We start from the raw sequence: 54,305 nt of genomic DNA on the forward strand, positions 1-54,305 counted from the left end.
TGCCGGACGGATCCACGCGCGAGCTGCTGCTCGAGGCCACGGGCCTCGGCGGCGGACGGCTGCGCGGGAGGGATCGCGCCGCGGACGTCGAACGCACCCTCCCGGTCTCCAGCATCCGCGCCGCCTCGGTCGAATCCGCCTGAGCCCCCTCCCCGCTCCGGCCGGTAAGATGGGCACTTATGTCTGATGGCCCTCTGATCGTCCAGAGCGATCGCACCGTGCTGCTCGAGGTCGCCCACGCCGATGCCGAGAACGCGCGCCATGAGCTCGCGATCTTCGCCGAGCTGGAGCGCGCGCCGGAGCACATCCACACGTACCGCATCACCCGGCTCGGGCTGTGGAACGCCCGGGCCGCCGGACACACGGCGGACGACATGCTGGAGACCCTGGACCGGTGGTCGCGCTTCCCGGTCCCCCCGTCGGTCGCGGTGGATCTGCGCGAGACCGTGAACCGATACGGACGCCTCGTGATCGAGCGCGACGAGGAGGGTGTGCTGATCCTGCGATCGAGCGACCCCGCCGTGCTGGCGCAGGTCGCGAACAACAAGCGCATCCAGCCGCTGCTGATCGGCCACCCCACCCCCGAGACCTTCGTCGTGGACGCCTGGGCGCGCGGACAGATCAAGCAGGAGCTGCTGAAGATCGGCTGGCCCGCCGAGGATCTCGCGGGTTACACCCCCGGCACGCCCCATGAGATCGAGCTCGACGAGGGCACCTGGAAGATCCGCCCCTATCAGCAGGATGCCGTCGACGCGTTCGCGAAGGACGGCTCGGGCGTCGTCGTGCTTCCCTGCGGCGCCGGCAAGACGATCGTCGGCGCGGGCGCGATGGCCGCTACCAAGACCACCACGCTCATCCTCGTCACCAACACGGTCTCGGCGCGGCAGTGGCGCGACGAGCTGCTCAAGCGCACCAGCCTCACCCCCGAGGAGATCGGCGAGTACTCCGGGCAGTCCAAGGAGGTCAAGCCGGTCACGATCGCGACCTACCAGATCCTGACCGCGAAGCGGAAGGGCGCGTACGCGCACCTCGCCCTGCTCGACGCCCTGGACTGGGGCCTCATCGTCTACGACGAGGTGCACCTGCTCCCCGCTCCGGTGTTCAAGCTGACGGCCGACCTGCAGGCGCGCCGCCGTATCGGCCTCACTGCCACCCTGGTTCGCGAGGACGGCCGCGAGGGCGACGTCTTCAGCCTGATCGGCCCCAAGCGCTTCGACGCCCCATGGAAGCAGATCGAGGCGCAGGGCTTCATCTCCCCCGCCGCCTGCTACGAGGTCCGAGTGGACCTGCCGCCGGATGACCGGCTGGAGTACGCCGCCGCGACCGACGACGAGCGCTACCGTCTCGCGGCGTCGGCGCCCGCGAAGATCGACGCCGTGCGCGAGCTCATCGCCAAGCATCCCGGCGAGCAGATCCTCGTGATCGGCCAGTACCTCGATCAGCTCGAGACGCTGTCGGAGGCGCTGGACGCGCCGCAGATCACGGGCGCGACCCCGGTCGACGAGCGGGAGGAGCTGTACCGGCAGTTCCGCGAAGGCGAGATCCAGCTGCTCGTCGTGTCGAAGGTCGCGAACTTCTCGATCGACCTGCCCGAGGCGTCCGTCGCCATCCAGGTCTCGGGGTCGTTCGGCTCGCGTCAGGAGGAGGCGCAGCGCCTGGGACGTCTGCTGCGGCCAAAGCAGTCGGGGCACACGGCGAGCTTCTACACGCTCATCGCCCGCGACACGATCGACCAGGACTACGCCCAGAACCGCCAGCGCTTCCTCGCCGAGCAGGGCTACAGCTACACAATCCTCGACGCCGACGCCCTCGCCGCGGCCTGACCCCGCCTTCCCGTCGCCCCTTCCCGCCGCGCCTTCCCGTCGCACGAGCGGCTGTTTTCCTGGGCTTCTTCCGCTCCCGTCGCCCGAGCGGCTGTTCCCAGCCGTGTGAGCAGCCGTTGGCGCGACCGGAACGTCGTGCCGTGACCGCCTGCGCTGTGGATAAGCCTCGGGAGTCGAGCGCCGGCGTGGCAGAGTCGCGGAATGCGCAGACCGGCTCCGATTCCGCCCGAGTGGGGAAGCGCGTTCGGCGTCGCCCAGGCACGGGATGCCGGAGTGGGACGGGGGCGGCTCCGGCATCCGCGGTTCGAGCGTCCGTTCCGCGGAGTGCGGGTGCTTCCGGGGATCGACCCTCCCGTCGACGATCCCTACGAGCGGCAGGCACGCGCCCGGTTGGCCGCGGCCCGTGCCTGGCTGCCGCGGATGCGGGAGACGCAGTTCTTCAGCCACGAGACGGCTGCGGCGATCTGGGGCGCTCCCCTTCCGCTCGTCGCGGAGGAGCACCCCGGCTTCCCGGTGCAAGCGAGCGTCTTCGGGGAGCAGCCGCTCCCGCGCGAGCCGAACGTCGCCGCACACCGGGCATCTGCGCTCACCACCGCCGTCGTGGCGCGGGGATCCGTGCGCGTGGCATCCCCGGCGAGCACGTGGGCGAGTCTCGGGCGACTCCCCCTCTTCGACCTCGTCGCCCTGGGCGACTTCTTCTGTCGGGAGTGGCGGTCGGGCGTCGGGCGCCGGCAGGCGGGCCGCACCCCGCTGGCGACCCGCGATCAGCTGCGGAGCGCCATCGAGGCGGGCCGCCGCGTGGGGAATCCCCGGCTGCGTCGAGCGCTCGACCTGATCCGCGAGGACTCCTGGTCGCCGCGGGAAACGCGGGTCCGCTGCATCCTCATCCGCGAAGGCCTGCCCGAGCCGGAGCTGAACGTCGACGTCTTCGACGACGACGGACGCTTCCTCGCGTGCCTCGACCTCGCGTATCCGGCGAGGAAGGCCGCGGTGGAGTACCACGGCATGCTCCACGCGTCGACGTATCCCGCCGACGTCGAGCGTCTCGCGCGACTCCGCGCCGCCGGCTGGACGGTCATCGAGGTCACCGCCCCGCTCCTCGCGACCCCCGGCGTGCTGGCCGCCCGGGTGCGTGACGCCCTGCGCTGACCGCGCCTTGCGCTGTCTCGCGTTCCCGTCGCGCGAAGGGCTGATATCGACCGCCGGAGCAGCCGCTCGTGCGACGGGAAGGCGGAGCAGGCGGCGGCGGGTCGTGGGAACGGGGAGCGAACGCTACCCGGGGCGCACCGGAAGATTAGCAGCCGGTGCATCGGCGGAGTCACCATAATGGGGTCATGACTGATGCGCGCATCCTGGTCGTCGACGACGAGCCGAACATCCGTGACCTGCTCTCCACCGGCCTGAGCTTCGCGGGATTCCAGGTGAAGACGGTCGCCAACGGCGCCGCCACCATCTCCGCCGTGCTCGAGGAGGAGCCCGACCTCATCATCCTCGACGTCATGCTCCCCGACATGAACGGCTTCAGCGTGACCAAGCGTCTGCGCGGTGCCGGCTTCACGGCGCCGATTCTGTTCCTCACCGCCAAGGACGGCACGGACGACAAGATCGAGGGCCTGAACGCCGGCGGCGACGACTACGTCACCAAGCCGTTCAGCCTCGACGAGATCGTCGCCCGGGCGCAGGCCATCCTCCGCCGCACCATGCAGGCGGACGAGGAGTCGGTGATCCGCGCCGGAGAGCTGTCGATGGATCAGGACACCCATGACGTCCGCGTCGGCAAGGAGCCCATCGAGCTGAGCCCGACCGAGTTCAAGCTGCTGCGCTACCTCATGCTCAACCCGAACCGGGTGCTCTCGAAGGCGCAGATCCTCGACCACGTCTGGGAGTACGACTTCAACGGCGACGCGGGCATCGTGGAGAGTTACATCTCGTACCTCCGGCGCAAGATCGACCCGCACACCGACGAGTCGCTGATCCAGACCAAGCGCGGATTCGGCTACATGCTCAAGGTCGGCAAGTCCGCCTGAGCTCCGCCATCCCGCACCCGACGCCGTACGAGGAGGACCGCATGGCGCACAAGCCCGATGCGGTCACCTCCGGCTGGCGGCGGATCAGCCTCCGCGCCAAGGTCACCGGTGTGACCGTGGCGGTCCTGGCACTCGGCCTCCTGGTCGCGGGCGTCGGCACGGTGCCCGTCCTGCGCACCGCCCTGGTGGCGAACATCGACGCGCAGCTGCCCGCGCTGGTGACGAGCAACCTCGTCGACCGCTACTTCGAGACCACGTATGCCGAGGGCGAGACGGTGTACACGGCCACGGAGACCCCGCGCGACTTCTCGGTCGCGCTGTACGACGCCGAGGGCGATCTGCGGGCCACGGCGAGCGATGCGGATGCCGAGACGGCGCCGCTCTTCCCGTCGTCGTACTCGGTCGCCGAGGCGCAGGCGAATCTGGACCAGGTCTTCGACCTCACCGCGCGGGACGGCACCGTCTACCGCGCGGCGGTCGCGGTGCTGACCGGGGAGAACGGCGCGCTGCTGGTGCAGCTGGTGGCGATGCCGCTCGCCGAGGCGGATCGGATCATCAGCCAGTACTTCGGCATCTACATCACGATCGCGTTCATCACCATCTTCATCGCCGCCGTCGCGACGCGGGGCCTCGTGACCCTGACGTTCCGCCGGCTCGGGCAGGTCGAGGCGACCGCCATGGCCATCGCGGCGGGCGACTTCAGCCAGCGCCTCACCGACCTCGAGCCGACGACGGAGGTCGGCCGCCTGAACACCGCCATCAACACCATGCTCGATCGGGTGGACCGGTCGCTGGCGCAGCGCGAGCGCACCGTCCAGCACATGCGCCGCTTCATCGGCGACGCGAGCCACGAGCTGCGCACGCCGCTGGTCAGCGTCCGCGGTTATGCGGAGCTGTACCGGATGGGCGCCATCCAGGGCGAGGAAGACGTCACCCGCGCGATGGAGCGCATCGAGAAGGAGGCGATCCGCATGGGCGTGCTGGTCGAGGACCTCCTGGCGCTCGCACGGCTCGACGAGGAACGCGAGCCCGAGATCGTGCCCCTCGACCTCCGCCCGGTGGCACGCGACGCCGCGCTCGACGTCCGCGCCGCGGCCCCCGCACGGACCATCACGGTGGTCGATCGCACGGTGAAGACGGCCATGGTCGCTCCGGTGCGGATGACCCCGCCGACCCCGGCGACCGAGACGCAGCCGCAGCCGACCGGTCGCGGACTCTCCCGATCGGCGCTCGCCCGTCTGCGCCGCCGACCGAAGCCGTCGCCGGAGAAGACTGCTGGGCCGGGCGAGCCGGTTCCCGCGATCGACTTCACGGAGAGCCGCGATCTGCCCGTGCGCACCCCTCCGATCGTGCTCGGCGAGGAGAACAAGGTCCGTCAGGTGGTCACGAACCTGCTCGGCAACGCCCGCCGCTTCTCTCCCGAGGACAGCCCGATCGAGATCGTCGTGGACTCCGACCGCGTGCGCGGCACGGCGAGCATCGCGATCGTCGACCACGGCGAGGGCATCCCCCCGCAGATCCGTGAGCAGATCTTCGAGCGATTCTGGCGCGCCGACACGTCGCGAGCTCGGGAGACCGGCGGCTCGGGTCTGGGCCTGGCGATCGTGGCGTCGATCATGAAGGCGCTCGGCGGCAGCGTCGCCGTCTCGGAGACGCCCGGCGGAGGCGCGACGTTCACGGTGACCCTCCCGCTCGCGCCCGCGCGCGCCACACCGGCGCACCTGCTCGAGGACACGCAACCGCTGGAGCCTCTCGACCTCTGACGCCCCGTACGTTCTGCACACGGCGCGTTCGCGGGCGGTTCTCCCCCGGCGCCGGAGCGGACCGGGGCGAGGCGCGGATCGCGCGCCGCCCTCTGGCTACTCTCGGAACCCCAACACGAAGGAGTTCCCATGTCCGTCTTCACCGTCGACACCGAGGCCGTCCAGGCCGCCAACGGCGCCGCGCGCGCCACCATGGAGCGGCTGCAGGCCGAGTCCACCACGCTGATGGCGCAGCTGACGCAGCTGCAATCCTCGTGGGTGGGCAGCGCCTCGACCGCGTTCCAGGGCTGCGCGGAGCAGTGGCGCACCGCCGCTCTCCAGGTCGAGCAGGTCCTCGACTCGATCGGGACCGCGCTGGGATCGGCCGCGACGCAGTACGCGGATGCCGACCAGTACTCGGCCAGCCTGTTCCACTGACGCATCCGACGGAACGCAGAACGCCCCCGGCCGGAGCCGGGGGCGTTCTGTCACGGGAGCGGGATCAGAAGTCCATGCCACCCGTCGGGTCGCCAGCCGGAGCGGCGACCTTCTCGGGCTTGTCGGCCACGACGGCCTCGGTCGTCAGGAAGAGACCGGCGATCGACGCGGCGTTCTGCAGCGCCGAGCGGGTGACCTTGGCGGGGTCGATGATGCCCTGTGCGAACATGTCGCCGTACTCGCCCGTGGCGGCGTTGAGGCCCTCGCCCGCGGGGAGCTCGGAGACCTTGTTCGCCACGACGCCCGGCTCGAGACCGGCGTTGAGGGCGATCTGCTTCAGCGGAGCCTCGATCGCGACGCGAACGATGTTCGCACCGGTCGCCTCGTCGCCCGACAGCTCGAGAGCGTCGAGAGCCTTGGTGCCCGACTGGATCAGCGCGACGCCACCACCGGGGACGATGCCCTCCTCGACGGCTGCCTTCGCGTTGCGGACGGCGTCCTCGATGCGGTGCTTGCGCTCCTTGAGCTCGACCTCGGTCGCGGCACCCGCCTTGATGACGGCGACGCCGCCGGCGAGCTTGGCGAGGCGCTCCTGCAGCTTCTCGCGGTCGTAGTCGCTGTCGGTGTTCTCGATCTCGCGACGGATCTGCGTGACGCGACCCTCGATCTGGTCGGCTTCGCCGGCACCCTCGACGATCGTGGTCTCGTCCTTCGTGACGATGACCTTGCGGGCACGGCCGAGCAGGTCGAGCGTGGCGTTCTCCAGCTTGAGGCCGACCTCTTCGGTGATGACCTGGCCGCCGGTGAGGATGGCGATGTCCTGCAGCTGCGCCTTGCGGCGGTCGCCGAAGCCCGGAGCCTTGACGGCGACCGACTTGAAGATGCCCTTGAGCTTGTTGAGCACGAGCGTCGCGAGAGCCTCGCCCTCGACGTCCTCGGCGATGATGACGAGCTCCTTGCCGTCCTGGATCACCTTGTCGACGATCGGCAGGAGGTCCTTGATGTTGGAGATCTTCTGGTTCGCGATCAGGATGTACGGGTCTTCGAAGACCGCTTCCTGACGCTCCGGGTCGGTGACGAAGTAGGGGTTCAGGTAGCCCTTGTCGAAGCGCATGCCCTCGGTGAGCTCGAGCTCGGTGCCGAACGTCTGCGACTCCTCGACGGTGACCACGCCCTCCTTGCCGACCTTGTCGATCGCCTCGGCGATGAGCTCGCCGATCGCGGTGTCTGCAGCGGAGATGGATGCGGTGGCGGCGATCTGCTCCTTGGAGTCGATCTCCTTCGCCGTGGCGAGCAGCTCATCGGTGATGGCCGTGACGGCCTTCTCGATGCCGCGCTTGAGCGAGATGGGGTCGGCGCCGGCTGCGACGTTGCGCAGACCCTCGCGGACGAGCGCCTGGGCGAGGACCGTCGCGGTGGTGGTTCCGTCACCCGCGACGTCGTCGGTCTTCTTGGCGACCTCCTTGACGAGCTCCGCGCCGATCTTCTCGTACGGGTCGTCCAGCTCGATCTCCTTGGCGATGGACACACCGTCGTTCGTGATCGTGGGTGCGCCCCACTTCTTCTCGAGCACGACGTTGCGACCGCGCGGGCCGAGGGTCACCTTGACCGCGTCGGCGAGGATGTTGAGGCCGCGCTCGAGGCCGCGGCGGGCCTCCTCATCGAAAGCGATGATCTTTGCCATGAGTTTTGTCGTCCCTCCTGGACGTAGACGTTGGGTTTAGCACTCCGAGTGAGAGAGTGCTAACGCCATTCTGGCACTCGACCCCTCCGAGTGCAAGCCGCGGCGGCTCGGCCGTCGGAGGGCGTCAGGGAGCGGGCGTCTCCGCGGGCTCCTGGGGACCGGCGGCCGTGCGGTCCTGGCCGATCACCACCGTGAGCTGCTTCTGATCGGTCTCGTTCAGCCCGGCGTAGAACTCGCTCTGCGACACGTTCGCCCCGCCGATCAGGTTGGCCAGGCCGATCGCGGCGAGCTCGTCCTCGTCGGCGATGTAGTACACCGTGGTGGTCTGGAAGTCCTGGCTGGCGCTGTCGGTGGAGTACACCGTCTCGGCCGGCCATCCCGCATTGATGAGGTCGTCGCGGAGCTGGGTGTCGAGCCCTTCCTCGGCGGTCGCGTTGAGGATCATCACCGAGTAGGTCGTGTCGACCACACCGGTCTCGACGGGGGTGGGAGTCGCAGTGGGCACCGCCTCGGGGAAGAGGGAGATGCGGCCCATCACGACCAGGGATCCGAAGATGCCGACGATGATGAGCACGAGTGCGGCGACGAAGGACCACAGCAGCACGACCCAGCCGTTCATGCCGGGTGCTTCGGCTCGATGCGCTCCCACGCGACCGGAGGTACGGGGGACGTCGTCGAAACGGTCGCGGATCGGCTTGGTCACCCCCCGATGCTAGCCGAGGACGCCGTCAGCCCACGAAACCCGGGGTGCGGGCGGTGCGGCGGGCCGCCCGTGAGTCGCGCAGACGCCGCAATCGCCCCACCAGCAGCGGGTCGTACGCGAGGGCGGCATCCGACTCGACGAGGCGTCCGAGCAGCTGGTAGTAGCGCGCGGCGCTCATCCCCAGCTGCGCCCGGATGACCTCTTCCTTCGCGCCGCCGTGGCGCGGCCAGGCCGTCTCCAGGGCAAGGATCGCGCGGTCGCGCTCCGTCAGGTCTCCGAGCATGGCTCCAGGCTAGGACGCGTCGGTCTCCGCGGCGGTGCGCCACTCCCACCACGCGCCGAGCGGATCGGCGGCGGCCCGCACCCGGGCGTCCAGAGCGACGACGAAGCCCGACCAGGCGTGCGCGTCGACCGGCGGCTCCCAGACGTCGAGCAGTCCGGGCGGATCGATCGTCACCCAGCGGGCGTCGGCTCGGCGGATGCGGTCGACCAGGCTCTCGCGCGCCGCACGGGGGATGTGCACGAGGACGCCCGGGGTCGTGATCACCAGGGTCGCCGACGCCGGGGCCCGCGCGATCAGATCGTCGAGGCGGTCTCCGGCGTCGCCGGCGACGAGCAGGGGCGGGTCGGATGCCGCGATCTCGAGCGCCGCCGAGATCCGCTCCTCCCTGCCGGTCTCCCCCGGCCAGACGAGTTCGCGCAGCCAGCGCCGGTCGCGCTCGGACCGAGCGTCGAGCGGAGACAGGTCGATCCCGGCGCGCCAGACGACCTCGGGCAGGCGCAGTGCGGGCAGGGGTCCGTCGACTCGGCTCTCGAGGACCACCGGCGACGGTCCGTCGGGCGGATCGAGAGCGGCGCGGACCGTCCCGTCGCTCCCCCTGTACCGGTAGGAGTACCGATCCGGGTACAGGCAGAGACCGGCGGACGCTCCGATCTCGAGGAGCGCGAGGGGCCCGTCGATCTCCGACAGCACGGGCAGCAGCGCGGCGAGACGGAGCGGCTCGTTCGTCTGCAGCGAGCGCGCCGCGCACTCCGCGACCACCTGGTCGGCGTGCTCCTGCACGAACGCGCGCCACACGGCGTACGACTCCGACGGGGCCCCGAGCATCCGGGTGACCGCGAACACGAGCGCCGGCTGGCGTCGATTCCCCGGGATGCGGGAGAGGATGCCCCGCACCTCGGCGTCGCCCGCCACCCCCGCCGCCCATTCCGCGTAGAGCGGGCTGCGGCCCGGCGCCTCCTCGGCGGCGAATCGCGCGTAGCGCTCCTGCACGGCATCCGTCATCCCCCCATTCTGGGGCCGTCACCCCCGCCGCCCGTCCGGCAGGGGAGAATGGAGGGGACCTAGGAGGATTCATGTCGTACAGCGTGCAGAAGAGCGAAGAGGAATGGCGCCGCGAGCTCGGCGAGGAGCAGTACGCCGTGCTGCGGCAGTCGGCGACGGAGCGGGCGTGGACCGGCGAGCTCCTCGACGAGGAGCGGGCGGGCCTCTACACCTGCGGAGCGTGCGGCGCGGAGCTGTTCCGCAGCGGCACGAAGTTCGACTCCGGCTGCGGATGGCCGAGCTTCTACGAGTCCGTGCGCCCCGAGGCGGTCGAGCTGATCGAGGACACCTCGCTCGGCATGGTGCGCACCGAGGTGCGCTGCGCGAACTGCGGGTCGCACCTGGGCCACGTCTTCCCCGACGGCTTCGGCACCCCGACCGGTGACCGCTATTGCATGAACTCGCTCGCCCTGACCTTCACGCCCGAGGCCCCGGAGGCGTGAGCGCGCTCGACGCCGTCCTCGCCCGGCAGTCCTGGTCGAAGGTCACTGAGGACGCCCCGACGCGCGAGGAGCTCCTGCCCCTGGTCGCGGCGGCGGGACGCGTGGCCGACCACTCGTCCCTGCGCCCGTGGCGGCTGATCGAGCTGCGCGGCGACGACCGGCTCGCGCTGGGGGCGGCGATCGCGAAGGCGCAGGGTGACAAGAGCCCGTCGACCAAGCCCCTGCGCGCCTCGCTGCTGATCGCGGTCGTGGCCAGCTACCGCAAGAGCGATAAGGTGCCGCATTGGGAGCAGGAGGCGGTTGCGTCGGGCGTCGCGCACACGCTGAGCCTCCTCCTCGATGAGGCCGGCTGGGGCGTGATCTGGCGCACGGGCGGCTACACACGCGCCAAGGCGGTCGCGAAGGCGCACGGCCTGACGAAGAACGAGGAGCTCCTCGGGTGGCTCTACGTCGGCGGCAAGCCCGCGAAGGAGCCGGGGCGACGCAAGCCCGTGGACGCCGATGCGCTGCTGACGCCCCTGCCCCCGAAGAAGCGGAAGAAGGACGCGGAGAAGCGCTGATCAGCGCCGTCGGCGGACCAGCGCCACCAGCACGGATGCCGCGGCGATGGCCACCATCGTGACGATCTGCCACGCGGCGGGACCGGCCTCGGTCGGCCAGATCAGATCGATCGCGACCGCGGTGACGAGCTGACCGAGCACGGACCCGAGTCCGAGCAGCAGCACGCCGGTCTGCGCGACGAGGAACGCCCCGAGGAAGATGTAGACGATCCCGAGGAACCCGCCCAGGTAGATCCACGGCTCGGCGGGCAGCGGGTGGGGCGCCCCCGACACCGCGACGCTCACGGCCGCCGCGACGGCCAGGACGACGGTCCCCACTACGAAGCTCGTCATGGTCGCGGCCATGGGCGAGGCCAGCCGCTGAGCCAGCCGTCCGTTCGCCGCCTGCTGCCAGGCGATGCCGACGCCGGCGACGAACGGCAGCACGAGCATCCACAGCGGCGCGGTCGCGAGCACATCACCGGTCAGCGACACGCCCACCGCGAGCAGGGCCAGCGCGGCACCGGCCACGCGTCCCATCGTGACGGCCACGACACCGGCCGGACCGAACCCGATGCGGTCGAGCACGAGCCCGTGCACGGTCTGCCCCGCGACGACGCCCACCGTGAACAGCGAGACGCCGAGGAAGCCGGCGGTGAGCCCCTGCGTCGACACGGTGAGGGCGCCGCACGCGCCACCCAGCAGCATCCACGGCGGGATCGTGCGCGCCCGCAGGCCGGTCCACAGCCGTCGCATACCGGCGCGACCGGGGCGGAGGGACGCGACGATGACCCCCAGGGCGAGGGTGCCGACGGCGAACGAGACGAGCCCCGCGACGACCCCGTCGTCGAGACGCGACCCGAGCACCCCGTTGATGCGCGCCTGCACGGCCGTCATCATGCCGATGGCCACGGCTCCCGCGATCGCGAGCGGGGCGGGGAGCGGGCGGGGCGATGTCACTCGTCTCACGGTAGCCCACGACGCCGACCCGGGCGGGCTCAGTCGTCCTCGGCCCGCTCCGCTGCATCGGGTCGACCGGTGAGGATCAGGATGCGCCGCAGGTGCATGGCGCAGAGCACGCCGGGGCCGAGCGAGCTGCGGGACTCGAGCGTGCGGTCGTCGACGGCCTCGATCAGCAGGCGCACCTCGCGGGCAGCCCCCTCGCGAGCGCGATGCGCCTCCCGCGATGCGGGGTCGTCCTGGGCGACCGCCTCGGCCACCGCATGACAGGCGGCGGTCAGGACGCCGGGCAGCGCCGGGTCCAAGGGCAGGGCGGCCGGGCGCTCCCAGATCGTGTCGGCGAGCACATCGGCGATGTCGCGGATGTGGTGCGCGACCCGTTCGAGCGCATCGAGATCCGCCCGCGCCTCCGCCGTGCCGGGGCGCCGCCATGCCCGCGGGTTCCCCCGCCGGCTCTCCTCCGCCTCGGCCAGCACTCCCTGCAGGCTGCGGGTGGTGTCGGCGAGCGAGGCGGCATCCCGTGCCCACTGCTCGTGCTCCGGCGGCCAGGACTCCGAGACCGCGTCGCCGATGTCGTGCAGGTGCTCGGCGAGCTGCGCACGGAAGGCGCCGACGCGCTGCGTCGCGGACGCGGTGAGCGGCGCGGGCGCCACCACGAGATTCACGACGAGCCCGATGACGGCACCCACCGCCATCTGGGTCAGGTAGCCGAGAGAGTAGTCCTCCGCATCCTGCCCGCCGATGATGAGCACGAAGAGGGCGGCGATCGGCACGTACTCCCTCCCCGCCCCGAACCAGCCGGTGCCCGAGAGCAGCACGCCGATGCCCACCACCACGGGGATCGTCCACCAGTTCGGGCCGACGGTGAAGACCGCGAGCGCCGCGAGGCCGATGCCTGCGGCCAGTCCGAACAGGGTCTGCAACGCCGAGCGCAACGACCCCATCAGCGTCGGATACATGCTCACGAGCACGCCGAGCGGGGCGTAGTACGGGTACTCCTGGGTGACTCCGGGCATGTGCGGAGCGATCCACCACGCGAGACCCACGGCGACCGCGGTCTTCGCGGCGAGCAGGAGTCGGGGCGGCTGGGCGGCCTGCTGGAGCGAGCGCGCGAGCCCCGAGGCGCGACGTCGGATCCGAACGGTCTTCTGCGTCACGTCATCCTTCCTGCGCCCGGAGCGGCTTCCCGGGCTTCCCTGCACCGTAGCCGCTCCCCCTGAACGCGACCACAAGCCTCCGGACCGAGGTCGGCGCCGCGGCACGGGAAAGGGGCGGATGCCGCAGCATCCGCCCCTCCGTCCCCTCCGGACGACTCTCAGCTGTCGGCGACGTTGTCCCGCGCCTCCTGCGCGCGGTCGGTCACCTGGCCCGTAGCCTCCTTGACATCGGAGGTCACGTGCGCGGCCGCATCCGACGCCGTGTCCTTGACGTTCTGCACGGCCTCCTTCACGGGCTCCTGCAGGTTCGAGCCGATGTCCTGCGCGACGCTCTTCGCCTCCTCGACGAGCGGCTGCGCCTGCTCCTTCACACCGGCCGCGAGGTCCTTCTCCTTCTCGGAAGCGGGCATCAACGAGGCGGCGAGGAGCCCCGCACCGAAGGCGATGAGCCCGACGGCGAGCGGGTTGCCTTCGGCTTTGGCCGCCACGCGGTGCGCGGCGTTGCCCACGCCCTCCGCGGCGTGCGATCCGGCACCCCCGATCGACGAGCCCGCACCGCCGATCGCGGAGCCCGCATCGTCGGCGACGCCCATCACGCGGTCGCGCACCGACCCGAGAGCGTTCTTCAGCTTGCCCTTCTGCCGATCGACGATCTTCGACGGGGTGACCTTGTCGACCAGCGCGTCGGTGTCGCGGCCCAGTTCGTTGCGGGTGCGCTCGATCTCGGCGCGCAGGGCCTCAGGTGAATCAGTCATCGGTTCTCCTCATTCCTTTTCAGAGTGTCGGGAATCTTCTTGAGCGACTCCACGGTGCGCGGGGCGCCCGTGATGTCCTTGAGCTGGCGCTTGCCGTTGAGGAACAGCACGAGCGCGATGATGGCCCAGATGGCCATGACGATGAGCGCGGACCAGCCGAGCCCGGTGAGATAGCCGATGCCCCACCACGCGGCGAGCGAGAGGAACAGCACGGCCATCGACGCCGCGTAGGCCGCGCCGCCCAGCATCCCCGCTCCCTTGCCGGCGGTAGTCGCGGACTCCTTCACCTCGGCCTTGGCGAGCGCGAGCTCCTGCCTCATCAGCACCGAGATGTCGCGCGTCACCTCGCTGACGAGCTCTCCGAGCGACGTGGTCGCCGCCTTCTCCTCGGACGGCGTCGGCTCATCGGCCATCGTAGGTCTCCTCCGTCGCGCCGCCGCCGCCCTGCACCGTGCGGTCGTAGAGCGGGGTCTGCGTGCCGCCGATCGGCGCCGAAGCGGCCTCGGGAACGCCGGGGGCGGATGCCGGGGCGACCGATGCCGGAGGCGCCGGCGGGGCGGGCGGGGCCGAGACGGGGGCCGCGGATCCCGTCGACCCGGCGGCGGCCTTCTCGTCGGCGGCGCCCTCGGCGAGCGCGCGCGTCAGGCGACCGGCGGCGATGCCGGCGATCAGCGCACCGGCGATGAAGACGCCGGGCTTGCGCCGGGCGAAGGTCTTGACCTCCTGGAGCAGGCTGCCCGGGTCGCGGTCCGCGAGCCAGGTGGAGACCCCGGCGAGACGCGACGACGCCTGCTGGACGAGGTCGGTCGCGACACCTGGAGTGTCGCTGCGCTGCGCCATGGAGCCGAACTCCTCGCCGACCGATCGGAGCCCGTCCGCGACGCGGCGCTGCTGGGCGGCGGCCTGCTCGGTCAGCTCGTGGCGGGTCTGGTGGTAGACGTCCTTCAGCTGCGCCTTGGTCTCGTGGACGACCGCGGAGGCCTCCTCCTTGGCGGTCTCCGCCACGTGCCCGACCTGCTCCTGAGCCGTGTCCTTCAGCTCCGAGGCCTCCTGCTTCGCGACGTCGGCCTTGCCCTGAGAGGAGCCGTCGCCGGTCCCGGTCTCTGACGGGAACGAACCTGTGTTCTGCGACATGCGGATCTTCCTTCCGTGCTTCTCGGATGTGGTGTCCTGAGAGCAAACGCCGGGAGGAAAAGTTTCGACAGCGGGTTGACCCGGACACGGCGACGTGCAAGTCTCCGCGCGCGCCACGGATCGCGGACGCTCGACGGCACCCCGCCCTCGACGGACCGCGCGGAGAATTCAGCGGAGGGACGGAACCGGCGCCGCTCGTCGCCGGGTCACCGTCTCCGGGTCACCGTCTCCGGGTCACACCGACAGGGAGCCGCGCACCGCGTCCTTGCCCGCCATGGCGGTCGGCTCGGGCACGAGGTAGAGCCCCGACGGCGAGTTCGCCGTGAAGGCCAGCGCTTCGACCCACTCGCGGTTGATCGCGGGGGTCCGGCTGCCGTGGTACTTGTACACGAGCGCGCTTCCGCCGTGCACCCACACCGTGGTCCGGCCGCCGCCGATGCTCACGTCCTCGCGCCAGCTGAAGGCGAAGGGCTCGCCCCGGCGCAGCTTCGCCGTGATGACCAGCTGCAGGTGCGCGAGCGCGCGATCCTCGATCTCGGTCTTGACGGTCGTCTCGTAGATGAACTTGCCCATGGTCGGACCCCTCTGCATGTGTTCGCCACGGAACCTGTGCCAAGAGGCGCGACCTCGGTGATCGCCGGTGGTAGCCCTAGGCTCCCACGCGCGCGCGGGCATGCATACCCCCTTGCGCGTCCGGGCCGCTTCTGTTCCGAAACGGGTGTCCCGATCACCCGTTCCACTCGAGCGGCCGGATAGGGTGGCCGCCATGGGCACTCTGTTTTACGGCGCCGGCACGGACCCCATCCACATCGAGGATCGTGCCCTCGCGCATCTCAAGGTCGTCATCGCGACGAAGCTCCGTCGCCACGAGAGCTTCACCCTGTCCTGGAAGCACCCCGAGGGCGAGGGCAGCGGACGCTCCACCATCTGGCTCGAGCCCTCCATCCCGCTCCGCTTCACGTTCGACGAGCCCGAGACTCCCCCGCTGAATGCGAAGTGGATCGAGACGCTCATGCAGACCGCCAGCTCGTCGGGCGGCATCCAGCTCGTCGACGAGGTCCTGGATCCCGACGAGGACTGAGCAGACGGCATCCGTCCGCGAGACCACGAACCCGCCGCCCGGATCGACCGGGACGGCGGGTTCGTCGCTGTGGAGCCGACTACGGGACTCGAACCCGTAACCCCCGTATTACAAGTACGGTGCGCTACCAATTGCGCCAAGTCGGCGGGTGCCACCCAGCATAGCGAGGGGGCGCCGGAGGCCCGACTACGGAGCGGGCGCCTCGGTCGGCGCGGGCGTCGGGGTCGCCGTCGACTGGTAGGAGGCGTCGCTCGCGACCGTGAGCACGAACTGCGAGAACTCGGCCGGATCGTCGAGCGCGCCGACATAGGCCTCGCCGTTCGCGACGATCATGGGGGTCGAGCTGAGCACCAGGTCGTCCGAGCCCGCCAGCGGCCCGTCGAGAGCCCGGGTCGTGGCGTCCTTCGCCCAGCCCACGTAGTCGCCGTCCTCGATGCACGACCGCACGGCCTTCGTCTTGTCGACGCCCACCGCGCCGGCGAGATCGGCGAGCTCGGAATCCGACATCCCGTCGCTGCCGACCTCGGGCTGGTCGTCGAGCAGATCGTGGTTGAACGCATAGAACTGCGCGGGCGAATGGGTCGCGACGCACGCTGCGGCGGCCGCCGCGCGCAGGGAGTACTTGGTGCCGTTCGAGCTCGCCGTCAGCAGCGCCACCGGGTGATAGGTCACGGTGACCGCGCCCTTGGTGATCCAGTTCGTCAGCTGGCGGGAGTTGGCGCGCTCGAACTCGCCCGCATCCTGCGACAGGTAGTCCACGTAGATGTGGATGTCGACCTTCTCGGTCGTGGTGGGCTGCGGGCTGGGAGCGGTCGTCGCCTCGCCCTCGGAGGGCGCGCCGCTGGGCGCCGCCTCGACGGGGTCGGATACCGAGGCCACGGACACGTCGGTGACGACGACGCCGTCGTCCTTCATCCCGCCCGGGGAGAGCTGGGGCTTCGAGACCTGCGCGGAGACGGCGAGGGTGACGGCCGTGCCGATCGCCGCGACGGCGACCAGCGCCACCGCTCCGATGATGATCCGGCGCATGAGCCGCGCCCGGGACTGCTGCGCATTGACCCGCTGGGCCTTCTCCCGCACAGCCTCGCGAGAGTTGCGAGGCGTGGGGACGTTCGGCGTTTCGTCGCTCGACATCGTTCCTCTTGAAAGTCGCACGGGGGCAGGGTGGCCCCGATCATCGGATACCGGAGAAGCGACGATCGCCGCTCACGCGGCCGGGAACGATGCTAGCCACTGCACCTGAGAAATACCCAGGTACCGGCGTTCGTGTCATACTGAACGCGACCCGACGAGGGGTCACGGCGGGTCGACCGCCGCTTCCATCACAACGGATCGTCCGGCACGTACCTGCCGGTGAAGGAGAAACATCATGGCATCTGTGACTTTCGACGAGGCCACCCGCCTCTACCCGGGCGGCACCCGTCCGGCCGTCGACAAGCTCAACCTCGAGGTCGGAGACGGCGAGTTCCTCGTCCTGGTCGGCCCCTCCGGTTGCGGAAAGTCCACCTCGCTGCGCATGCTGGCGGGCCTCGAAGAGGTCAACGCCGGCCGCATCCTCATCGGCGACCGCGACGTCACCGACGTCCCGCCGAAGGACCGCGACATCGCGATGGTCTTCCAGAACTACGCGCTGTACCCGCACATGACCGTGGCCGAGAACATGGGCTTCGCCCTCAAGATCGCCGGCGTCGGCAAGGAGGAGCGCGCGAGCCGCGTGCTCGAGGCGGCGAAGCTCCTCGACCTCGAGCAGTACCTGACCCGCAAGCCGAAGGCCCTCTCGGGTGGTCAGCGTCAGCGTGTCGCGATGGGTCGCGCGATCGTGCGCCAGCCCCAGGTCTTCCTCATGGACGAGCCGCTGTCGAACCTCGACGCCAAGCTGCGCGTGCAGACGCGTACGCAGATCGCGTCGCTGCAGCGCCGCCTCGGCGTCACCACGGTCTACGTCACCCACGACCAGACCGAGGCGCTCACGATGGGCGACCGCATCGCGGTCCTCAAGGACGGCATCCTGCAGCAGGTCGGCTCCCCGCGCGACCTGTACGAGAAGCCGAACAACGTCTTCGTCGCCGGCTTCATCGGCTCGCCCGCGATGAACCTCTTCTCGGCCGACCTGGCCGACGGCGGCGTGCGCTTCGGCTCCGAGATCGTGCCGCTCGACCGCGACACCGCGAACCGTGCGAGCGGCTCGCAGGTCACCGTCGGCGTGCGTCCCGAGGACATCACGGTCGGCCCCGCCGACGGCCAGGGCCTCTCGGTCGTCGTCGACCTCGTCGAGGAGCTCGGCGCCGACGGCTACCTGTACGGCCACACCGAGATCAACGGCAAGCGCACCGACCTCGTCGCGCGCGTCGATGGCCGCAACCACCCCAACGCGGGCGAGACCGTTACGCTGGCCGCCAACCCCGGCCACGTGCACGCTTTCGACCTCGAGTCGGGCGAGCGCCTGAACGACAAGCCGGTCGTCTCCGCCTGATCGGATCGGCGTCACGCGGCGCGGGTAGACTTCGGTCGCCCGCGCCGCGTCTGCGTCCGGCCCCCTTCTCACGCCTCGGGAGCGTCATGCAGACATCGCTGCGCATCACCGCCCGCACCGTCGACCCCGGCCTGCTCGGTCTGCCCTGGTCCACTCCGCTGGGGAACTGGCCGTCGGAGCACATCGTGTCGCTGCCGAAGGGGCTGTCGCGGCACCTGGTGCGCTTCGCGGACCTCTCGGGACGCGTCGTCGCCGTCAAGGAGACCACCGACGAGATGGCGCGCCGCGAGTACGACATGCTCGGCAACCTCGCCCGCCTCGACGTGCCGTGCGTCGAGCGGGTGGCCGTGATCGCCGAACGCACCGACGAGGACGGGCATCCGCTCCCCGCCGCGCTGGTGACCTCGCACCTGCGGTTCTCGATGCCGTATCGCGCGCTGTTCACGCGCGTGCTGCGCCCGGACACCGCCACGCGCCTCGTCGATGCGCTCGCCCTGCTGCTGGTGCGCCTGCACAATGTCGGCTTCTACTGGGGCGACGTCTCGCTGTCGAACACCCTTTTCCGGCGCGACGCCGGCGCCTTCGCCGCCTACCTCGTGGATGCCGAGACCGGCGAGCTGCACGAGGAGGGGCTCACCGACGGGCAGCGCGCCTACGACCTCGACCTCGCCCGCACCAACATCGCGGGGGAGATCATGGACCTCGCGGCCGGCGGTCGTCTCGAGCACGGGGTGGATGCCGTGGCCATCGCCGACGGCATCGTGTCGTCGTACCGCTCGCTGTGGGCGGAGCTCACCGTGCAGGAGTCGTTCGCGGCGGCCGAGACGTGGCGGATCACGGAGCGCGTCGAGCGCCTCAACGCGCTCGGGTTCGACATCGACGAGATGTCGATGTCGACGACCGAGAACGGCACGGTCGTCGAGATCCAGCCGAAGGTCGTGGATGCCGGGCACCACCAGCGCCGCCTCATCCGGCTGACGGGGCTGGACGTCGAGGAGAACCAGGCCCGCCGCCTACTGAACGACCTCGACGAGTTCCGCGTGCGCTCGACGAAGCAGTGGGCCGACGAGGAGATGTACGCGCACGAGTGGCTGACGCGCGTCTTCGAGCCGGTCGTGCGCGCCATCCCGTACGACCTCCGGGCGAAGCTCGAGCCGGCCGAGGTGTTCCATCAGGTGCTGGAGCACCGCTGGTACCTGTCGCAGGCGCAGGGACGCGCGGTGCCGCTCGCCGAGGTGCTGACGAGCTACATCAACGACGTGCTCCGCCACCGCCGCGACGAGGCGACGATCATGGGCCCTCCCACCGAGACCATGAGCCTGCCCGTGGTGACGGGGGCCACGCCCACCGCCGACGACGAGGACGACGACGAGGTCGACTGGCGCGACCTCGTGTGACCGCCTGCGACGGGTCCGGGATCAGTAGCCGACCGTGAACCGTTCGCGCCTGTGGTTGCCCTGCTCGATCTCGTCGACGACGGCCACGGCGAGGTCGGCGCCGGAGATGTAGGACTTCCCGTCCGCGTCGCGCACGAGCACGTCGCCGCCGTCGCGGTAGTGACCGGTGCGCTCCCCCTCGGCCCACGGCCCGAAGACCTCGGCCGGGTGGATGAAGAACCAGTCGAGCTCGGCATCCGTGGCTTCGAGCAGGGCGAGCGAGTCGATGCCGACCTGCGCCTCGTGCTTGTACTCCTCGGGGAAGTCCTGGTCGAACAGGCGCGGACCACCAGGGGCCACGAGGCTCCCACCCGCTCCCCCGATGACGCCCAGCCGGGTCCCGGTGCCGCTCAGCTGCCGGGCGACGCCCTCGAGCGCGTCGAGCACGCGGTCCTCCATGTCGCCGCGCGGCGACAGCGCCGAGATCACGGCATCCGCCCCGGCGAACGCCCCGGCCAGCGGGGCGAGGTCCAGCACGGAGGCCTGGATGTAGGAGGCTCCGTCCACCGGATCGGCGGGGACCGATCGCGAGACCGCCACCACCTCGTGGTTGCGCGCCACCGCCTCGGCGACGATGTGACGACCGGCGTAGCCGGTCCCTCCGAGGACGACGATGCGGCTCATGCGGTGTTCCCTCTGGTGGATGGGGGCGGGCGGGTCAGCGGGCGTCGCGGATGGTCGCGACCTGGTACAGCGCGACGGAGGTCGCGATGCCGGCGTTCAACGACTCGGTCGCGGCCGAGATCGGGATCGACACGATCTGGTCGCAGGTCTCGCGCACCAGCCGCGACAGGCCCTTGCCCTCGGATCCGGCGACGATCACCACCGGACGGTCGGCGAGCTCGAGAGCGGGCAGCGCGACATCGCCGTCCCCGGCCAGGCCGAGGATGAAGACGCCCTGCTTCTTGAACTCCTTGAGCTGCGTCGTGAGGTTCGTGGCGAGGGCGACGGGAACGCGGGCGGCGGCACCGGCGCTCGTCTTCCATGCCGCCGAGTTCACGCCGGCGGAGCGACGCTGCGGCAGGATGACGCCGTGGCCCCCGAAGGCGGCGGTCGAGCGGATGATCGCGCCGAGGTTGCGCGGGTCGGTGATCCCGTCGAGCGCGACGAACAGGGGCACCTCGTCCCTGTCGATGACCTGCTCGAGCAGGTCCTGGGGGTGCGCGTACTCGTACGGCGGCACCTTGAGCGCGACGCCCTGGTGCACCCCGTCGAAACCGGCCATGCGGTCGAGCTCCTGGCGCGTGACCTCGAGCACCGGGATGTCGCGGTGCGTCGCGATCGACAGCATCTCCTTGACCCGGTCGTCCATCTCGACGCGCTGCGCGATGTAGAAGGTCGTCGCGGGGATCTTCGCGCGGAGCGCCTCGAGCACGGAGTTGCGCCCGGTCACGGTCTCGGTGTCGGTCGTGTTGTCCTTGGCCCGTGCCGTCCGGTTCGGATTGCCGCCCGAGCTCTGCCGCTGACCGGGCTTGCCCTTGCCCCCCGACGCGGCGTAGCGCTCGGCCGCGGCCTTGCGCTTGCCCGCGGGGTGCCAGGCGCGGTCCTCGGCCTTCGGCGTCGGTCCGCGGCCCTCGAGCGCCTTGCGCCCGAGTCCGCCGGTGCCCTTGGTGGGGCCCTTCTTGTTGCCCTTGCTCGCGCCGGGGCGCCCTGGCTTAGCCATCGATACTCCAATGAGTTCCGGCCGGAGTGTCCTCCAGCGTGATTCCTGCGGCTGCGATCGCATCGCGGATGCGATCGGCGGCCGCCCAGTCCTTGTTCGCGCGCGCATCGGCGCGCTGCGTGATCATCGTCTGCACGAGCGCATCCAGCGCGGATGCCGTGCCTCGGTCAGTAGCAGCCGAGATGGGCTCGTCGAGCCCGAGAATGGCCGTCATCTGCATGACGTCCATGACGTCCTGCTTCGCATTTTCGAAGTGTCCTGCATCGAGCAGTGCGTTGCCCGAACGGATGCTGGTGTGGATCGCCGCCAGCGCACGGGGCACGGCGAGATCGTCATCCATGGCCGCGATGAACTCCCCGGGGAGGCCTTCTTTGGCCTCCGGCCAGCCGGGGGCGGCGAGACGCTCACCGCGTTCCAGGAAGGTGCGAATGCGGCCCAGTGCGGCTTCGGCCTCGGCCCACGAGGACTCGGTCAGATCGAGGTTCGAGCGGTAGTGCGCCGCGGCGAGCGCGTAGCGCACGACGAGCGGATCACGTTCCTTCAGCACATCGGCCGCGAGCGTGAAGTTGCCGAGCGACTTCGACATCTTCTGCCCGTCGACCGTGACGAGGCCGTTGTGCACCCAGTACCGCGCGAAGGCGTCACCGGCGGCCGTCGACTGGGCGAGCTCGTTCTCGTGGTGCGGGAAACGCAGGTCGAGGCCACCACCGTGGATGTCGAACTCGGCACCGAGATAGCGTTTCGCCATCGCCGAGCATTCGATGTGCCATCCCGGACGGCCGGCGCCCCAGGGCGATGCCCACGTCGCGTCGGCGGGCTCTCCGGGCTTACTCCCCTTCCACAGGGCGAAGTCCTGCGGGTTGCGCTTGCCGCGCGGGTCGGCGTCTTCGGCGGCTTCCATGGCGTCGACCGACTGGTGCGTGAGTGCGCCGTACTCGGCCCACGAACGCACATCGAAGTAGACGTCGCCCGATCCGTCGGCGGCCGGGTACGCGTGGCCTCGCTCGATGAGCGTCGCGATGATCTCCTGCATCTGCGGAATGGATGCCGTGGCGCGCGGTTCGTACGTGGGCGGCAGGATACCGATACCGGCGTATGCCGCGGTGAACTCCTGCTCCATGCGATAGGCCAGCGCCCACCACGGCTCGGTGTCCCTCGCGTTGGCGAGCACCTTGTCGTCGATGTCGGTGACATTGCGCACGAAGGTCACACGACCGTAGCGGCGGCTCAGCCACCGACGCAGGAGGTCGAAGCTGAGCGCTGCACGCACGTGCCCGATATGCGGGCCGGATTGCACGGTCGGGCCGCAGACGTACATGGTGACGTTTCCGGGGTCGAGCGGCACGAAGTCACGCAGTTGCTGCGCGCGGGTGTCGTAGAGGCGGAGAGTCACCGGTCAAGCCTACTCGGGATGACCCCCGCTTCCCCTGAGCGCGGGCGCCCTCAGCCGCGAACGGATGCCGACGGGTCCCCGACGCGGACGACGAGGGCGACCGCGGTGACCGAGACGCCCTCGCCGCGCCCGGGGAAGCCGAGGCCGTCGGTCGTCGTCGCGGTCACCGTGACCGGCGCCCCGCCGAGCGCGCTCGACAGCGCCTGCTCGGCCTCGGCCCGGCGCGCGCTGAAGCGAGGGCGGTTGCTCTGGAACTGCGCCGAGACGTTGCCGATCGCGAAGCCCGCCGCGGAGAGCAGCTCGCGCGTGCGGCGGAGGAAGGCGTCCGCGTGCGCCCCGGCGTACTCGGGATGCGCGGTGCCGAAGTGCTCGCCGATGTCTCCGAGTCCTGCCGCCCCCAGCAGCGCGTCCACGATCGCATGCGCCACCGCGTCGCCGTCGGAATGCCCGGACAGAGCCGGCTCACCGGGCCACTCCAGACCTGCCAGCCACAGGTCGCCGTCGCCGCCGAACGCGTGCACGTCCGTACCGATGCCCACGAGCGGGACGCCCGACCGGTCGAGAGTGCTCGGGGACGGTGCGGCGGCGGGGCGTTCCGCGGCGAGCAGGTGCCGGGCCCGCTCGAGATCGTCGGGCGTCGTGATCTTGAACGCGCGAGCGGCGCCGGGGATGCGGCGCACCGGATGCCCGGCGGCGGCGAACAGCGCGGCGTCGTCGGTGTATTCGACGCCCGAGGCGAGGGCTGCGGCGTAGGCCGACTCGAGGGGTTCCCGCGGGAAGCCCTGCGGCGTCTGCGCCGCGGCGAGCGCCGAGCGGTCGACCGGGGCCGCCACGGCGTCGCCCTCGACCCTCTTCAGTGTGTCGACCACGGGCAGCGCGGGGATCACGCCGGCCTCCGCCGTGACCGCCGCGGCGACCGCGTCGATGAGCTCCGGCGGGGTGAGCGCGCGTGCCGCGTCGTGCACGAGCACGGTGCGCGCGTCGCCCCACAGCGCCGCCAGGCCCGCCGCGACCGACTCCTGGCGCGTGCGGCCGCCGGTCACGACGCGACCCAGGTCGCCGCGGGCGCCGGCCGCCTCCCGGAGCTCCGTCGCGGCATCGCCCTCGAACCCCTCGGGAGCCACCACGACGACCTGCGCGGGCGCTGCGGCGAACACCCCGTCGAGGGCGTGGCGGAGGATCGATCTCGCGTCGATGCCGACGAACGCCTTGGGCGCTCCGGCCTCGAGACGGGTGCCGGAGCCGGCGGCGACGACGATGATCGCGGTGTGCGGGACGGGGAGCAGGGTCACGCACTCACGCTACCGTCTGGCGCAGACGACGAAGGGGACGGATGCCGCGGCATCCGTCCCCTTCGTGAAGGACGTGTCAGGAGGCGAGGACCTCGTCGAGCAGTGCGCCCGCCTTGTCCTCGTCGATCTTCTCGGCGAGAGCCAGCTCGGAGATGAGGATCTGGCGGGCCTTGGCCAGCATCCGCTTCTCACCGGCCGACAGGCCGCGGTCCTGATCGCGACGCCAGAGGTCGCGGACGACCTCGCTCACCTTGATGACGTCGCCGGAGGCGAGCTTCTCGAGGTTCGCCTTGTACCGGCGCGACCAGTTGGTGGGCTCTTCCGTGAACGGGGCGCGCAGCACCTCGAACACGTGGTCGAGGCCCTCCTTGCCGATGACGTCGCGGACGCCGACGAGGTCGACGTTCTCTGCGGGCACCTCGATGATCAGGTCGCCCTGCGTCACGTTGAGCTTCAGATACTTCTTCGCCTCGCCCTTGATGATGCGCTCCTTGACCTCGATGATGGTCGCAGCGCCATGATGCGGATAGACGACGGTCTCGCCAACCTCAAAAAGCATAAAAACGTATCCTTTCGGCAACCTCAAGGATACCACAGGGGATATGCGCTAAGGTTTGCACCCGTTCGTCCCGAAGCGGCTCGCGCATACCCATACAATGGTGATGGATATCCCGTCGGACCCCAGGAGGACCCGTGAAATCGCGCCTTGTTGCGTCTGCCGCCCTCAGCGCCCTCGTCCTTCTCGGCGCGACCGGCTGCACGTTCATCTCGCCGCAGGCGACGACGATCGAGTACTCCGCCTCGGACGGCGTGAACGTCTCCGACGCCGACGGCCCCATCGACGTGCGCAACGTCTTCGTCGTGGCGACGGAGGACGGCACGGTGGGCAACCTCGTGGGAGCGATCGTGAACCCCACGCAGGAGCGGGCCACCCTGACCATCACCCTCGCCGGCATCGACCCCTTCACGGTCACGCTGCCGGCGGGCGACTCCATCAGCCTCGGCGGCGACGAGGAGCCCCTCCGCATCGTCGGCCTCGACACCATGCCGGGCGCCACGGTCGAGATCCACTTCCAGTCCGGCGACTCCACCGGCGTCAAGGCCGCGGTCCCCGTGCTCGACGGCACGCTGCCGTACTACTCCGACCTCGTGCCCGAGGAGAGCTGACACACGCTTCACCGCGGAAGAGCCGGTCGCCCCGAGGGGTGACCGGCTCTTCCGCGTTCCGGGTCGGCCGCGACGCGGCCTCAGCCCTCGAAGCGGTAGCCCAGGCCGCGCACGGTCACGAGCATCACGGGATCGCTCGGGTTCACCTCGATGCGCGAGCGGATGCGCTTGATGTGCACGTCCAGCGTCTTGGTGTCGCCGAAGTAGTCGCTCCCCCACACCCTGTCGATGAGCTGCCCCCGGGTGAGCACGCGTCCGGCGTTGCGCATGAGGACCTCGAGCAGCTCGAACTCCTTCAGGGGCATGTTGATCACCGAGCCGGCGACGGTCACCGTGTGCCGGTCGATGTCCAGCGACACGCGTCCGCCGTCGAGCACCCGCTCGTCGAGCTCGCTGTCGGCCTGCACCACGCGCCGCAGCACCGCGCGCATCCGTGCCAGCAGCTCCCGCGAGGAGTACGGCTTCGTCACGTAGTCGTCGGCGCCCAGCTCGAGCCCCACGACGATGTCGACCTCGGAGTCCTTGGCCGTCAGCATGATGATCGGCACGGACGACGTCGACCGGATCTGCCGGCACACCTCGGTGCCCGGCATCCCCGGCAGCATGAGGTCGAGGAGGACGATGTCGGCGCCGCGCTCGCGGAAGGCGCCGAGCGCGGTCGGGCCGTCCTCGGCGATCTCGACCTCGTACCCCTCGCGGCGCAGAAGATACGCCAGCGGGTCCGCGAGATCGGGCTCGTCCTCGACGAGAAGGATGCGGGTCATGCGATGTCACCTTTCCGTACGCGGACGGGGGCCGTCTTGGCCGCCTTGCGCTCGCGCTTCTTCCTGCTCTTCTTGCCGACGTCGACCTTCACCGGCGCCTCGATGAGAGGCAGCCGGATGGTGAAGGTGGAGCCTCGTCCGGGTCGCGACCACAGACGCACCTCGCCGCCGTGCCGCTGCGTCGCGTGCTTGACGATCGAGAGGCCCAGACCCGTGCCGCCCGTGCGCCGCGACCGCGCCTCGTCTGCACGGTAGAACCGCTCGAAGATGCGCTCCCGGTCGGCTTCCGCGATGCCGATGCCCTGGTCGGACACCGCGATCTCGACGACGCCGTCCTCGGCGCGCACCCCGACGCCGACGCGCGCACCGCGCGGCGAGTAGACGATCGCGTTCGCGATGAGATTGCCGACCGCCTCGATGAGGATCTGCGCATCGCCGCGCACCCAGACGTCGCGGTCGCCGCCGCGGGTGATCTCGACGCCGACCGAATCGGCCTGCACGACGTGCGCCTCGATGGATGCCGCGATCACCTCGTCGATCGCGACGGGCGTCACCTCTCCCAGGCCGTCGTCGGCCTGCAGGCGGGACAGGCTCATGATGCGACCGGTCAGCTGCGCGAGCCGGCCGGCCTCGGCGGAGATGCGGGCGGCGAAGACGCGGACCTGGGCGGGATCGTCGGCGGCCGACTCGATCGCCTCGGCGAGCAGGCTCACCGCGCCCACGGGCGTCTTCAGCTCGTGGCTCGTGTTGGCGACGAAGTCCCGGCGCATCTGGTCGAGGCGCTCCTGCTCGGTGACGTCACGGATCATCAGCAGTGTCAGCCGCGGTCCCAGCACGCTCGCGCGCGCGGCGACGAGCCGCGGATCGAGGCTGAGGCCGCCGCGCGTGATGCGCAGCGACTCGGTGGCGGTGCCCCCCGCCGTGCGCGCGCTCCGTACGAGGAGGCGCAGCTCGGGGTTGTCGAGGGTCGAGCCCACGTCGATGCCGAAGCGCGATGCGGGCTGCGAGGCGGCGAGCACGAGGCCCGAGACGTCCACCACGCAGGCCGCGTCGTCCATGCTCGCGAGCACGTCGGCGATGCCGTCGGGCACGGCGTTCGAGGTCTCCTCCGCGACGCGGGCCCGAGCGCGGTAGGCCCAGACGACGAGCAGCGACAGACCGACGCCGATCAGCAGCCCCACGGCGAGAGCGATCAGGGCGATCTGCGTCACGGTCATGTCTCCAGCGTAGAGTGCGATCTTCCGCCCTCCTGCGGGTTTCCGGGCCGGACCGACAAGGTGGGAAGTACTATTCACGTGCCGGGCACCGTTCGTTAACCTTCGGAGCAGACAATCGCTCCGGGTCTGTGCGGCAGCTCGGTCCCGCCCTCTCGTGCGGACGATCCGCCGTCTCGCGCTGACACCGCAGTCGAGATTCGAATGAAAGGTTGCGCCCCACCATGCGCGAAGTCTTCCACCAGTCCCTCGAGGACCTGCAGTCCCGTCTCGTGGAGATCGCTGACCTCGTCACCGTCTCGATCGACAAGGCCACCCGCGCGTTCGCGACCAGCGACGTGGCGCTCGCGGAGGAGGTCATCGCCGACGACGCCAAGATCGACGAGCTGGCCGTCGCGCTCGACGAGCAGGCGATCGAGATCCTCGCCCGTCAGCAGCCGGTGGCCCGCGACCTGCGCATCGTCGTCACGGCGCTGCGCGTGAGCGCCTCGCTCGAGCGCATGGGCGACATGTCGGAGCACATCGCGCAGCTCGCGCGTCTGCGCTTCCCGGAGCGCGCCATCCCCCGCGGCCTCAAGGGCACGTTCGTGAAGATGGGCGAGCTCGACGTCGAGATCTCCCGCACGCTCGCCGAGCTGCTGCGCACGCAGAATCTCCGCTTCGCCGACGCGATCCGCAATGCGGACGACGACGTCGACGAGCTGCACGCGAGCGTCTTCGAGAAGGTGCTCAGCGACAACTGGAAGGGCGAGGCCACCGCGACCGTCGACGCGACGCTCGCGAGCCGCTACCACGAGCGCTTCGCCGACCACGCGGTCTCGGTCGCGAAGAAGGTCGTGTACCTCGCCACCGGCGACTGGACGGTCGAGGAGCAGGACATCCCCCTCGCCGTCGAGCAGCAGGAGCTCGGCCACGCCTGATCGGCCGGTCCCAACCACACGCAGAAGCCCCCGATGCGATCATCCGCACCGGGGGCTTCTGCTGTGCCGCGGGGCTGCTACTTCTTGCCCTGCGCTGCCACGGCGGCAGCGCCGGCGGCGGCGGCCTCGGGGTCGAGGTAACGGCCGGGGCCGGTGGGACGGTTGTCCTCGTCCAGCTCGTAGACCAGTGGGATGCCGGTGGGGATGTTGAGCTCGGCGATGTCGTCGTCGCTGATGCCCTCGAGGTGCTTGACGAGCCCGCGCAGCGAGTTGCCGTGCGCCGTCACCAGCACGGTCTTGCCGGCTTCGAGGTCGGGGATGATCGCGCTCTCCCAGTACGGGAGGAGACGGTCGATGACGAGCTTCAGCGACTCGGTGCGGGGCACCTCGCCGTCGATGCCCGCGTAGCGGACATCGTTCGCCTGGCTGAACTCGCTGTCGTCGTCGAGCACGGGCGGGGGCACGTCGAACGACCGGCGCCACAGCTGGAACTGCTCGGGCCCGAACTGCTCGAGCGTCTCGGCCTTGTCCTTGCCCTGCAGCGCGCCGTAGTGGCGCTCGTTGAGCCGCCACGACCGGGTCACCGGGATCCACAGGCGGTCCGCCGCGTCGAGCGCAATGTTCGCGGTCTGGATCGCGCGGCTCAGCAGCGACGTGTGCAGCACGTCGGGCAGGATGCCGGACTCGGCGAGCAGCTCGCCGCCGCGGCGCGCCTCCTTCTCGCCCTGCTCGTTCAGACGGACGTCCACCCAGCCGGTGAAGAGGTTCAGTTCGTTCCACTCGCTCCGGCCGTGGCGGAGCAGGATGAGGGTGCGCTTCGCTGTCATGCCGTCAGTTTATCGGCCGGGGGTGCTCCCCGGCCGACGGGGCGGACCGGGATGCTGGGAGGATGGACGCATGGCGTCCTCTCCCCTCGGCCGGCCGACCCGTGGCACCACCGGGACCAACCGGCTGCGGCGCAACGACCGGTGGATCGCGGCGAGCAGCGCCCTCCGGCGCGCCACGGATCCCCTCGTCGTGGATCTCGGCTTCGGCGCGAGCGGCGTGACCGCGTTCGAGCTCGCTACCCGCCTGGTGCGCGTGCGCCCGGATGCCGAGGTGCGAGGGCTCGAGATCGATCCGGCCCGGGTCGCGACGGCCGAGGAGCAGCTCGTCGAGGTCCGCGCCGGGCGCACGGCGTTCGCCGCCGACCTCCCGGTCTCGTTCGGCCGCGGAGGCTTCGAGGTGCCGCTGCCCGGCGGACGTCGAGCGGCGGTCATCCGTGCGATGAACGTGCTCCGCCAGTACGACGAGCGCGACGTCCCCGACGCCTGGCGCGCCATGGCCGCGCGGCTCGCCCCCGACGGGCTGCTGTTCGAGGGCACGTGCGACGAGATCGGGCGCATCGCCAGCTGGGTCGACGTCGATCCGCGCGGGGTGCCGCGCCGGTTCACGCTCTCCCTCCGTCTCGCCGATCTCGAGCGGCCGAGCATCGTCGCCGAGCGCCTTCCCAAGGCGCTGATCCACCGGAACGTGCCCGGCGAACGCATCCACGCCCTGCTCGCCGACCTCGACCGCGAGTGGGAGCGGGCGGCGCCGCTGTCGACGTTCGGGGCGACGCAGCGCTTCCTCGCCGCGGTGACGGCGCTCCGCGCGAACGGCTGGCCCGTGCTCGGCGGCCGCACCCGCTGGCGCCTCGGCGAGCTCACGCTGCCGTGGGACGCGGTGGCGCCTCAGGACTGAGCGCGCGGATCCGGGGCGGTGGGGCGGCGTGACAGACGCGTGAGACGGGGGACGTCGGCGGTCGCGCCGGCATCCGCGGGCACGATCACCTGCTGCGAGGCGGCGATGTCCACGCCGTCCGCGCGGACCACGAGATCGCCCGCGGGCGCCCGACGGCTCAGGATGGCCAGGGCGATCGGTCCGTCCTCGTAGTGACGGGCCACCGAGGTGATGCTCCCCACCTCGTCGTCGCCCGCGAACACCGGAGCCCCCCGCTCGGGGAGCACCGCGTCGCTGCCGTCGAGGTGCAGCGCGGCGAGCCGACGCGGCGGGTGCCCGAGGTTGTGCACCTTGGCGACGGTCTCCTGCCCGCGGTAGCACCCCTTGTTCAGATGCACGGCGCTGCGGATCCAGTCGGACTCGTGCGGCAGGGAGCGCTCGTCGACCTCCGCCGCCCAGCGCGGACGCCAGGCGGCGATGCGGAGCGCCTCGGCGGCGAGCACGCCCGCGAGAGCCTCCGGGTCGAGCGACGCCAGCAGCGTCTGCGCCGCATCGACGGTCAGGATGCCGACGCGCCAGGCGAAGGCGGATGCCGGATGCTCGGCGATCTCGGCGTACTGATGCCCGCCGGCGCTCCCGTGCCGCCACGGGTCGTCCCACACCAGCGGAGAGCCGTGGGGAGCCAGGGCGGATGCCGATACCCGGGTCGCGGCCGGCCCGGCGCCGACGAACCCGAGGAGCGCGAGGTCGGGGCGGACCGCGACCGTGGCCTGCGTGCGGAACTTCATGCGCGTCAGCCAGCCGGCGAGTCCCTCGGCGTCGCCCGCGTCGACGAGGAGCCAGGTGGACGAGCCGTCGTCGAGGACCCCGGCGGCGTGCTCGACGCGGCCCTGCGGGTCGAGCACGAGCAGCTCGGTGCTCTCGCCGGCGGCGAGGCGGCCGACCGCCTGCGAGGTGATCGAGTCCAGCCAGCCGAGGCGCTCGGGGCCCGCGACCTCGATGACCGCGCGGTCGCCGAGCGGAGCGACCGCCTCCCCCGATGCGAGACGGCGCTGCTCGCGGAAGGCGTCGCCCACGTGCAGGATCACGTCGCCGTCGTAGACGGCGCCGGGGATCGCGGTCGCACCCGACATGTCAGATTTTCGCCAGGCGCGCGGACGCGTGCGATCGCAGCGGCGTGCCGAGCGCGGCGATGTCCCACGCCCAGAGCAGATGCCCGTCGACGAGCCCGTACATCCGGGTCGACGCGGTGTGGGCCTTCGATCCGGCGCTGCGCACGATCGCGTCCGAGGCGATGTCGATGCGCGGGCCGTTGATCTCACCGAGGTACAGCTCGAGGGTCCCGTCGGCGTGGGCCACGGAGACCTCGAGAGGGAAGCCTCCGCTCATCGCACGGAGCCCCTCCACGTCGTCGACCGTGCGGGCCGGGGCGGAGGTGGTCGGCGGCAGCAGTGCCGGACCGGCATCCGCCGTGGTCGCGGCGCGCGAGAGGCGCCAGAAGCCCGTCTCAGCCAGGAGCGGGGTCGCAGCGGCGCCGTCTTCGTCGAGGAACGTCGCCGCGGCCGAGTAGTTCAGGAACGGACCGCCGTCATGGCTGAAGCTGACCCGGTGGGTGAACTCGCCCTGCAGCCGCTCCTCGCCGACCGGGTAGTCGATGACGCCGGTGCCCTCCCACACGCCGATCAGCCACGCGAGCGGCGCGAGGTCGGCGGGGAGGTCGGTGGGCAGTTCGAGCACGGTGCGCTCAGCGCTGGCCGCGGAACAGGTTGCGCAGGACCACGACCGAGACGAAGGCGATCGCGAGGCTCGCAAGACCCAGCAGGCCGATGTAGAAGATTTCGAGCGCGATGAGATCCATGCCTCCACCCTACCGCGCAGGCGGAGGCGGCGGGGTGTCAGGCGGGGATCAGAGCGGCGAGCCCGAACCCGACCGAGATCATGCCCATGAGCAGGAGCGCGCCCAGGACGCTGCCGGCGACCCGGAGGATGAACCCGTCGGTCCGTCCGTACCAGAGCTGCACGGCGAACGAGAGGAGCACGGTGCCGCCGAAGGCGACCAGCATCCACGGGATCCGCCATTCCTCGGCCACCAGGATGCCGACGGCGACGGCCGCGACGAAGGCGACGGCCCACACGACGATCACGCCGGTGAAGGCGCTGCGCGGAGCGAGTGCTGGTTCCGTCATGAGTCCATTGTGGCGCATGGACTGTCGTAACATGGCGGCACGGTGTCTATCCGCCCGTGAGGAGTGCGCGTGCCCCAGGTCCTGGTCTTGACGAACGCTCCTGCCGAGGGATCGGTCCTTCCCGCCCTGGAACTCCTGAGCCACGTCGTCCGCCAGATCCCCGCGGAACCGGCCCGACTGGTCAGCGCCCCCGACTACGACATCGTCATCGTCGACGGGCGCCACGACCTGGCCGGGGCGAAGTCGCTGTGCCGGTTGCTGCGCACGGCGGGGCAGGACTCCCCGCTGCTGCTCGTCGTCACGGAGGGCGGCATGAGCGCCGTCTCCGGCGACTGGGGCATCGACGACGTGCTGCTCGCGACCGCCGGCCCGGCCGAGACCGACGCCCGCCTCCGCCTCGCGCTCGCCCGCCGGGAGGCCTCGGCCGAACCCACTCGGGTGCAGGCGTCCGGCATCACGATCGACGAGCAGTCCTATTCGGCCAAGCTGCACGGCCGCGCGCTCGACCTCACCTACAAGGAGTTCCAGCTCCTGCACTTCCTCGCCACGCATCCGTCCCGCGTCTTCACGCGCGAGCAGCTGCTCAGCGAGGTCTGGGGCTACGACTACTTCGGCGGCACGCGCACCGTCGACGTGCACGTGCGACGGCTGCGGGCGAAGCTCGGCGACGCCGACCAGATCATCGGCACCGTGCGCAACGTGGGCTACCGCTTCAACGTCTACGAGGACGACGCCCTCGTACCCGCCCGCTGACCCGAGGGGCCGCCGTTCACACGGACGTCACCTCTCGATGCTTAGATGTACCCCATGATGGATCCAGCTCTCGCCGACGCCGGACTCGGCGACGCGGAAGACGACGACTTCGACGCGGTCGAGGCGCCGGACTCGCTCCTGCCCGACCACCGCTACCTCGACCGGGAGCTGAGCTGGCTCGCGTTCAACCAGCGCGTGCTCGAGCTCGCCGAGGACGCCACCCTTCCCGAGCTGGAGCGGGCGAACTTCCTGGCGATCTTCGCGAGCAACCTCGACGAGTTCTTCATGGTGCGCGTCGCCGGCCTCAAGCGCCGCATCACCACGGGACTCGCGGTGCCGACGAACATCGGCCGCTCCCCCGTCGACGCGCTCGCCGACATCTCCCGCGAGGCGCACGCCCTGCAGCTGCGGCACGCGGATGCATGGACCTCGCTCGTGCGCCCGGCCCTCGCCGACGCGGGCATCGAGATCACGGAATGGGACGACCTGACCGACGAGGAGCGCTCCGGGCTCTCCGAGTTCTTCCAGGCCCAGGTGTTCCCGGTGCTCATGCCGCTCGCGGTCGACCCGGCGCATCCCTTCCCCTACATCTCCGGCCTCTCCCTGAACCTCGCGATCCGCATCCGCAACGCCCGCACCGGCCGCCAGGAGTTCGCGCGGCTCAAGGTGCCGCCGATGCTGCCGCGCTTCGTCGAGGTGCCCGGGTCGGGCACCATCGCCCGGTACCTGCGCCTCGAGGAGCTCATCGCCAATCACCTCGGCGATCTGTTCCCGGGCATGGAGGTGCTCGACCACCACGCCTTCCGCCTCACCCGCAACGAGGACGTGGAGATCGAGGAGGACGAGAGCGAGAACCTCATCCAGGCGCTCGAGGCCGAGCTGCTGCGCCGACGCTTCGGCCCGCCCATCCGCCTCGAGATCACCGAGGACATGGACGAGGTCACGCTCGAGCTGCTGGTGAAGGAGCTCGACATCACCGACCAGGAGGTCTACCGCCTCCCCGGTCCGCTCGACCTGCGCGGGCTGTTCGACCTGTCGCGCGTCGACCGACCCGACCTGCGCTACCCGCCGCACGTGCCGACCACCCCGGTGGCCTTCCAGCCCGGCGACAGCAGCACCCGCGCCGACATGTTCAAGGCGATCCGCAAGGCCGACGTGCTCGTGCACCACCCTTACGAGTCGTTCACCACGAGCGTGCAGGCGTTCCTCGAGCAGGCGGCCCGCGACCCCCACGTGCTCGCCATCAAGCAGACCCTCTACCGCACCTCGGGAGACAGCCCCGTCGTGCAGGCGCTGATCGACGCCGCCGAGGCCGGCAAGCAGGTGCTCGCGCTGGTCGAGGTCAAGGCGCGGTTCGACGAGGCCAACAACATCGTCTGGGCCCGCAAGCTCGAGAAGGCCGGCGTGCACGTCGTCTACGGGCTCGTCGGGCTCAAGACCCACTGCAAGCTCGCTCTCGTCATCCGCGAGGAGGACGGGATGCTGCGCCACTACTCGCACGTCGGCACCGGCAACTACAACCCGAAGACCAGCCGCATCTATGAGGACTTCGGGCTCTTCACCGCCGACGCGCAGGTGGGCAAGGACCTCACGCGCCTGTTCAACGAGCTCAGCGGGTACGCGATCGAGAAGAAGTTCAAGCGCCTCCTCGTCGCGCCCCTGCACCTGCGCAAGGGACTCGTACGCCTGATCGACCACGAGCGCAAGAACGCGGTCGCCGGGAAGCCGGCCCACATCCGCATCAAGGTGAACTCCATGGTCGACGAGGAGATCATCGACGCGCTGTACCGCGCGAGCCAGGCCGGCGTGAAGGTCGACGTGTGGGTGCGCGGCATCTGCAGCCTGCGCACCGACATCGAGGGCATCAGCGACAACATCACCGTCCGCAGCATCCTGGGCCGGTACCTGGAGCACTCGCGCATCTTCGCGTTCGAGAACGACGGCGACCCGCAGGTCTACATCGGCAGCGCCGACATGATGCACCGCAACCTCGACCGGCGCGTCGAGGCGCTCGTGCGGGTCAGCGACCCCGCGCACATGAAGGAGCTGCAGGCGTTCTTCGACCTCGCCCTCGACCCGGGGACGAGCTCGTGGCACCTGGGCCCGAACGGCATCTGGGAGCGCCACGCCGCGGATGCGGAGGGCCGGCCGCTGGTCGACCTCCAGGACAAGACCATGGGCCTGATCCAGCGCCGACGCCGGGCCCGGGCGGTTCGATGACGGTCGGGCAGACCTTCGCCGAGCAGTCGAAGTGGACGGACAAGGCCGTCTACGCGGCCGGCGCCGTGGTGTGGCGCCTCGTCGACGGCAAGCTGCGCGTGCTCCTGATCCATCGCACCAAGTACCGCGACGTCACCCTTCCCAAGGGCAAGGTGGACCCCGGCGAGATGCTCGCCGAGACGGCCGTGCGCGAGGTGCACGAGGAGACCGGCATCCGCGTCTCGCTCGGCGTGCCGGTCGGGGTGAGCCGGTACAACCTCGCGTCCCGGAAGCAGAAGATCGTGCACTACTGGGCGGCCGAGGCGACGGATGACGCGATCCGCGCCTCGTCGTTCGTGCCCAACCGCGAGATCGCCGCGGTGGAGTGGGTGAGCGTGAAGAAGGCCCGCGCCCGCCTGAGCTACCCGGTCGACCACGAGATCCTCGACTTCTTCGCGAACCTCGTCGACGACGGGGTGCTGCGCACGTTCCCCCTCATCGCGCTCCGGCACGGCAAAGCACTGCCCCGCTCCGAGTGGGACGGCCCGGATGCGGCGCGCCCGCTCACGCCCCGCGGCCGACGGCAGGCGACCTCGGTCGTCGGCCCTCTGCGGGCGTTCGGCGTGCGGAAGATCGTGACCAGCGACGCGGTGCGCTGCGTCGAGACCGTCCGCCCGCTCGCCAAGGCCCTCGATCGCAAGCCCGTGCGCACCGAGCTCCTCAGCCAGGACGCCTGGGAGGACGGCACGTCCGATCTGCGCTCGGTCGTCGGCCGCCGGGTGCGGTCGGGCAAGCCGTCCGTCCTCTGCAGCCACGGCCCCGTGCTCCCCGGCCTCCTCTCCGAGATCGCCCTCGCCACGGGCACGGTCCAAGGGTCGTATCTGACCAGCGCCGCCGACCTCGAGCCGGCCGCATTCTCGGTCGTGCATCTGTCGGCGACGAATCCCGGGTCCGGCATCATCGCGATCGAGACCCACGTCCCGAAGGTCTGACCCGCACGGCGGTGGATCGCGGATGCCGTCGCGTTCGGCATCCGTCCACGCCCCGGAATCCCGCGGCTCGCGCCCCAGAGAGACGCCTGCCGTTCACTTTCCGTTCACCCGGGCGGGAGAGTCTCGTTAACCGCCGCGCTTAGCGTCACTGTGTGCCCTGCACCGGGCCTCTACCCCAACCACGATCGAACGGATCCACAGTGAAGATCTCCCGAATCGCTCGCATCGGCGCCATCGGCGCCGTCGCTGCTCTCGCACTCGCCGGCTGCGCCGCGAACGAAGGCGGCACCGGCGGCTCGTCCGAAGAGCCCTCCGAGTCCACGCTCTCCGGCACCATCGACGCCACCGGCGCGTCCTCGCAGACCGCCGCCCAGGAGGCCTGGGTCGCCGCGTTCCAGACCGCCAACCCCGACGTCACCGTGAACTACGAGCCCACCGGCTCGGGCACCGGCCGCGAGAACTTCCTCGAGGGCGGCAGCAACTTCATCGGCTCCGACCGCGCGTTCAACGACGAGGAGATCGCCGCCGGCGGCTTCGGCGCCTGCACCTCCGACGACATCGTCGAGGTCCCGCTCTACATCTCGCCGGTCGCCGTCGCGTTCAACGTCGAGGGCATCGAGACACTGAACCTCGACGCCGCCACCATCGCGGGCATCTTCGCGGGCACCATCTCCAACTGGAACGCCCCCGAGATCGCCGCCTTGAACGAGGGCGTCGAGCTGCCCGACCTGGCGATCTCGCCGGTCCACCGCTCCGACCCCTCGGGCACGCAGGAGACCTTCGCCAAGTACCTCGGCGCGACCGCGCCCGACGTCTGGACCTACGAGGTCTCGGACGAGTGGCCGATCCAGGGCGGCGAGGCCGCTCAGGGCACCTCTGGTGTGAAGCAGGCGATCACGGCCGGCAATGGCGCGATCGGCTTCCTCGACGCGTCGCAGGCCGACGGCCTCGGCCAGGTCGCGGTGGGTGTCGGCGAGGAGTTCGTCCCCTACTCCGCCGAGGCCGCCGCCAAGCTCGTCGAAGGATCGGAGCTCGTCGAGGGCCGCGGCGAGGGCGACCTCGTCTTCGACGTCGACCCGGCTGCCGCCGCCGACGGCGCGTACCCGATCGCCCTCGTCAGCTACCTCATCGGCTGCGAGCAGTACGACGACAGCAACGTCGCGGAGCTCGTGAAGGAGTACTTCACGTACATCGCGAGCGAAGAGGGCCAGAACGCCGCCGCCGACAACGCCGGCAGCGCCCCGATCTCGGACGGCCTGCGCGAGCAGGTCATGGCCGCGATCGACCTGATCCAGGTCAGCTGACCCAGCCGATCGACTGATGCCGGTGCCCCCGCGTCCTGACCGGGCGCGGGGGCTCCGGCCGGTCAGCCCCGTTCCACTCCGTCCCGAGACAGGGAGACCATGAGCACGACCGCGCAGGCGCCCGCAGCGCCGCCCGCACCGATCAAGGCCAAGCAGCGGCTCGGCGACCGGGTCTTCTCCGGCACCGCGCTCGGGGCGGGGACCATCATCCTCGTCGTCCTCGCCGCCGTCGCGACCTTCCTCATCATCCAGAGCCTGCCGGCCTTCCAGTTCGACACCACCGACAACCACATCCTCAGGGGCCAATCGTTCTGGACCTACGTGGGACCGCTGGTCTTCGGAACGCTCTGGGCCTCCTTCATCGCCCTGCTGATCGCGGCTCCCATCGCGATCGGCATCGCCCTCTTCATCTCGCACTACGCGCACCGCCGCCTCGCCGCCTTCCTCGGTTACGTCATCGACCTGCTGGCCGCGGTCCCCTCGGTGGTCTTCGGACTCTGGGGCGGCCTGGTGCTCGCACCGATGCTGCAGCCGATCTACGCCTGGCTCAACGAGCACGCCGCCTGGGTGCCCTTCTTCGGCGGTCAGGTCTCCTCCACCGGCAAGACGATCCTCACCGCGGCCCTCGTGCTCGCCGTGATGTGCATTCCGATCATGACCGCGATCTGCCGCGAGGTCTTCCTCCAGACGCCCAAGCTCCACGAGGAGGCGGCGCTCGCCCTCGGCTCCACGCGCTGGGAGATGGTGCGAATGGCCGTGCTGCCCTTCGCCCGCGGCGGCATGGTGTCGGCCGCCATGCTCGCCCTCGGCCGGGCCCTCGGCGAGACCATGGCGGTGACCATGGTGCTGTCGCCCTCCGCGGTCGTCAGCTTCCTGGTGCTGACCGCGACCAACCCGACGCCGATCCCCGCGAACATCGCCCTGGCGTTCCCCGAAGCCCACGGCACCGGCGTGAACACCCTCATCGCCACCGGCCTCATCCTCTTCATCGTGACCTTCGCGGTCAACGCGCTGGCACGCTGGATCGTCGCGCGCCGCGCCGAGTTCTCGGGAGCGAACTGACATGTCCGTCCTCACCGCCGCCCCCGCCCCCGCGACCTCCTCCAGCACGTCGCTCACCGCGGGCAAGCTGCCCACCTGGGCCCCGTGGGCCCTGCTGGCAGCCTCCTTCGCCGTCAGCGCCGCGGTCTTCGCGGTGGCCGCGATCGGCACCAGCCTCGCCGACTTCAACATCGTCGGCACCGTCATCGTCGGCATCCTGCTCTACATGGTCATCATCACGGTGATCTCGTCGATCGCCGAGAGCCGCCGCAAGGCCGTCGACCGGCTCATGACCGCTCTGGTCGCGACGGCGTTCCTCATCGCCCTCCTGCCCCTGATCTCGCTCCTGTGGACGGTCGTGGCGAACGGCATCGAGCGCTTCGACGCCGAGTTCTTCAGCTACTCGATGCGCAACGTCGTCGGGGACGGCGGGGGCATCGTGCACGCGATCTGGGGCACCGTCCTCATCACGATGACGGCCACGATCATCTCGGTGCCCATCGGGCTCATGACCTCGATCTACCTCGTCGAGTACGGCCGCGGCAAGGTTGCGAAGGCCATCACGTTCTTCGTCGACGTGATGACCGGCATCCCCTCGATCGTGGCCGGCCTGTTCATCTACGCCGTCTTCGCGCTGCTCTTCAAGCCGGGCATCTCGATGGGCATCATGGGCGCGCTCGCCCTGGCCGTGCTGATGACGCCGGTCGTCGTGCGCGGCTCGGAGGAGCTCCTGCGGATCGTGCCGAACGAGCTCCGCGAGGCGTCGTACGCACTCGGCGTGCCGAAGTGGCTGACCATCCTGAAGGTCGTGCTCCCGACGTCGATCGCCGGCATCACCACCTCGGTCATGCTCGCGATCTCCCGCGTCATCGGCGAGACCGCCCCGCTGCTGCTGACGGCCGGCTTCACGCAGAGCCTCAACACGAACATCTTCGACGGTCAGATGATGACCCTCCCGGTGTTCGCCTACAACCAGTACATGAACCAGGGCACCAACCCGGACGCGTCGGTGGCGCGGGCGTGGGCGGCCGCCCTCACCCTCATCCTCATCGTCATGGTGCTCAACCTCCTCGCGCGTCTCATCGCGAAGTGGTTCGCCCCCAAGATCTCCGGCCGCTGAGCGCCCGACCACTCAGAACAGGAAACCCGTGTCCAAGAGCATCGAAGTCAACGACCTCAACGTCTACTACAGCAGCTTCCTCGCCGTCGAAGGCGTCTCCCTCGAGATCCAGCCGCGCAGCGTCACCGCGTTCATCGGCCCGTCCGGCTGCGGAAAGTCCACCTTCCTCCGCACCCTCAACCGCATGCACGAGGTCATCCCCGGCGCACGCGTGGAGGGCGAGGTGCTGCTCGACGGCAAGGACCTCTACGGCGCGGGCGTCGACCCCGTGCTGGTGCGCCGCCAGGTGGGCATGGTGTTCCAGCGCCCCAACCCGTTCCCCACGATGTCGATCAAGGAGAACGTGCTCGCCGGCGTCAAGCTGAACAACAGCCGCATGTCGAAGAGCGACCAGGACGCCCTGGTCGAGAAGTCCCTCACCGGCGCGAACCTCTGGAACGAGGTCAAGGACCGCCTCGACCGCCCCGGCTCCGGCCTCTCCGGCGGCCAGCAGCAGCGTCTCTGCATCGCCCGGGCGATCGCCGTGTCGCCCGAGGTGCTGCTGATGGACGAGCCCTGCTCGGCCCTCGACCCCATCTCGACCTACGCGATCGAAGAGCTGATCGGCGAGCTCAAGAACGAGTACACGATCGTCATCGTGACCCACAACATGCAGCAGGCCAGCCGCGTCTCCGACAAGACCGCGTTCTTCAACATCGCCGGCACCGGCAAGCCCGGCAAGCTCATCGAGTACGACGACACGACCTCGATCTTCACCACCCCGTCCGTGCAGGCCACCGAGGACTACGTCTCCGGCCGCTTCGGATGATCTGACGAATCCCACCTGCAGGGCCCCGAGGATCCTCCTCGGGGCCCTTCGCCGTCCCTGCCCCCTCGGTGGAAACCCCAGACCGAACGGCGTCGAGACGACGTGTCGACGGCAGACACACCACCCTGGGTCACGATGGTCTGGGTTTTCTCGCTGAATGCAGAGTTCTCAACTCATCCTGCACCAAGAGCGGATGCTGCGGACTGTTCACAGTGCCTGCCGCGGCAACACCGGGGACTCGCGCCATCGCGCAGGATCGAGGGATGTCATTCGCCCGGGCCGACTCCGCTCTGCGCACGCTGGGACGCATGGCCAGGACGTCCGAGCTGCTCGATCGGGGCGTCACCGCTGCGGAACTCACGCGTGCCGTGCGAGCAGGAGAGGTCATCCGTCCGCGCCAGGGCGTCTACGCGTTGCCCGGGACGCCCGAGGGTCTCGTGCATGCCGCGTCCCATGGGGGCACCCTCGGATGCGCCGGAGCAGCCGTACTCCATGGACTGTGGGTCCTCGAGCAGCCGCTCGGCCATCACGTCTGGATGGGGCGAGCCGGTAATCCTCGGTCCGGGTGCACCGACTGCGTGATCCATTGGGACGCCGGGTATGTCACGGTCGGTGAGACGCCGCCCGTCGCGAACGTCCTCCTCCAGATGGCCCGCTGTTGCGGCGAGGAGGCCTTCTTCGCGGCGCTCGAGTCGGCCCTCCGTCGCACGCTTCTCTCCCCCGGCGGTCTTCGGTGGCTGCGCCGGCATCTGCCTGTCGAGATGCGGTGGCTGGTCGCGTTCGCTCGAGGTGATGCCGACAGCGGGCTCGAGTCGTTGATCCGCCTGCGCCTCCATCGCCTCGGCATCACGGTGAGGACGCAGATCTTCATCGATCGGGTCGGCGAGGTCGACATCGTCATCGGCGACCGGCTGATCATCGAGGCCGACGGCCGCGAGAACCATGAGCGTGAGCGCGAGAGGCTGAAGGATCTGCGACGCGATGCTTTCGCCGCGTCAGCGGGATACACGACCCTCCGGTTCAGCTACGCGCTCATCGTCAGGGAGTGGCCCGTCGTCGAGGCAGCGATCCTCGGCACGATGGCGCGCGGCGCGCACCGGGCATCCTGACCACAGCGTCCGCTTGCCGTTTCGCCGTCTTCCGCTCGAGAAAACAGAGAGGAAACGAGCCACGGTCGGTGCGTCGGCACTCGACACTCCATAAGGGCGCGGGGCGGTCTCTGGTTTCTCGCGCAGGAAGGCACTGCGCCCGGGAAGGGTCCTCAGTCGCGGGGAGAGAGGAGGTACTGGTTCCACTCTGCGGTCAGCGCGGGGTCGACGGGCAGGGGCTGGTCGTCGACCGCGGTGATCGCGACGGCGAGGCGCACGCTCGAGACGAGCCAGGCGGCATCCGCTCGAGGGAGGTCGGATGCCGGGATGCGGTCGTAGCCGACCTCGAAGCCGCGGGACTGCAGGTGCTCGTACACGCTCAGCTGGGTGGTGCCGTGCAGGATGCCGCCGTTCGGGGCCGGCGTCACGAAGCGGTCGCCGAACCGGAGGATCAACGAGGCGGTCGGCGCCTCCAGCACGAAGCCGTCGCTCGACAGGAAGACGGCGTCGTCGGCGCCGCGTCGGTGCGCCTCGCGCAGGGCCGCCATGTTGACCGCGTACGAGAGCGTCTTGGCGCCCAGCAGCAGCCAGGGCGCGCGTTCGGCCGCGCCGAGGTCGTATCCGCGATCGAGCGTGACGACCTTCACGCCGGCGGCCCGCACCGCACCGAAGTCGGATGCCGGGGCGGCCGTCACCCAGGCCGTCGGGGTGGGTCCGTGCTCGACGCCACGGCTGAGGATGAGCTTGATCACGGCCTCGCCGTCGCCGCACTGCGCGGCCGCGGTCTCGATCGCCTGACGCCACTGGGGCAGGTGCGGGGCGGGCAGGTCGCACAGCCGCGCGGAGTGCGCGAGCCGCTCGAGATGGGGCACCACCTCCTGCGCGTGCCCGTCGACCACGCCGATCGATTCGAAGACGCCGTCTCCGCGCTGGGTGCTCAGCTCGCCGACGCTCAGAGCGGGGGCGGCGGCGTCCACCTGCGTGAAGGTGTCGCGGTAGTCGTCACGGGTGTCGTCGGTCGAGACGGGGTCGATCATGAGTGCGAAGCGCCGGATCATGATCCGAGCCTAGGGGGCCGGGAATACCTCCGGTCGTATCGCGTTACACTGGTACAGGCCGGGCCGCATAACCCCGGGCTCCAATTTTCGCCGCTGCGAGCGGCCTTCCGCCGAGAGGCGTTCTTGCGGCCCGGTCTTTTTCGTCTCCGGGCGAAGACCGCCGTCGCAGCGGGAGAGCGGGCTCAGGCGAGGGCGCCGGCGCGCCACAGGATGCCGGCGGCCGAGAGGTCCTGACCGTAGCTGCTGAGCCGCAGAGCGCGGGCCGTCAGCTCGCTCGCCCGCACCGGCTCGGTCGGTTCGTAGTCGTCGGCCGTGTGGGTCGCCCCCGACGCCTGCACGCGGCAGAAGGCGGCCGCACGATCGAGCGCGACCGCGAAGTCGCCGCGGAACGCCCCGCGCAGGATCGTGTCGATGAGCACCACGAGCTCGTCGGGGCTCGCCGGCACCGGGGCCCCGGCGATCACGGCATCCGCCGAGCCGAGTTCGACCCGTCCCCGCTCGTAGAGCAGCGCCGCGGTCTGCGGGTCGGCATGGATCGCCAGCTGCAGCAGGTACAGCCGCCACAGCGCCCCGGGCAGCGTGCGTGACGGCGCCTTCGACCACAGCTCGGCGATCTCGTCGATGCCGTGCTCGGCGGTGAAGGCCACGAGCCGGTCGGCGCTCGCCCCGCTCTCGTCGGCGCGCACACGGGCCAGCAGGGCGGATGCCGTGGCGTGGGCGATCCGCGTCTCCTCGGCCGGGTCGTGTGCTCCGACGAGGTTGTCGAAGTCCTGGGACGGGCGGCGCACGGGGCGGTGGTGCTGCTCGGGCATCCCTCCAGGGTACGCGCGATCCGCGGCTTCCGGCGGTGTCGCCCGGACGTCCCCGGCGACTCAGGCCGTGGGGATGACGATGATCGGGTCGGTGGTCGGCTGGCCGTCGGGCGATCCACCGTCCTGCTCCACGGTCACCGCGATCACGTCGCCCTCGTGCATGTCGCCCGACAGCAGCGCGGTCGCCTGTCCGCCCTCCACGTCGAACACGCCGGCCGAGACCGGGGTCTCCCCGCGCACGAACCACATCTCGTAGGTCTTGCCCTCGGCCGGGGCGTCGAGACCCTCGGCGACGAGCACGGCCGAGCCGAGGGAGGCGGACCAGTGGGCGGTCGCGGTCGTGCCGTCGTCGAGCGTGATGCTGGCCTGGGCGGCATCGTCGGACGACTCGATCATCTCGAGGGCGACGACGCTCGCCGGCCGGTTCAGGGACTGGTTGATCGCCACCGCTGCCACGCCGACGCCCACCAGCAGAGCCAGGCATGCGGCGAGCGCGAACACGGCACGGCTCCACCGGCGCGGCCGGGCGGGCGATGCGGCGGGCTGCGACGGCGCCGAGGCGTCGGGCAGCGGATGCCGGGCACCGGCGTCGAGATCGGCCGCGGCGTGGTCCGGGGCGGCGTCCGGAGTCGGGTCGTCGTCCTGCGGCGTCGTCGCGATCCGCGCGAGCAGCGACGCCCGCAGGTCGGGGGCGGGGACGACCGCGGGAGCGGCGTCGGCGAGGCGGGCGGCGGTCTCGGCATCCGCGTCGACGAGCGCCTGCCACTCGGGGTGCTCGACGAGGGCGCGACGGAACCGACGCTCCTCGTCGGGAGACAGCGCGTGCAGGGCTGCTCCTGCCGCGAGTTCCGCGAATTCCTGCTCGTTCATGCCTTCACCCCCATCGCCGACCGGAGGCGCGAGAGTCCGTCTCGCATCCGTGTCTTGACTGTCCCCAGCGGCGCTCCCACGAGCGCCGCGATCTCGTTCTGACTGTAACCGCCGTAGTACGCGAGCACGATCGCCTCGCGCTGCGCTTCCGGGAGCCCGGAGAGCGCATCCACGACGCGCCCGCCCTCGATGCTCAGTTCCACCTGCTCGGAGACGCTGTCGTGTGCCACGCCGATGTCCCGCAGTCCTGCGCGGACGTCCCGCTCCGTGCTGGACTGCGAGGATCGGACCCGGTCCACCGCCCTGCGGTGCGCCATCGTCATGATCCACGTCCGTCCTTGACCCTTGTTCGGAGCGAAGCGCGAGGCGGATTGCCAGATCTCCAGGAAGACCTCCTGGAGCACCTCCTCGCTCTGGGAGCGGTTCACCAGCACACGCAGGATGAGACCGAAGACGCGGGAGGACAGCATGTCGTAGAGCTCGGCGAACGCGTTCTGATCGCCCGAGGCGACGCGGAGGAGGAGGTCGGCGACGGCGTCGCGCGCCGTGCCGTCCTCGGGTACATCCATCCCGTCGATGACCATCTCTACCAGCATGCCGTACTCCTCCCCTCTTCCCGCACAGGCGCGGACGCCGCGCCTCACCCGAAGGTGAAGCTGTAGACCTCCACGCCCTCCGGAACGTCGAGTGTGAGCACGCCGGCGGCGATGTCGTCGCGCTTCACGAGCCCATAGGAGCGCGGCGTGCCGTCGACCTCGATCGTCTGCGTGCGCCCCTTCTCGTCCTCGACCGTGAGGATGCCCGATCCGGCCAGCACGACGCGCGCCTCGGCGGCGTGGTAGTCGAGTCGGATGCCGCCGCCCTTGCCGGCGGGGGTCGCGAACTGCGTCTCGACGACCCAGTCGCCGTCGAGCGCGAAGCTGTCGGCGGGCTGGTCCTCCGGGAACGCGAACGCTCCCGTGCCCGCGCCGTAGTCCTCCCTACCGCCGAAGTTCACGTCCTTCGACGAGCCGAGGAAGGTCTCCCGCGTCGTCGAGCCCACCTCGGGGGTGTCGTCGGCCACGTCCGTCGCCGCCGGCAGGTCGACGTCGGGATCGGCATCCTGCAGCAGTTCGCGGATCATCGCCTCGGTCGCGGCGTAATTGCCCTCGCCGAACGAGATGTGGCGCACCGTGCCCTCGGCGTCGATCAGATAGTGCGCGGGCCAGTAGCGGTTGCGGTAGTTGGTCCACGTCGCGAGCGAGTTGTCGAGCGCGACGGGGTATTCGATGCCGAAGTCGTCGATGCCGGCGGCGACGTTGCCGGCATCCTTCTCGAAGGCGTACTCGGGCGAGTGGATGCCGATGACCTGCAAACCGTGGTCGCGGTACGCCTCGTCCCAGGCGACGACGTGCGGGATGGAGCGCTGGCAGTTGATGCAGGAGTAGGCCCAGAAGTCGATCAGCACGACCTGCCCTTCGAGGTCCTTCAGGTCGATCGCCGCGCCGTCCGGGGTGTTCATCCACTCCTGGATGCCGGTGATCGACGGGGCGGTGCCGCAGGACTCGAGCTCGGTCGCGCCGTTGGTGCACTGGTCGAGGTGCTTGTTCTCGTCGGTGACGAGGCCGCCGAGGTCGAGAGCGCGGTCCACGGTCTCGGAGTTCGCGATCTCGTTCTGAAGGGGCGCCGTGTAGTCGGGCAGCAGCCGCTGCAGCGCCTGCGGCACGTTGAACACCAGGCCGACGGCGAGCGCGATCATGGCGACTCCCGCCGCGATGCGCAGCCCGCGCTCCTTGGAGCGGAACGCGCGGATGCGCTCCACCACGCTGCGCCCCGCGAGCGCGAAGACCAGCAGAGGGATCGCCACGCCGATCGCGAACGACACGGTGAGCAGGATCGTGCCGACGCCGATGCGGCCCGTCGATCCCGCGACGATGATCGCGGCGAGCACCGGCCCCGCGCAGGGCACGAAGACCGCGCCGAGTGCGAGGCCGACGCCGAAGCCGCTCCCCCGGTTCTTCACCTCGCGCTGGCCGAAGCGCTGGAAGGGCCGCTCGAGGAGGTGCTGGAAGCGCGGCACGATGAGGCCGACCCCGATGATCACGAGCACGACGATGCCCACCCAGCGGATGATGTCCTGCGGCAGGTTCAGCAGCCCCAGCAGCAGCGATCCGCCCAGCGTCACCAGGGTGAAGCTCAGCACGAGACCGGCGATCACGAGGAACGGGCGGCTCCGACGCGCCGGGACCACCTCGCCGTCGAAGGCCGCCGACGCCGCCCCGCCGGTCAGGAAGATCACCGGGAGGACCGGCAGGATGCACGGCGAGATTCCGGTGATGAGCCCGCCGAGCAGGCCGATGATGATCAGGTCCATGGGGTCCTCGCTTCTGTCGAGGAGTGTTCGCGGAGGCCCCGGAAATGGATTGGATGCACGGGTCGATCGCTCGATCGACCAGATTCTCGAAATTCTTCCCATCCGATCCCGACGGGGCTCCGAACACCTGTCAACGCCACGGAGAGGCCGTGGTTCTCACTGAAGGAGCTCGAGATGTTCAGCACCACGAAGAAGGTCACCGCAGCAGTCACCCTCACGCTGGCGAGCGCATTCGTGCTGTCGGCGTGTTCCATGGGCACCGACACCAGCAGCACCGAGGAGTCGTCGGAGCCGATGACGTCCGAGTCGACCGAGGCGACGCCCGAGATGATGGACCCCGCCGCCAACCTCGTCGGCCCGGGCTGCGCCGCCTACGCCGAAGAGGTGCCGGACGGCGCCGGCTCGATCCAGGGCATGTCCCAGGACCCGGTCGCTGTCGCGGCCTCCAACAACCCCATGCTCACGACGCTGGTCTCGGCCGTCAGCGGTCAGCTCAACCCCGACGTCAACCTCGTGGACACGCTCAACGGCGACGAGTTCACCGTGTTCGCCCCGGTCGACGACGCCTTCGGCAAGATCGACCCGGCGACCATCGAGGCCCTCAAGACCGACAGCGCCACGCTCAGCTCGATCCTGACGTACCACGTGGTCCCCGGCCAGATCGAGCCGTCGGACATCGCTGGTATGCACACGACCGTCCAGGGCGCCGACCTCGAGGTCACGGGCAGCGGCGACATGTGGATGGTCAACGACGCCAACATCATCTGCGGCGGTGTCCAGACCGCCAACGCCACCGTGTACCTGATCGACACGGTGCTGATGCCCCCGGCTGCGTAAGCCGGGAGTGCCGAGCGGAGACGTTCGGCACCGACCGCCGCGCGTTCGAGGAGGGACGCGCGGCGGTCTCCCCGGAGGTCGTCGACGACGCGGCGTCGTCAACGGCCCCCTTTTCCGCGCCCTAGACTGGACGCACGGGCCTCTAGCTCAGTTGGCAGAGCATCGGACTTTTAATCCGCGGGTCGTGGGTTCGAGCCCCACGGGGCCCACCGACAACATCCACCGCGCCGTCCGACGTCCCGAACTCCTCCCGAGGCTTCCGGTCGCGCGACGGGTCCTTCTGAGCCGCCGGAGCAGCCGAACGCGCGACCGGAAGGGCGCGAGAGCGCCCGACTAACATCCCTTCCGGGATACGGCTACCCCCTTCACCGCATCCGAGGGGTGCGGAAGAGTCGACAGCATCCGAAATCCCCCACGAAAGGATGAAAGATGTCGACTCTCACCGACAAGCGAGTGGCCTTCCTGGCGACCGATGGCTTCGAGGACAGCGAGCTCACCAGCCCGTGGGACGCGGTGACCTCGGCCGGGGCGAGCGCCACCCTCATCGCCCCCGAGACCGGCAAGATCACCGGCAAGAACGGTCACGAGCAGTCCGTCGACCTGCAGGCCTCGGACACGACCGCCGACCAGTTCGACGCCCTCGTGCTTCCCGGTGGCGTGGTGAACGCCGATCACCTGCGCATGGATGAGGCGTCGATCGCGCTCGCCCGCGCGTTCTTCGAGCAGCACAAGCCGGTCGGCGTCATCTGCCACGGCGCCTGGATCCTCATCGAGGCGGGCGTCGTCGACGGCCGCACGCTCACCAGCTACCCCAGCCTCAAGACCGACCTCCGCAACGCCGGCGCGAACTGGGTCGACGAGGAGGTCGTGGTCGACGCGGGCCTCGTCTCGAGCCGCACGCCGGACGACCTGCCCGCGTTCAACGCGAAGGTCGTCGAGGAGATCGAAGAGGGCAAGCACTCGGGCCAGACCGCCTGAGGCCTCCACACCTCGCAACGGCCGCTCCGCGTCATGCGGGGCGGCCGTTCCCGTGCGCGGGCGCGGTCAGGCCAGCCGCGCCCGGTGCCGGCGCACCGCGGCACGGTTCGCGCACCGCACCGAGCAGAACCGCTGACGGCCGTTCCGGGTCACATCGGCGACGACGTTCGTGCAGGGGGATGCCGCGCACCGCGCGAGCCTGTTCATGCCCCGGGTGACCAGGTGCAGCGACGTGCCGAGACTGATGATCGCGCGCAGCACGAAGGGCAGCGAGGGCACATCGTCGCGGTAGTGCAGGTGCCAGCCCTCGCCGTCGTGGTTCGTGAGCCTGGGGTACGCCGCCGACTGCGCCAGCTGGGCGTTCAGCAGCACCGCCCGCGCGTCGGGGTCGGGCTCGTCGACGATCGCGAGCCAGTCGTCGATCACCTCGCGCACTCGCTCGTGGTCGTCGGCAGCGGGCGGGAACGTCAGCGTCATCCCCCGCTCGAGCGTGCGCCGCTCGAGTTCGTCACGGTCGGCCGGCCAGTCGTTCGCCAAGGACGCGGCCAGCAGCACCGCGTACTCACCGTAAGGGTTGAGATGCATAAGGCCATTACATCACGCTGGTTCCATGACCTCGCTGCACACTCTCCCCACCCCGGTTCCGGCTCCGGCCCGCTCGCACGAGCACGCCTGGACCGTCGAGTCCCGACACCCCACCGCCGACGGCATCCTGCTCTACGTGCGCTGCACGGGATGCGCCGTCCGAAGGGTCGACCTGACCCCGCACCCGCACCTTCCCCCGACCGCTCTCAGCCGCGTGCTCGGAACGAGCACCGTCAGGCCGTGAGCTCCGCCAGCCTGCGGGTCGTGCGGAGGTTGCGGGCGGTGCCCGCCACGCCCAGCGCGCGGTCGAGCACGGCTTTCGTCAGCCGCGTGGCGTGCACCCCCGCCTCGGCGTAGCTGATCCAGAGGTCGTGCCCCACGAGAGCGATGTCCTCGCCGGGCACGAGTCGCTCGCGCAACGTCTCCACAGCTCCTTCCCGCGGGGCCGCCTCGAGGAACATCGCATGCAGCAGCTTCTCGACCGGGTCGACGAAGGGCTGCGCCGCCAGCGCCGCCAGCAGCTCGCCATGGGAGCGGTGGATCACGGGCGTGTCGACCCCGAAGGCCCGCAGGATCACCGCTCGGACCTCGGCGCACGCCTCTGCGGGGTCCTCTGGCTCGTCGCAGACGATGTTGCCGCTGGCGATGTACGTCGAGACGTCGCGCACGAGCGGCGACCCGGCCAGCGCCTGCCGCAGCTCCGGCATGGGCACGCGGTTCCTGCCGCTCACGTTCACCGCCCGGAGGAGCAGGACGCTGCGGCTCACGCCCCGGGGCTCTCGGCCAACTCGACGCCCGCATGGGCCAGCTCGGCGAGCGCTGCGACGCTCGACTCCTCCCCCACTCCCGCGATCAGGTCGGTGAGAACCCGCACGCGCACGCCGTGGGCCACCGCATCGAGAGCGGATGCCCGGACGCAGTGATCCGTCGCGAGGCCGACGACGTCTGCATCGAGCACACCGGCGCCCGCCAGGACGTCCCCGACCGTCTCCCCCGCATCCGTGACGCCCTCGAACATCGAGTACGCGGGCTTCCCTTGCCCTTTGCGCACGTGATGGGTGACGGCATCCGTCGTCAGCAGCGGGTCGTACTCGGCGCCGTCGGTTCCGGCGACGCAGTGCGCGGGCCACGTGTCGACGTAGTCCGGCTGCACCGCGAAGTGCCCGCCGTTGTCCCCCTCCGCATGGTGCCAGTCGCGCGAGGCGACGATGACCGCGTACTCCCCCGCATGGGCGGCGAGGTACGCCGTGACGGCCGAGGCGACCGCGTCGCCGCCGGTGACCGCGAGCGCACCGCCCTCGGTGAAGTCGTTCTGCACGTCGACGATGAGAAGCGCTCTGCTCATGCTTCGAGGGTACGCCCGCGCGCGGCCGATACCGGCGGAATCACGACCTCGACGCGGGGAGGTCGCCGCGCTTTCGCTCGCGCCCCAGGCGGATCCAGGTGACCAGCCCGTACCCGAAGATGCCCCCGCCCACCCAGGTGATCGAGTGGATCCAGGAACCCGCGCCGTTCAGGTCTAGGATCACACCCCCGATCCCCATGACGATTCCGAGGATGACCATGGTGGCGGCGGTGCTCTCTGCGCGGCTCATGGCGCGAGCATACGGGCATCTGCGCTCGCCACGGGGGAACGCCGCGACCGTGTCCTCCCCGGGAACGAGGAAATCCCCGGACTCGGGGAGTCCGGGGATTTCGTGGAGCCGCTTGTCAGAATCGAACTGACGACCTTTTCATTACGAGTGAAATGCTCTGCCGACTGAGCTAAAGCGGCGTGCGACGGACGAACCGGCGCGATCACCGATATTACCCTGTCTCGCGCCCGCTCGCGAATCGAGCGACACTCACTCGCAGCGGAGGCCGTCTTCGGGCACGACGTCGTCGAGCAGGAACGCCTCGACCGCGTCGTCGACGCAGGCGTTGCCCTTGTTGTAGCCGGTGTGCCCTTCGCCCACGCGCGTGACGAGCACCCCGTCCTCGAGCTGGGCGGCCAGCGACTCGGACCACTCGTACGGGGTCGCGGGGTCGTTCGTGGTGCCGACGACGACGATGGGTCCGGCGCCCTCGGCCCTGATCTCGCCGCGCGTGCCGGTCGGCGGGTACGGCCAGACCGCGCAGGAGTCCGGCCCGCTCCAGTACGGCGCGATGGTGGGCGCCCCCTCCTGGATCTTCTCCAGGGTCGCCGCCTCGACCTCGGGGTCGCTCTCGACCGGATAGTCCATGCAGTTGTACGCCGTGAACGCCTCGGTCGAATTGTCGAGATAGCCGTTGCCGTCACGGCTGTTGTAGAAGTCGGCCAGCACGAACGCCGTGGTCGGGTCGCCCTGCAGCGCCTCGTCGAGGGCCTGCGTGAGGTACGTCCAGTTGGCTTCGGAGTACAGGGCCGCGACGATGGCGGTCATCAGCGAATCCGCCCCCATGAGCCGGCCGTCGCCGTTCTTCAACGGCGTGCGGTCGCTGCTGGCGAGAAGAGCGCCCAGGTCGGCCATGGCGTCGTCGACCGAGCCGTTGAACGGGCAGTCGCCCGAGTCGAGGCAGCTCTGCATGTAGGCGCGGAGGGCGGACTCGAAGCCGAGGGCCTGGGTGGCCCCGACGTCCATGCCCGACACGGCGGGGTCGACGGCGCCGTCGAGCACCAGGCGGCCGGCCTTCTCGGGATAGAGCTGGGCGTACGTCGCTCCGAGGAACGTGCCGTACGAGTAGCCGATGTAGTTGAGCTGCGTGTCGCCCAGCACCGCCCGGATCAGGTCCATGTCGCGCGCGGCGTTGATCGTCGTGATGTGCGGCAGGATGCCCCCGCTGTTCTCGTCGCAGGCCTGGGCGAACTCCTCGTCGTTCTGCAGGAGTTCGGCCTCCCACTCGGCGCTTCCGCGCGGAGCCTTCGGGACGTCGTAGAGGTACGCGTCCATGCGCGGGGCGTCGAAGCACTGCACCGCCGTCGACTCCCCGACACCGCGCGGATCGAACCCGATGACGTCGTACTTCTCGATCAGCTCCGTCCCGACCGCGAAGTCGAGCGAGTCCCGGATGAGCTCCACGCCGCTCGCGCCGGGTCCGCCGGGATTGGTGAGCAGCGAGCCGATCGGCGTGCCCTCGGCCTGGTGGCGCACGACCGAGAGCTCGATCTCCCCGGCATCCGGGTTCTCCCAGTCGAGGGGCGCGGTCACCAGGGTGCAGTCGAAGCCCACCGGCTCGCAGCTGCTCCACTCGAGCGTCTGCGAGTAGAACGGCAGGAGGTCGGCGGCGACGCCGTCGGTGTCGGGTGGCTGGGTGGCGGAGGGGCGCGAGGGCCCCGACTCGGGGATCGCCGCGTACAGGCAGCCGCTCAGCGCGACGGATGCCGCGACGAGACCGGCGACGAGGGCGGCGGCGCGACGAAGGCGCGGGGTGTGTCGGGTCTTCACGGTGTCCTCCCGCTCGTGACGGTGACGAGCAAGCTCTCGAGGGCGAGCAGCGGGGCGACGTTGCGCTCCAGCGACTGCCGGGTCTCGGCAAGGTGGTCCAGCACGACCAGCGTACGGGCCTCGGTCCAGGCTGCCGCCAGAGCACTCAGCTCGGGCAGCAGCTCACGGTTGATCAGGGCGTCGCCGCGGCCGAACTGCAGCATGACGACGTCGCGGAACAGGGACTGCAGGTCGGTGAGCACCCGGTCGATGCCGTCGCGCAGGCTGCGCGTGGCGCGCTTCTTCTGGTCGTCTTCGAGAGCCGACAGCTGGGAGCGCAGCGCCGGCGGCACGGCCTGCCCCTCGGCGATGCCGACCGTGCGCAGCAGGCTGGCCCGCTCGGCCGCGTCGCGCTCGGCGGTGAGCGCTTTGGCGTCTTCGGTCGCGGCCTGGATGATGCGCCCGGCCACCTCGACCGCGTCGCCGACCCCGCGCACACCGAGCACCGACCGGAGGGTCTCCTCGCGGCGGCGCCGGGCCGCCTCGTCGGTCGCGAGCCGCTGCGCCATGCCGATGTGGCGCTGCGCATGCCGCGCAGCCTGCTCGGCGACCGTCTCGTCGACGCCGGTGCGCAGACTGATGAGGCGTGCGACGTCGTCGACGTCGGGCTCGCGCAGGCGCAGCGACCGCACGCGGGATCGGATGGTGGGCAGCAGGTCGGCCTCGCTCGGCGCGCACAGGATCCACACGGTCTGCTCGGGAGGCTCCTCGAGCGCCTTCAGCAGCACGTTGGAGGTGCGCTCGACCATGCGATCGGCGTCTTCCACGACGATCACCCGGTAACGCCCCGCCGACGGCGCGAAGTACGAGCGCTCGACGAGGGCCCGCGCCTCGGCGATCGTGATGATCACCTTGTCGGTGCGCAGGGCCGTGACATCGGGATGGGTGCCCGCGAGGACCTGGCGCATCGTCGCCTCGTCGTCGGGTCGGTCGGCGATCAGCGCCGCGGCGAACGCGTAGGCGAGCGTCGAGCGCCCGGATCCCGGCGGACCGGTGATCAGCCAGGCGTGCGACAGCGCCTCGGGATCGGATGCCGCGGCGCGCAGCGTCTCGACGGCCTGCGACTGCCCCCAGACGTCGACCCACGGGAACGGCGCGGCGACGGTCTGGGGCATGCCCCCAGCCTAATCGGGAGCACCGACACGGAGTCCACCGCGGAGCCCACCGGGTAGGCGGCTCCGGCCGACGCGGCTAGCGCAGGAGCGTCTCGACGCGGGCACGGATCTCCGCCGCGATCGCCTCGGGGGAACCGGCCGCGTCGACGACGAGGAAACGCTCGGGCTCGCCGGCCGCCAGCGCGAGGAAGGCCTCGCGAACGCGACCGTGGAACTCCCCCTTCTCGGCCTCGAGACGGTCGAACGGCTTGTCCGCCGAGTCGAGTCGAGCGCGTGCATCCGCCGGGTCGAGGTCGAGCAGGATCGTGAGGTCGGGCAATGCGCCCTCGGCCGCCCAGAGCGACAGGTCGCGGACCTCTTCGGCATCCAACACCCGTCCCGCCCCCTGATACGCGACCGACGAGTCGAGGTAGCGGTCCTGCAGCACGATGTCGCCGCGCTCGAGCGCCGGGCGGACCACCGTGGCGACGTGGTGCGCGCGATCGGCCGCGTACAGCAGGGCCTCGGCGCGCGGGGCGATGTCGCCCCGATGGTGCAGGACGATGTCGCGGATCAGCTGTCCGACCTCCGAGCCCCCGGGCTCCCGGGTGCGCAGTACGGCGCGCCCGGAGTCTTCGAGCCAGCGTCCCAGGAGCGCCGACTGCGTCGTCTTTCCGGAGCCGTCGCCGCCCTCGAGGGTGATCCAGAGGCCGCGGCCTGAGGTCACGAGTCGGCCTTCGTCGCCGAAGCCTTCTTCGCCGGCGCCTTCGCGGCCGCCGTCTTCGTCGCCGTCGCCTTCGTTCCCGTCGCCTTCGTTCCCGTCGCCTTCTTTGCGGCCGCGGTCGTCGTTTTCTTCGCGGCCGCGGCGGTCGTCTTCTTCGCCGCCGGCTTCTTGGCGGGGGCCTTCTTCGCCGGGGCCTTCTTCGCGGCGGTGCGCGAGCCCCGCTTGGG

At 70.6% G+C, this 54,305-nt stretch carries 60 protein-coding genes and 3 tRNA genes (2 of these 63 cut by a window edge); 26 read left to right on the forward strand and 37 right to left on the reverse strand.

Annotated elements, in window-relative coordinates:
• From AB3M82_RS13710 to AB3M82_RS13735, 6 genes are all read left to right on the forward strand, one after another.
• On the forward strand, positions 1–143 hold the 3' portion of the coding sequence (locus tag AB3M82_RS13710; protein ID WP_412958503.1) for a helicase-associated domain-containing protein. 1,564 nt of this gene lie to the left of the window's left edge; the window shows 143 of its 1,707 coding nt (coding positions 1,565–1,707); its start codon lies beyond the left edge, outside the window; it ends in the stop codon at positions 141–143.
• Between the two features lie 36 nt (positions 144–179).
• Positions 180–1,823 carry a DNA repair helicase XPB gene (locus AB3M82_RS13715; RefSeq protein ID WP_412958504.1) on the forward strand — a complete coding sequence of 548 codons (1,644 nt, stop codon included), beginning with the start codon at positions 180–182 and terminating at the stop codon, positions 1,821–1,823.
• A 201-nt stretch (positions 1,824–2,024) separates the two neighbouring features.
• A complete protein-coding gene (locus tag AB3M82_RS13720; RefSeq protein ID WP_412958505.1) occupies positions 2,025–2,972 on the forward strand; it encodes a hypothetical protein in 948 nt (315 codons plus the stop codon).
• A gap of 185 nt (positions 2,973–3,157) precedes the next feature.
• Entirely contained in the window at positions 3,158–3,850 is a 693-nt protein-coding gene (locus tag AB3M82_RS13725; protein WP_412958506.1) for a response regulator transcription factor, read from the forward strand.
• A gap of 41 nt (positions 3,851–3,891) precedes the next feature.
• Entirely contained in the window at positions 3,892–5,613 is a 1,722-nt protein-coding gene (locus AB3M82_RS13730) for a sensor histidine kinase (RefSeq protein WP_412958507.1), read from the forward strand.
• 129 nt (positions 5,614–5,742) lie between these two features.
• Positions 5,743–6,030, forward strand: a complete 288-nt coding sequence (locus AB3M82_RS13735) for a WXG100 family type VII secretion target (protein WP_412958508.1) — start codon at positions 5,743–5,745, stop codon at positions 6,028–6,030.
• 64 nt (positions 6,031–6,094) lie between these two features.
• Here AB3M82_RS13735 and groL read toward each other — a convergent pair whose 3' ends face one another.
• The 4 genes from groL to AB3M82_RS13755 all read right to left on the reverse strand — a co-directional run bounded on the left by groL (position 6,095) and on the right by AB3M82_RS13755 (position 9,702).
• Positions 6,095–7,714 carry a chaperonin GroEL gene (gene groL / locus AB3M82_RS13740; RefSeq protein WP_412958509.1) on the reverse strand — a complete coding sequence of 540 codons (1,620 nt, stop codon included), beginning with the start codon at positions 7,712–7,714 and terminating at the stop codon, positions 6,095–6,097.
• Between the two features lie 124 nt (positions 7,715–7,838).
• A complete protein-coding gene (locus tag AB3M82_RS13745) occupies positions 7,839–8,417 on the reverse strand; it encodes a LytR C-terminal domain-containing protein (RefSeq protein WP_412958510.1) in 579 nt (192 codons plus the stop codon).
• A 25-nt stretch (positions 8,418–8,442) separates the two neighbouring features.
• Positions 8,443–8,700, reverse strand: coding sequence for a DUF3263 domain-containing protein (locus AB3M82_RS13750; protein ID WP_412958511.1), 258 nt, complete (start codon positions 8,698–8,700; stop codon positions 8,443–8,445).
• A gap of 9 nt (positions 8,701–8,709) precedes the next feature.
• On the reverse strand, positions 8,710–9,702 hold the full coding sequence (locus AB3M82_RS13755; protein ID WP_412958512.1) for a DUF2332 domain-containing protein: 993 nt from the start codon (positions 9,700–9,702) through the stop codon (positions 8,710–8,712).
• Between the two features lie 71 nt (positions 9,703–9,773).
• Between AB3M82_RS13755 and msrB the strand changes: the two genes are divergently transcribed.
• Both msrB and AB3M82_RS13765 read left to right on the forward strand, forming a co-directional pair.
• Positions 9,774–10,184, forward strand: coding sequence for a peptide-methionine (R)-S-oxide reductase MsrB (gene msrB / locus AB3M82_RS13760; protein ID WP_412958513.1), 411 nt, complete (start codon positions 9,774–9,776; stop codon positions 10,182–10,184).
• On the forward strand, positions 10,181–10,744 hold the full coding sequence (locus tag AB3M82_RS13765; protein ID WP_412958514.1) for a nitroreductase family protein: 564 nt from the start codon (positions 10,181–10,183) through the stop codon (positions 10,742–10,744). The genes msrB and AB3M82_RS13765 overlap by 4 nt, the downstream gene beginning before the upstream one ends.
• Here the strand turns inward: AB3M82_RS13765 and AB3M82_RS13770 are convergent, their stop codons facing one another.
• The 6 genes from AB3M82_RS13770 to AB3M82_RS13795 all read right to left on the reverse strand — a co-directional run bounded on the left by AB3M82_RS13770 (position 10,745) and on the right by AB3M82_RS13795 (position 15,302).
• Positions 10,745–11,692: a DMT family transporter gene (locus tag AB3M82_RS13770; protein ID WP_412958515.1), complete on the reverse strand. Its 948-nt coding sequence runs from the start codon at positions 11,690–11,692 to the stop codon at positions 10,745–10,747.
• A 29-nt stretch (positions 11,693–11,721) separates the two neighbouring features.
• A complete protein-coding gene (locus AB3M82_RS13775) occupies positions 11,722–12,840 on the reverse strand; it encodes an FUSC family protein (RefSeq protein WP_412958516.1) in 1,119 nt (372 codons plus the stop codon).
• A 158-nt stretch (positions 12,841–12,998) separates the two neighbouring features.
• Positions 12,999–13,595, reverse strand: a complete 597-nt coding sequence (locus AB3M82_RS13780; RefSeq protein WP_412958517.1) for a DUF3618 domain-containing protein — start codon at positions 13,593–13,595, stop codon at positions 12,999–13,001.
• Positions 13,592–14,008 (reverse strand): phage holin family protein, encoded by a 417-nt coding sequence (locus AB3M82_RS13785; protein WP_412958518.1) that lies wholly within the window; start codon positions 14,006–14,008, stop codon positions 13,592–13,594. Before AB3M82_RS13785 ends, AB3M82_RS13780 begins: the two co-directional genes overlap by 4 nt.
• Positions 13,998–14,729, reverse strand: a complete 732-nt coding sequence (locus AB3M82_RS13790; protein ID WP_412958519.1) for a hypothetical protein — start codon at positions 14,727–14,729, stop codon at positions 13,998–14,000. Before AB3M82_RS13790 ends, AB3M82_RS13785 begins: the two co-directional genes overlap by 11 nt.
• A gap of 234 nt (positions 14,730–14,963) precedes the next feature.
• Complete coding sequence (locus AB3M82_RS13795) at positions 14,964–15,302, reverse strand: DUF7882 family protein (protein ID WP_412958520.1); 339 nt, start codon at positions 15,300–15,302, stop codon at positions 14,964–14,966.
• 193 nt (positions 15,303–15,495) lie between these two features.
• On the opposite strand from AB3M82_RS13795, the gene AB3M82_RS13800 reads away from it, so the two are divergent.
• Complete coding sequence (locus tag AB3M82_RS13800; protein WP_412958521.1) at positions 15,496–15,810, forward strand: DUF7882 family protein; 315 nt, start codon at positions 15,496–15,498, stop codon at positions 15,808–15,810.
• Positions 15,811–15,880: 70 nt separating this feature from the next.
• On the opposite strand, the gene AB3M82_RS13805 is transcribed toward AB3M82_RS13800, so the two are convergent.
• Positions 15,881–15,956 (reverse strand) — tRNA-Thr (locus AB3M82_RS13805).
• 40 nt (positions 15,957–15,996) lie between these two features.
• On the reverse strand, positions 15,997–16,944 hold the full coding sequence (locus AB3M82_RS13810) for a DsbA family protein (protein ID WP_412958522.1): 948 nt from the start codon (positions 16,942–16,944) through the stop codon (positions 15,997–15,999).
• Positions 16,945–17,179: 235 nt separating this feature from the next.
• Here AB3M82_RS13810 and AB3M82_RS13815 point away from each other — a divergent pair, with 235 nt between their 5' ends.
• Both AB3M82_RS13815 and AB3M82_RS13820 read left to right on the forward strand, forming a co-directional pair.
• A complete protein-coding gene (locus AB3M82_RS13815; RefSeq protein WP_412958523.1) occupies positions 17,180–18,283 on the forward strand; it encodes an ABC transporter ATP-binding protein in 1,104 nt (367 codons plus the stop codon).
• 86 nt (positions 18,284–18,369) lie between these two features.
• The gene (locus tag AB3M82_RS13820; RefSeq protein ID WP_412958524.1) at positions 18,370–19,680 is read left to right on the forward strand and encodes a DUF4032 domain-containing protein; all 1,311 of its coding nucleotides are present in this window, start codon (positions 18,370–18,372) and stop codon (positions 19,678–19,680) included.
• Between the two features lie 21 nt (positions 19,681–19,701).
• Here AB3M82_RS13820 and AB3M82_RS13825 read toward each other — a convergent pair whose 3' ends face one another.
• From AB3M82_RS13825 to AB3M82_RS13845, 5 genes are all read right to left on the reverse strand, one after another.
• Positions 19,702–20,343 (reverse strand): NAD(P)-dependent oxidoreductase, encoded by a 642-nt coding sequence (locus AB3M82_RS13825; protein WP_412958525.1) that lies wholly within the window; start codon positions 20,341–20,343, stop codon positions 19,702–19,704.
• Between the two features lie 34 nt (positions 20,344–20,377).
• Positions 20,378–21,382 (reverse strand): 23S rRNA (guanosine(2251)-2'-O)-methyltransferase RlmB, encoded by a 1,005-nt coding sequence (rlmB, locus tag AB3M82_RS13830; protein ID WP_412958526.1) that lies wholly within the window; start codon positions 21,380–21,382, stop codon positions 20,378–20,380.
• Entirely contained in the window at positions 21,375–22,775 is a 1,401-nt protein-coding gene (cysS, locus tag AB3M82_RS13835) for a cysteine--tRNA ligase (RefSeq protein WP_412958527.1), read from the reverse strand. The genes rlmB and cysS overlap by 8 nt, the downstream gene beginning before the upstream one ends.
• Positions 22,776–22,825: 50 nt before the next feature.
• Positions 22,826–24,067, reverse strand: a complete 1,242-nt coding sequence (ispD, locus tag AB3M82_RS13840) for a 2-C-methyl-D-erythritol 4-phosphate cytidylyltransferase (RefSeq protein WP_412958528.1) — start codon at positions 24,065–24,067, stop codon at positions 22,826–22,828.
• 76 nt (positions 24,068–24,143) lie between these two features.
• Positions 24,144–24,626: a CarD family transcriptional regulator gene (locus AB3M82_RS13845; RefSeq protein ID WP_045255828.1), complete on the reverse strand. Its 483-nt coding sequence runs from the start codon at positions 24,624–24,626 to the stop codon at positions 24,144–24,146.
• A gap of 134 nt (positions 24,627–24,760) precedes the next feature.
• Here AB3M82_RS13845 and AB3M82_RS13850 point away from each other — a divergent pair, with 134 nt between their 5' ends.
• Positions 24,761–25,234 (forward strand): DNA modification methylase, encoded by a 474-nt coding sequence (locus AB3M82_RS13850; protein ID WP_412958529.1) that lies wholly within the window; start codon positions 24,761–24,763, stop codon positions 25,232–25,234.
• Positions 25,235–25,314: 80 nt separating this feature from the next.
• On the opposite strand, the gene AB3M82_RS13855 is transcribed toward AB3M82_RS13850, so the two are convergent.
• Positions 25,315–25,998, reverse strand: a complete 684-nt coding sequence (locus tag AB3M82_RS13855) for a response regulator (RefSeq protein WP_412958530.1) — start codon at positions 25,996–25,998, stop codon at positions 25,315–25,317.
• Positions 25,995–27,215 (reverse strand): sensor histidine kinase, encoded by a 1,221-nt coding sequence (locus AB3M82_RS13860; protein WP_412958531.1) that lies wholly within the window; start codon positions 27,213–27,215, stop codon positions 25,995–25,997. The genes AB3M82_RS13855 and AB3M82_RS13860 overlap by 4 nt, the downstream gene beginning before the upstream one ends.
• A 221-nt stretch (positions 27,216–27,436) precedes the next feature.
• On the opposite strand from AB3M82_RS13860, the gene phoU reads away from it, so the two are divergent.
• Positions 27,437–28,132, forward strand: a complete 696-nt coding sequence (gene phoU / locus AB3M82_RS13865) for a phosphate signaling complex protein PhoU (protein ID WP_412958533.1) — start codon at positions 27,437–27,439, stop codon at positions 28,130–28,132.
• Between the two features lie 77 nt (positions 28,133–28,209).
• On the opposite strand, the gene AB3M82_RS13870 is transcribed toward phoU, so the two are convergent.
• A complete protein-coding gene (locus AB3M82_RS13870; protein WP_412958535.1) occupies positions 28,210–28,959 on the reverse strand; it encodes a phosphoglyceromutase in 750 nt (249 codons plus the stop codon).
• A gap of 70 nt (positions 28,960–29,029) precedes the next feature.
• Between AB3M82_RS13870 and AB3M82_RS13875 the strand changes: the two genes are divergently transcribed.
• Complete coding sequence (locus tag AB3M82_RS13875; RefSeq protein WP_412958536.1) at positions 29,030–29,854, forward strand: class I SAM-dependent methyltransferase; 825 nt, start codon at positions 29,030–29,032, stop codon at positions 29,852–29,854.
• Here the strand turns inward: AB3M82_RS13875 and ygfZ are convergent.
• The 3 genes from ygfZ to AB3M82_RS13890 form a co-directional block, all read right to left on the reverse strand.
• Positions 29,845–30,966: a CAF17-like 4Fe-4S cluster assembly/insertion protein YgfZ gene (gene ygfZ / locus AB3M82_RS13880; protein WP_412958537.1), complete on the reverse strand. Its 1,122-nt coding sequence runs from the start codon at positions 30,964–30,966 to the stop codon at positions 29,845–29,847. The genes AB3M82_RS13875 and ygfZ overlap by 10 nt on opposite strands.
• Position 30,967: 1 nt before the next feature.
• Positions 30,968–31,570 carry a heme-binding beta-barrel domain-containing protein gene (locus AB3M82_RS13885; protein WP_412958538.1) on the reverse strand — a complete coding sequence of 201 codons (603 nt, stop codon included), beginning with the start codon at positions 31,568–31,570 and terminating at the stop codon, positions 30,968–30,970.
• Between the two features lie 158 nt (positions 31,571–31,728).
• Positions 31,729–32,019: a hypothetical protein gene (locus AB3M82_RS13890; RefSeq protein ID WP_412958539.1), complete on the reverse strand. Its 291-nt coding sequence runs from the start codon at positions 32,017–32,019 to the stop codon at positions 31,729–31,731.
• 69 nt (positions 32,020–32,088) lie between these two features.
• Between AB3M82_RS13890 and AB3M82_RS13895 the strand changes: the two genes are divergently transcribed.
• The 8 genes from AB3M82_RS13895 to AB3M82_RS13930 all read left to right on the forward strand — a co-directional run bounded on the left by AB3M82_RS13895 (position 32,089) and on the right by AB3M82_RS13930 (position 41,345).
• Positions 32,089–32,772 (forward strand): winged helix-turn-helix transcriptional regulator, encoded by a 684-nt coding sequence (locus AB3M82_RS13895; protein ID WP_412958540.1) that lies wholly within the window; start codon positions 32,089–32,091, stop codon positions 32,770–32,772.
• Between the two features lie 54 nt (positions 32,773–32,826).
• A complete protein-coding gene (locus AB3M82_RS13900; protein ID WP_412958541.1) occupies positions 32,827–34,992 on the forward strand; it encodes an RNA degradosome polyphosphate kinase in 2,166 nt (721 codons plus the stop codon).
• Positions 34,989–35,963 carry an NUDIX hydrolase gene (locus tag AB3M82_RS13905; protein WP_412958542.1) on the forward strand — a complete coding sequence of 325 codons (975 nt, stop codon included), beginning with the start codon at positions 34,989–34,991 and terminating at the stop codon, positions 35,961–35,963. Before AB3M82_RS13900 ends, AB3M82_RS13905 begins: the two co-directional genes overlap by 4 nt.
• A gap of 200 nt (positions 35,964–36,163) precedes the next feature.
• A complete protein-coding gene (locus AB3M82_RS13910; RefSeq protein WP_412958543.1) occupies positions 36,164–37,267 on the forward strand; it encodes a phosphate ABC transporter substrate-binding protein PstS in 1,104 nt (367 codons plus the stop codon).
• Between the two features lie 99 nt (positions 37,268–37,366).
• A complete protein-coding gene (gene pstC, locus AB3M82_RS13915) occupies positions 37,367–38,329 on the forward strand; it encodes a phosphate ABC transporter permease subunit PstC (RefSeq protein ID WP_412958544.1) in 963 nt (320 codons plus the stop codon).
• Position 38,330: 1 nt separating this feature from the next.
• On the forward strand, positions 38,331–39,428 hold the full coding sequence (gene pstA / locus AB3M82_RS13920) for a phosphate ABC transporter permease PstA (protein ID WP_412958545.1): 1,098 nt from the start codon (positions 38,331–38,333) through the stop codon (positions 39,426–39,428).
• A 28-nt stretch (positions 39,429–39,456) separates the two neighbouring features.
• Positions 39,457–40,236: a phosphate ABC transporter ATP-binding protein PstB gene (gene pstB, locus AB3M82_RS13925; protein ID WP_412958546.1), complete on the forward strand. Its 780-nt coding sequence runs from the start codon at positions 39,457–39,459 to the stop codon at positions 40,234–40,236.
• 263 nt (positions 40,237–40,499) lie between these two features.
• A complete protein-coding gene (locus AB3M82_RS13930; RefSeq protein WP_412958547.1) occupies positions 40,500–41,345 on the forward strand; it encodes a type IV toxin-antitoxin system AbiEi family antitoxin domain-containing protein in 846 nt (281 codons plus the stop codon).
• A gap of 152 nt (positions 41,346–41,497) precedes the next feature.
• On the opposite strand, the gene AB3M82_RS13935 is transcribed toward AB3M82_RS13930, so the two are convergent.
• From AB3M82_RS13935 to AB3M82_RS13955, 5 genes are all read right to left on the reverse strand, one after another.
• A complete protein-coding gene (locus AB3M82_RS13935; RefSeq protein ID WP_412958548.1) occupies positions 41,498–42,382 on the reverse strand; it encodes an aminodeoxychorismate lyase in 885 nt (294 codons plus the stop codon).
• 182 nt (positions 42,383–42,564) lie between these two features.
• On the reverse strand, positions 42,565–43,194 hold the full coding sequence (locus AB3M82_RS13940; protein WP_412958549.1) for a DNA-directed RNA polymerase subunit beta: 630 nt from the start codon (positions 43,192–43,194) through the stop codon (positions 42,565–42,567).
• Positions 43,195–43,254: 60 nt separating this feature from the next.
• A complete protein-coding gene (locus tag AB3M82_RS13945; RefSeq protein WP_412958550.1) occupies positions 43,255–44,064 on the reverse strand; it encodes an anti-sigma factor in 810 nt (269 codons plus the stop codon).
• On the reverse strand, positions 44,061–44,660 hold the full coding sequence (gene sigK, locus AB3M82_RS13950) for an ECF RNA polymerase sigma factor SigK (protein WP_412958551.1): 600 nt from the start codon (positions 44,658–44,660) through the stop codon (positions 44,061–44,063). Before sigK ends, AB3M82_RS13945 begins: the two co-directional genes overlap by 4 nt.
• Before the next feature lie 44 nt (positions 44,661–44,704).
• Entirely contained in the window at positions 44,705–46,417 is a 1,713-nt protein-coding gene (locus AB3M82_RS13955) for a cytochrome c biogenesis protein DipZ (RefSeq protein ID WP_412958552.1), read from the reverse strand.
• A gap of 174 nt (positions 46,418–46,591) precedes the next feature.
• Between AB3M82_RS13955 and AB3M82_RS13960 the strand changes: the two genes are divergently transcribed.
• The 3 genes from AB3M82_RS13960 to AB3M82_RS13970 all read left to right on the forward strand — a co-directional run bounded on the left by AB3M82_RS13960 (position 46,592) and on the right by AB3M82_RS13970 (position 48,232).
• Positions 46,592–47,254, forward strand: coding sequence for a fasciclin domain-containing protein (locus tag AB3M82_RS13960; RefSeq protein ID WP_412958553.1), 663 nt, complete (start codon positions 46,592–46,594; stop codon positions 47,252–47,254).
• A gap of 136 nt (positions 47,255–47,390) precedes the next feature.
• A tRNA-Lys gene (locus AB3M82_RS13965) sits at positions 47,391–47,463 on the forward strand.
• Positions 47,464–47,683: 220 nt separating this feature from the next.
• Positions 47,684–48,232 (forward strand): type 1 glutamine amidotransferase domain-containing protein, encoded by a 549-nt coding sequence (locus tag AB3M82_RS13970; RefSeq protein ID WP_412958554.1) that lies wholly within the window; start codon positions 47,684–47,686, stop codon positions 48,230–48,232.
• A gap of 66 nt (positions 48,233–48,298) precedes the next feature.
• On the opposite strand, the gene AB3M82_RS13975 is transcribed toward AB3M82_RS13970, so the two are convergent.
• Positions 48,299–48,817 carry a CGNR zinc finger domain-containing protein gene (locus tag AB3M82_RS13975; RefSeq protein WP_412958555.1) on the reverse strand — a complete coding sequence of 173 codons (519 nt, stop codon included), beginning with the start codon at positions 48,815–48,817 and terminating at the stop codon, positions 48,299–48,301.
• Between the two features lie 25 nt (positions 48,818–48,842).
• On the opposite strand from AB3M82_RS13975, the gene AB3M82_RS13980 reads away from it, so the two are divergent.
• A complete protein-coding gene (locus AB3M82_RS13980; protein ID WP_412958556.1) occupies positions 48,843–49,061 on the forward strand; it encodes a hypothetical protein in 219 nt (72 codons plus the stop codon).
• Here AB3M82_RS13980 and AB3M82_RS13985 read toward each other — a convergent pair.
• The 8 genes from AB3M82_RS13985 to topA form a co-directional block, all read right to left on the reverse strand.
• Entirely contained in the window at positions 49,051–49,584 is a 534-nt protein-coding gene (locus tag AB3M82_RS13985; protein ID WP_412958557.1) for a DUF1697 domain-containing protein, read from the reverse strand. The two genes, AB3M82_RS13980 and AB3M82_RS13985, sit on opposite strands and share 11 nt — an antisense overlap.
• Positions 49,581–50,162: an isochorismatase family protein gene (locus AB3M82_RS13990; RefSeq protein WP_412958558.1), complete on the reverse strand. Its 582-nt coding sequence runs from the start codon at positions 50,160–50,162 to the stop codon at positions 49,581–49,583. The genes AB3M82_RS13985 and AB3M82_RS13990 overlap by 4 nt, the downstream gene beginning before the upstream one ends.
• Before the next feature lie 40 nt (positions 50,163–50,202).
• Positions 50,203–50,412 carry a hypothetical protein gene (locus AB3M82_RS13995; protein WP_412958559.1) on the reverse strand — a complete coding sequence of 70 codons (210 nt, stop codon included), beginning with the start codon at positions 50,410–50,412 and terminating at the stop codon, positions 50,203–50,205.
• Between the two features lie 103 nt (positions 50,413–50,515).
• Positions 50,516–50,591: transfer RNA gene (locus AB3M82_RS14000), tRNA-Thr, on the reverse strand.
• A gap of 70 nt (positions 50,592–50,661) precedes the next feature.
• Complete coding sequence (locus AB3M82_RS14005) at positions 50,662–52,221, reverse strand: alpha/beta hydrolase (protein WP_412958560.1); 1,560 nt, start codon at positions 52,219–52,221, stop codon at positions 50,662–50,664.
• Positions 52,218–53,375, reverse strand: coding sequence for a DNA polymerase III subunit delta' (locus AB3M82_RS14010; RefSeq protein ID WP_412958561.1), 1,158 nt, complete (start codon positions 53,373–53,375; stop codon positions 52,218–52,220). Before AB3M82_RS14010 ends, AB3M82_RS14005 begins: the two co-directional genes overlap by 4 nt.
• Before the next feature lie 76 nt (positions 53,376–53,451).
• Positions 53,452–54,081, reverse strand: coding sequence for a dTMP kinase (gene tmk, locus AB3M82_RS14015; RefSeq protein ID WP_412958562.1), 630 nt, complete (start codon positions 54,079–54,081; stop codon positions 53,452–53,454).
• Positions 54,078–54,305: the end of a type I DNA topoisomerase gene (gene topA / locus AB3M82_RS14020; RefSeq protein ID WP_412958564.1), read on the reverse strand. The gene runs 2,637 nt beyond the window's last position; 228 of the gene's 2,865 nt are visible here — the last part of the coding sequence; its start codon lies off the right edge, out of view — the gene reads right to left on this strand; it ends in the stop codon at positions 54,078–54,080. The genes tmk and topA overlap by 4 nt, the downstream gene beginning before the upstream one ends.

This window comes from Microbacterium californiense (assembly GCF_047246625.1).
Lineage (GTDB): Bacteria > Actinomycetota > Actinomycetes > Actinomycetales > Microbacteriaceae > Microbacterium.

Excerpts from the sequence above, each read along its gene's own strand:
- AB3M82_RS13990 (WP_412958558.1), bottom strand. The coding sequence starts at position 50,162 with ATGAGCAGAGCGCTTCTCATCGTCGACGTGCAGAACGACTTCACCGAG.
- AB3M82_RS13845 (WP_045255828.1), bottom strand. The coding sequence starts at position 24,626 with ATGCTTTTTGAGGTTGGCGAGACCGTCGTCTATCCGCATCATGGCGCT.
- AB3M82_RS13820 (WP_412958524.1), top strand. The coding sequence starts at position 18,370 with ATGCAGACATCGCTGCGCATCACCGCCCGCACCGTCGACCCCGGCCTG.
- AB3M82_RS13720 (WP_412958505.1), top strand. The coding sequence starts at position 2,025 with ATGCGCAGACCGGCTCCGATTCCGCCCGAGTGGGGAAGCGCGTTCGGC.
- pstA (WP_412958545.1), top strand. The coding sequence starts at position 38,331 with ATGTCCGTCCTCACCGCCGCCCCCGCCCCCGCGACCTCCTCCAGCACG.
- AB3M82_RS13825 (WP_412958525.1), bottom strand. The coding sequence starts at position 20,343 with ATGAGCCGCATCGTCGTCCTCGGAGGGACCGGCTACGCCGGTCGTCAC.
- AB3M82_RS13870 (WP_412958535.1), bottom strand. The coding sequence starts at position 28,959 with ATGACAGCGAAGCGCACCCTCATCCTGCTCCGCCACGGCCGGAGCGAG.
- AB3M82_RS13970 (WP_412958554.1), top strand. The coding sequence starts at position 47,684 with ATGTCGACTCTCACCGACAAGCGAGTGGCCTTCCTGGCGACCGATGGC.
- AB3M82_RS13980 (WP_412958556.1), top strand. The coding sequence starts at position 48,843 with ATGACCTCGCTGCACACTCTCCCCACCCCGGTTCCGGCTCCGGCCCGC.
- AB3M82_RS13955 (WP_412958552.1), bottom strand. The coding sequence starts at position 46,417 with ATGGACCTGATCATCATCGGCCTGCTCGGCGGGCTCATCACCGGAATC.
- phoU (WP_412958533.1), top strand. The coding sequence starts at position 27,437 with ATGCGCGAAGTCTTCCACCAGTCCCTCGAGGACCTGCAGTCCCGTCTC.
- AB3M82_RS13900 (WP_412958541.1), top strand. The coding sequence starts at position 32,827 with ATGATGGATCCAGCTCTCGCCGACGCCGGACTCGGCGACGCGGAAGAC.
- AB3M82_RS13810 (WP_412958522.1), bottom strand. The coding sequence starts at position 16,944 with ATGTCGAGCGACGAAACGCCGAACGTCCCCACGCCTCGCAACTCTCGC.
- rlmB (WP_412958526.1), bottom strand. The coding sequence starts at position 21,382 with ATGGCTAAGCCAGGGCGCCCCGGCGCGAGCAAGGGCAACAAGAAGGGC.
- AB3M82_RS13930 (WP_412958547.1), top strand. The coding sequence starts at position 40,500 with ATGTCATTCGCCCGGGCCGACTCCGCTCTGCGCACGCTGGGACGCATG.
- AB3M82_RS13735 (WP_412958508.1), top strand. The coding sequence starts at position 5,743 with ATGTCCGTCTTCACCGTCGACACCGAGGCCGTCCAGGCCGCCAACGGC.
- AB3M82_RS13905 (WP_412958542.1), top strand. The coding sequence starts at position 34,989 with ATGACGGTCGGGCAGACCTTCGCCGAGCAGTCGAAGTGGACGGACAAG.
- AB3M82_RS13875 (WP_412958536.1), top strand. The coding sequence starts at position 29,030 with ATGGCGTCCTCTCCCCTCGGCCGGCCGACCCGTGGCACCACCGGGACC.
- AB3M82_RS13815 (WP_412958523.1), top strand. The coding sequence starts at position 17,180 with ATGGCATCTGTGACTTTCGACGAGGCCACCCGCCTCTACCCGGGCGGC.
- AB3M82_RS13890 (WP_412958539.1), bottom strand. The coding sequence starts at position 32,019 with ATGACGGAACCAGCACTCGCTCCGCGCAGCGCCTTCACCGGCGTGATC.
- AB3M82_RS13780 (WP_412958517.1), bottom strand. The coding sequence starts at position 13,595 with ATGACTGATTCACCTGAGGCCCTGCGCGCCGAGATCGAGCGCACCCGC.
- msrB (WP_412958513.1), top strand. The coding sequence starts at position 9,774 with ATGTCGTACAGCGTGCAGAAGAGCGAAGAGGAATGGCGCCGCGAGCTC.
- AB3M82_RS13975 (WP_412958555.1), bottom strand. The coding sequence starts at position 48,817 with ATGCATCTCAACCCTTACGGTGAGTACGCGGTGCTGCTGGCCGCGTCC.
- AB3M82_RS13715 (WP_412958504.1), top strand. The coding sequence starts at position 180 with ATGTCTGATGGCCCTCTGATCGTCCAGAGCGATCGCACCGTGCTGCTC.
- AB3M82_RS13935 (WP_412958548.1), bottom strand. The coding sequence starts at position 42,382 with ATGATCCGGCGCTTCGCACTCATGATCGACCCCGTCTCGACCGACGAC.
- AB3M82_RS13785 (WP_412958518.1), bottom strand. The coding sequence starts at position 14,008 with ATGGCCGATGAGCCGACGCCGTCCGAGGAGAAGGCGGCGACCACGTCG.
- groL (WP_412958509.1), bottom strand. The coding sequence starts at position 7,714 with ATGGCAAAGATCATCGCTTTCGATGAGGAGGCCCGCCGCGGCCTCGAG.
- AB3M82_RS13940 (WP_412958549.1), bottom strand. The coding sequence starts at position 43,194 with ATGCCCGAGCAGCACCACCGCCCCGTGCGCCGCCCGTCCCAGGACTTC.
- AB3M82_RS13960 (WP_412958553.1), top strand. The coding sequence starts at position 46,592 with ATGTTCAGCACCACGAAGAAGGTCACCGCAGCAGTCACCCTCACGCTG.
- AB3M82_RS13995 (WP_412958559.1), bottom strand. The coding sequence starts at position 50,412 with ATGAGCCGCGCAGAGAGCACCGCCGCCACCATGGTCATCCTCGGAATC.
- AB3M82_RS13725 (WP_412958506.1), top strand. The coding sequence starts at position 3,158 with ATGACTGATGCGCGCATCCTGGTCGTCGACGACGAGCCGAACATCCGT.
- AB3M82_RS13800 (WP_412958521.1), top strand. The coding sequence starts at position 15,496 with ATGGGCACTCTGTTTTACGGCGCCGGCACGGACCCCATCCACATCGAG.
- AB3M82_RS14010 (WP_412958561.1), bottom strand. The coding sequence starts at position 53,375 with ATGCCCCAGACCGTCGCCGCGCCGTTCCCGTGGGTCGACGTCTGGGGG.
- AB3M82_RS13730 (WP_412958507.1), top strand. The coding sequence starts at position 3,892 with ATGGCGCACAAGCCCGATGCGGTCACCTCCGGCTGGCGGCGGATCAGC.
- AB3M82_RS13860 (WP_412958531.1), bottom strand. The coding sequence starts at position 27,215 with ATGACCGTGACGCAGATCGCCCTGATCGCTCTCGCCGTGGGGCTGCTG.
- AB3M82_RS13855 (WP_412958530.1), bottom strand. The coding sequence starts at position 25,998 with ATGACCCGCATCCTTCTCGTCGAGGACGAGCCCGATCTCGCGGACCCG.
- AB3M82_RS13750 (WP_412958511.1), bottom strand. The coding sequence starts at position 8,700 with ATGCTCGGAGACCTGACGGAGCGCGACCGCGCGATCCTTGCCCTGGAG.
- AB3M82_RS13790 (WP_412958519.1), bottom strand. The coding sequence starts at position 14,729 with ATGTCGCAGAACACAGGTTCGTTCCCGTCAGAGACCGGGACCGGCGAC.
- sigK (WP_412958551.1), bottom strand. The coding sequence starts at position 44,660 with ATGCTGGTAGAGATGGTCATCGACGGGATGGATGTACCCGAGGACGGC.
- AB3M82_RS13755 (WP_412958512.1), bottom strand. The coding sequence starts at position 9,702 with ATGACGGATGCCGTGCAGGAGCGCTACGCGCGATTCGCCGCCGAGGAG.
- pstC (WP_412958544.1), top strand. The coding sequence starts at position 37,367 with ATGAGCACGACCGCGCAGGCGCCCGCAGCGCCGCCCGCACCGATCAAG.
- AB3M82_RS13795 (WP_412958520.1), bottom strand. The coding sequence starts at position 15,302 with ATGGGCAAGTTCATCTACGAGACGACCGTCAAGACCGAGATCGAGGAT.
- ygfZ (WP_412958537.1), bottom strand. The coding sequence starts at position 30,966 with ATGTCGGGTGCGACCGCGATCCCCGGCGCCGTCTACGACGGCGACGTG.
- AB3M82_RS13945 (WP_412958550.1), bottom strand. The coding sequence starts at position 44,064 with ATGAACGAGCAGGAATTCGCGGAACTCGCGGCAGGAGCAGCCCTGCAC.